This is a genomic window from Pseudomonas abieticivorans, assembly GCF_023509015.1.
GTDB lineage: Bacteria > Pseudomonadota > Gammaproteobacteria > Pseudomonadales > Pseudomonadaceae > Aquipseudomonas > Aquipseudomonas abieticivorans.
The window spans coordinates 3,000,850-3,057,441 of the sequence record NZ_CP094975.1 but is presented as its reverse complement, the minus strand read 5'-3'; the positions used below and the strand labels follow the sequence as shown (position 1 = coordinate 3,057,441).

Sequence of the window (56,592 nt, the reverse complement as noted above, 5' to 3'; positions counted from 1 at the left end):
ACCTTGCCGTACACATACACGAAGCAGGAGTGCTCGAGCTTGACGCTGGCGGTGCCTTTTTCAAGGTCGATGTCCTGGATCTTGAACAGGCCCCAGCCGCGCTGTGACAAGCGCTTCATGTAGTGTTCGAACACCGCGACGCCTTCCAGGCCGTGGCACTCGGCTTCTTTCTCGCACCAGTGCCAGGCCGACTTGTAGCCCGCCTTGTAGAGGATCTCGGCGTAGGCGTCGGCACCCAGCACTTCCTCGATACCCATGTGGTTGTTGACGAAGAAATGCCGCGGCACGTACAGCATCGGCAAAGCGTCGGAGGTCCAGACACCGGTCTCGCTGTCGACTTCGATAGGTAATTGCGGGGCGATCTTGGCCATGGAAAGTTAACTCCAGAAAGTTTGAAATAAGAGGTGGGGCGGGTTAAGGCGTTACTCGCCCCAAACATCCTTCAAGACGTTGACCCAGTTTTCGCCCATGATCTTGCGCACCACGCGCTCGCTGTGGCCGCGCTTGAGCAGCGTTTCGGTCAGGTTCGGGAACTCACCCACGGTGCGAATGCCCAGCGGGTTGATGATCTTGCCGAAGCTGGTCAGGCGCCGGGCGTAGCCCTTGTCGTGGGTCAGGTATTCGAAAAAGTCCTGGCCATGGCCTTGGGTGAAGTCGGTGCCGATGCCGATGGCGTCTTCGCCGACGAGGTTCATGGTGTATTCGATGGCTTCGGCGTAATCGTCGATGGTCGAATCGATGCCCTTGGCCAAAAACGGCGCGAACATGGTCACGCCGACGAAACCGCCGTGGTCGGCAATAAATTTAAGTTCGGCATCGGACTTGTTGCGCGGGTGCTCTTTGAGGCCCGAGGGCAGGCAGTGCGAGTAGCACACCGGCTTCTTGGATTCGAGGATGACTTCTTCGGAAGTCTTGGAGCCGACGTGGGACAGGTCGCACATCACCCCTACGCGGTTCATCTCGCCGACGATTTCACGGCCAAACCCCGACAACCCGCCGTCGCGTTCGTAGCAACCGGTGCCCACCAGGTTCTGGGTGTTGTAGCACATCTGCACGATGCCCACGCCCAGCTGCTTGAACACTTCCACGTAACCAATCTGGTCTTCGTAAGCGTGAGCGTTCTGGAAGCCAAAGAGGATGCCGGTCTTGCCCAGCTCCTTGGCTTTACGGATGTCGGCCGTGGTACGCACCGGCATCACCAAGTCGCTGTTTTCGCGCATCAGCTTCTGGCTGCTGCAGATGCTGTTGATGGTGGCCTGGAAGCCTTCCCATACCGACACGGTGCAATTGGCCGCGGTCAGGCCGCCTTTGCGCATGTCTTCAAACAGTTCACGGTTCCACTTGGCAATGATCAGCCCGTCGATAACGATGCTGTCGGCGTGCAATTCGGCTGGGCTCATCAGGCTGTCCCCTTTGGCAATACAGGCGCCGAATCGTCTGCCGGCGCTTTGGGGCCAGCATATGCCTGCGCGCCAGAGGAGCCGGACGCAAAAACGACAGGGGAATCACTGAAAGCGTCAACAGGTACAATCGCGTCGCAGCCGACGGCAGCGATTCGCGCAACGTTCACTGTTCTTTAGCCGTTTCCTGAGCCAAAATCCCTTTTATTGTTCTGTTCACCTGGCGGGGATGTCGCAAAATGAAATCATGGTTACTGTTATTGGCCTTGGCCGCCACGGGTGCGCACGCCGCCGGCGACGGCCCGACGCCCTGCGACAACGTAGACGACAGCAAAGCCAGCCTGGCCTGCTCGGACTACAACAAGAAAACCGCCGAAAGCGAACTGGCTGATTCCTACAAGGACCTGCTGGACCGCGCCAAGACCGGATTGAATGGCGAACCGGCCAAGCAAGCCAAAATAGTCGACCTGATCAAGACGGCTCAGGCGCAATGGGTAAAAACCCGCGATGCCGATTGCGCGGTGGAAACCTTCGAAGCCAAGCCGGGCACACCCGAGTTCACCACCGCCCAGGACGACTGCCTGGCGCAGAAGAGCGACGAGCGCTCGGAGTATTTGCAAACCCTGGCGAGCCCAGGTGATGAGGGCGATTCCCCCGAGCAGTAATTGCCCGAGGAAAAGCCTTCGTCTACCCTCGGCTGTGGCGATCTGCCTACGATGGGGCCCTTGAACAGGCATCTCTGTTCAAGGCTCACATCAAGGAAGATCAGATGAGTAATATAAAGATTGAAATAAATGTCGGCCCCGACGAGAGCAGTTGCTCGGTAAAGGGCTCTGGCAGCGGCATATCAACCGTTAGCTCCGGCGAAGCCATGGGTTTATCAAACGACCTGTTTGTCGGCGCCATTGGTGGCCAGAATGTCGACCAAGGGCCGAACATTATTCATTGGAACCACCCGCTGCATAAAGAAAAGAACTATCAGTTACCTTGCAAGCACATCAAGGTAATTGATTGCGCCATTGACTCTATTCGATACAGACCCACCATACTGAAGACCGCCACCTTCGATAACGTTGCAAGCAACACGGCGGCCACCTACGACACACGCTTAAAACAGGAAGTCACGCAAACCGTCGAGTCCAGCTGGAGCAGCAGCAGGACTCTGGAGCAGTCGCTTTCGGTTTCGTATGAGATTGGCTTTGGGTTATCAGCAGAGGCCAGCCTTTCATATAGCAAGTCCTGGGAAGAGAGCCATACTAAATCAAGAGCCATCGCACTGGCCTCGGAAGCCGGCGTATCGGTAACGATTAACCCGGGCGACAAGAAAGTTGCATCACTCAGCGCCTATCAAGGAACACTAATTCTCAAGGTCAGGTACCTCACCACCTACATGGGGACGGTGATCGGTGAATATAATCGGCCTAATCAGTTTCTCAAGTTCAGCCCCTTCGACATCAGTTGGTTATATATGTTCGATGACGAAGACGATGCAATCATCACTACCGAAACCATCGAAGTCGGCTTTTACTCCAGAGTCCACGTGACCCTCAGCGACGCCTGAGGCCTTGAACTGGAACACGGTCTATGGCCTGATTCAGGCATAGACCGGCCGTTCCGGCCGGTACGTCTTTCAAGGCCTACCATGCATATCTGCGGTATCGAAATCAAAGCCAGCGAAGCCATCTTCGCCCTCGCCAGCCGTAATGGCAGCGACCTGGCGCACCAGCCCATTACCTTGAAAAAGCTAGCCTTGGAAGATGATGACGAAGCCTCCAACGTCAAGGCATTCGCCGCGCAGTTGGCGGCCTTCGTCAAGGCGCACGCCGTCACCCACATCGCCATCAAAAAGCGCAGCAAAAAAGGCGAGTTTGCCGGTGGCCCCACCACCTTCAAGATCGAAGGCATTTTCCAGCTCCTGGAAGGCTGCGAGGTAACGTTGCTGTCACCACAAACCATCAACGCACAAAACAAAAAGCACGACTTCGCGCTGCACGCCACGCTGAACAAATATCAGCATGAAGCCTACAAGACAGCATGCGCGGCGTTGATGAAAACTTAACTGAGCAGCCGGTCTTCTCGCGGGCACCGGGTAAACCGTGCTCTGTAGCTGCGGGTGAAATACGACGCGGACTCAAACCCGCAGGCAATACTGACCTCCAACACGCTCAGGTCAGTCTGGCGCAGTAATTGCCGGCCCTTTTCCAGGCGCAAACGCAAGTAAAAGGCACTGGGCGTGTCATTCAGGTAAAGCTTGAATAACCGCTCCAATTGCCGCCGGGTAACGCTGATCGACTCGGCCAGCGCCAGCGTGCTCAGCGGCGGCTCGGTGTGTTGCTCCATCTCGCCGATCACCTGCACCAACTTCTTGTTGCTGATGCCATAGCGCGACGCGATCTGCATGCGCTGGTGGTCTTTGCGCGGGCGGATGCGCCCCACCACGAACTGCTCCGATATCTGGATTGCCAGCTCACTGCCATGGGCCTGGGCGATCAGGTCAAGCATCAGGTCGATGGACGCGGTGCCGCCAGCCGAGGTGATGCGCCGCCGGTCGATTTCGAACAGCTCCTGCGTGGCGTCCAACTGTGGGTAACGCTCCTTGAACGCCCCCAATGCTTCCCAGTGCAACGTCAGCCTATGCCCTTCGAGCAGGCCCGCCTGGGCAAGAATGAAGCTGCCGGTGTCGATGGCGCCCAGGGTCACGCCCTCGCTATCCAGCCGGCGCAACCAGTGCTGCAATGCGGGTGTAAATGCACCCAACGGCTCGAAGCCGGCAACGATCAACAAGGTGGCGCCCTGCTTGAGCGGCGCCAACGCGGTGTCGGCGTTCACCGACATGCCATTGCTGGCCAGTACCGGCCCACCATCGGTGCTCACCACGTGCCAGCGGTACAGCTCGCCACGAAAGCGGTTGGCGACCCGTAACGGTTCCACGGCCGAAATAAAGCCGATCGCGGAAAAGCCGGGCAGCAATAGAAAGTGGAAGTCCTGGGGCATGTGCCGCGCTCGCCAAATACACACACGTTAATAACGCGCAGGTCGCCGCTGTGCAAGTGCTGGTCGCCGCTGTGCGATTTTCTGGCGCGAATGCTCCGTAATCTGTGCCCACGGTGCGAAGACACCGGTCATCACAACAACCAGATCTGCCGCGAGAGGAGCCATCATGAAACGACTGATCAGCTGCTGTTTGCTGATGCTCACCACCAGCGCCCTGGTTCAGCCAGCCAGCGCCGCAGACCCAGCCAGTTGCAAGAGCGTACGCCTGGGCGTGGTCAACTGGACCGACGTGATCGCCACCAGCGCCATGACCCAAGTGTTGCTGGACGGCCTGGGCTACGAGACCAAGCAAACCAGCGCCTCGCAACAAATCATCTTCGCCGGCATCCGCGACCAGCGCCTGGATCTGTTCCTAGGCTACTGGAACCCCTTGATGACCCAGACCATTACCCCCTTCGTCGAGCAGAAACAGGTCAAGGTGCTCGCCGAACCCAGCCTCAAGGATGCCCGCGCCACCTTGGCCGTGCCCACCTACCTGGCCGACAAGGGCCTGAAAACCTTTGCCGACATCGCCAAATTCAAGAAGGAGCTGGGCGGCAAGATCTATGGCATCGAGCCAGGCTCGGGCGCCAATACCCAAATCAAGGAGATGATCGCCAAGAACCAGTTCGGCTTGGGCGACTTCCAGTTGGTGGAGTCCAGCGAAGCCGGCATGCTCTCGGCGGTCAGCCGCGCGGTTAAACGCAACGAGGCCATCGTGTTCTTTGGCTGGGCACCGCACCCGATGAACGTCAACCAAAAAATGACCTACCTCAGTGGCAGTGAAGACGCCCTGGGGCCGAACGAGGGCATGGCCACCGTATGGACGGTGACCGCACCGGACTACGCCAGCCGCTGCCCCAACGTGGACAAGCTGTTGACCAACCTCACGTTCAGCGCGGCCGACGAGAGCCGGATGATGCAACCGCTGCTGGACCACAAGGATGCCCTGGAATCGGCCAAGGCCTGGCTCAAGACCCACCCCGAAGACCAGAAGCGCTGGCTGAGCGGCGTGACGACCTTTGACGGCAAGCCGGCCGAGCAGAACCTGCAATTGACGGGTAATCCGTAGTCCCCTCACCCCAACCCTCTCCCCAAGGGAGAGGGAGCTGATTGCGGGTGTACTTACATTTTCGCCACTACATAAATCTGCCCCCCTCTCCCCCAGGGAGAGGGCTGGGGTGAGGGCAAAGCCTCGCCCACATTTCAAGGAGCCGCCATGAACCACGACGTCATTATCACCTGCGCCCTGACCGGCGCCGGCGACACCACCGGCAAAAGCCACCGGGTGCCAATCACGCCCAAGCAAATCGCCGAGGCTGCCGTCGAGGCCGCCAAGGCGGGTGCCACCGTGGTGCACTGCCATGTGCGCGACCCGCAAACCGGCAAATTCAGCCGCGACGTGGCGCTGTACCGCGAAGTGATGGAGCGCATTCGCGAAGCCGACATCGACATCATCGTCAACCTGACCGCCGGCATGGGCGGTGACCTGGAAATCGGTCCGGGAGAAACCCCCATGGCCTTCGGCCCCGGCACCGACCTGATCGGCCCGCTGGCACGCTTGGCGCACGTCGAGGCGCTGTTGCCAGAGATCTGCACCCTGGACTGCGGCACGCTGAATTTCGGTGACGGCGACAGCATTTACGTCTCCACCCCCGCCCAACTGCGTGCCGGTGCCAAGCGCATCAGCGAATTGGGCGTGAAAGCCGAGCTGGAGATCTTCGACACCGGCCACCTGTGGTTCGCCAAGCAAATGATCAAGGAAGGATTGCTGCATGACCCACTGTTTCAGCTGTGCCTGGGCATCCCCTGGGGCGCTCCGGCCGATACCACCAGCATGAAAGCCATGGTCGACAACCTGCCCACCGACGCGGTATGGGCAGGCTTTGGCATCGGCCGCATGCAAATGCCGATGGCCGCGCAGGCCGTGCTACTGGGTGGCAACGTGCGGGTGGGCCTGGAAGACAACCTGTGGCTGGAAAAAGGCGTGCTCGCCAGCAATGGCCAGTTGGTGGAGCGCGCTTGCGAGATCCTCACCCGCTTGGGCTCGCGCGTGCTAACGCCCGCCGAGGGCCGCGCAAAAATGAACCTGACCCGCCGCTGAAACCAAGGACCGCACATGACCTTCATCACCGAGATCAAAACCTTCGCCGCCTTGGGCAGCGGCGTCATCGGCAGCGGCTGGGTAGCCCGCGCCCTGGCCCATGGCCTGGACGTGATTGCCTGGGACCCGGCCCCCGGCGCTGAAGCAGCCTTGCGCAAGCGCGTTGCCAACGCTTGGCCAGCATTGCAACAACAAGGCCTGGCCCAGGGTGCTTCACCAGACCGCTTGCGGTTCGTCGACACCATCGAGGCCTGCGTGCGCGACGCCGACTTTATCCAGGAAAGCGCCCCGGAACGCCTGGACCTGAAGCTGGAACTGCACGGCAAGATCAGCGCCGCGGCCAAACCCAACGCGTTGATTGGCTCGAGTACCTCGGGGCTGTTGCCCAGCCAATTCTACGAAAATGCCACGCACCCGGAACGCTGCGTGGTCGGTCACCCGTTCAACCCGGTCTACCTGTTGCCCCTGGTGGAAGTGGTGGGCGGCAAACGCACCGCACCGCAAGCCATACAGGCAGCCATTAAGGTTTATGAATCCTTGGGCATGCGCCCCCTGCACGTGCGCAAGGAAGTGCCGGGGTTCATCGCCGACCGCCTGCTCGAAGCGCTCTGGCGCGAAGCCCTGCACCTGGTCAACGACGGTGTCGCCACCACAGGCGAAATCGACGATGCCATCCGCTTTGGCGCAGGCTTGCGCTGGTCGTTCATGGGAACCTTCCTGACCTATACCCTGGCCGGGGGCGATGCCGGCATGCGGCATTTCATGAACCAGTTCGGCCCGGCGTTGCAGTTACCGTGGACCTACCTGCCTGCGCCGGCGTTGACGGAGAAACTGATCGACGATGTGGTCGACGGCACCTCGGCGCAACTGGGCGAACGCAGCATCGGTGCCCTGGAGCGCTACCGCGACGATTGCTTGCTGGCGGTACTGGACGCGGTACGGGTGACCAAGGCCAAGCACGGCATGAGTTTCGACGAATGATCAGCTACCAGACCACCATCATCGAGGAGTGGGTCGACTACAACGGGCATTTGCGCGATGCGTTTTATCTGCTGATTTTCAGCTACGCCACGGACGCGTTCATGGAGCGTATAGGCGTAGACCCGGCGCGTGACAATCACTCGCTGTTCACCTTGGAGTGTCACCTTAACTTTCTGCATGAGGTCAAACGCGGCGAAGCCGTGCAGGTGCACACTCAAGTGATCGGCCATGACAGCAAGCGTGTGCATCTGTATCACAGCCTGCACGTGAACGACGCTCAAGAGCCGGTGGCAGCCAGCGAGCAGATGTTGCTGCATGTGAGCCTGGAAGGCCCCAAGTCAACGCACTTGCGCGAGCAGAACCTGGAGCACCTGAAAGCCATCGTGATGTCCCAGGCCGGCATGCCCGCCCCCTGCCATGTCGGACGGGTCATCGCACTTCCTGCCTGATGGGCTCGGGCAGATAGGAAGCGCTACCCGTTTCCTTTCGGCCCTTGCCCCAGCCTAACGTGGGCTTCGGGCGCCCATCATTGGCCGCCCCTCACTCAGGCAGGAGGCCTACCCCATGACCCCAGACGATCATCTTACACCGAGCCTGTCCACCGACACGCAGCCCCCCGTGCCAAGCTGGGTGCAGTACGTGCCCAGCGCGATTCACGACGCCGCCGGATTCATGCTGGACAACCACGTCATCGGCCTAGGCGAAGGTCTGTCGGACGAACTGCGCAACGACATGATGTACAGCTGCATGTATGCCGAAACCATTGCCAGCAACGCTACCGATATGCGCACCGACCCACAGTTCTGGCATGAATTTTATGTAGATGTGCTGCATCACGTGGGTTGGGAGGCAAAAGCGCCAGTGCTCGAAGAGTGGACACGGCACCTTCACTTCACGCCAGAACAAACCTTGTTGCAAGTCATTCAGGAAGCGGGTGGCCAGCGTATGGGCGTGGTGGCAATGCGAACGCTAGGCGCGTTGCAGAAAAATCATCCCGCCAGGCAATTGCTTAAACAAACCGGCATGGGCGAGCAAGGCGTCGCCTTCAAGTTGCTGCCCTGCATTCAAAGTACGGAAGGTAATGCCATCATGGTTTTGAGCTGCGTGAACGCAAGCAGTTGGCCCGCGCTGGTTTCATGGCTGGAGGATGATGAACCGGTGATTCAGATACAGGCTCAGCGCATGGAGCTGAACCCCAGGCACCATGATCACTACCGTGAAAAAGTCCAAAATGCTGTCCATCGCCGCTCGGACCAGTTTTTTGCCAACCTCACCCTCTGAGCCTTGGTTTCCCTGATCCCAAAAAAAGCCCCGATCATGCCGTAATCATGATCGGGGCTAATAACTGTGTATGTCATACATCCAGGGTGACCAAACCCTCGACGCTCAAAGACAACGCCAGTGTGCCCCGTCATCCTGTGGCGCAATTAGCCGAAAACGACACGCCCATAGCTAATGCTGCCATCGGCGCATTCAGCCCTTGCTCCCCGGATTGAGCACGGACAAAATCGACTCACGATCACGCCTCTGGAAGGATACGCGTCATGATGCATGCGGATTTGATTGATCAAGAAGACCTGCTCGGCCAACTGCGCGCGCTAGGCTTCGAAATGCCTGCTGGCGCCACCGCCGACCAGGCATGCGAGTGCGCAGTGAGGGGGCTGAGCGATGCCCGTGCCAAGGCGTTGCGTGGCCTGGTAGAGCAGATGCTGACCAGTAGCGCGACGATCCTGCCCGCAGTGCGCCAAGCCATCGACAAACAATTGTTGCCGGCTTTGGCCGTGTATCAACAGCAATCACGCGCTTGAAACCAACGCTGGCTTGACGCCAGTGGCTGGAAGCCATTCCGGTTTCTCGCCGCCAGTGCGCCTGTCTAGGATGGCCAAGGGCAAACCCTTAGCGTTTGCCCCAGCCAAGACAGGAGTCTCATATGTTTATCTACGACCCCAAGGATCTGGAGCGTCGGCTTCGAATCATCGACGACATAACGATCCCACCCCCAGTTGCAGCCTCCCGCGCAGCCGCCAGCACCCAGTCTTTCCCCAGCGCAACCCGGAATGACACCGCTCTGGTGCTCAACGCCAGCATTCTCGCGTTCAAACAAGGCATCAGTGACGAAAGTAATCTGGACGTTATCCAGGCCACCTACTTTGCCGAGCAGTCGGCCAGCCTGAAATACGACAGCCGCCGGGAGGCCAAGGCCTGGAACGCCGTGTTCGCCAACACCTTGGCAACCGTCGGCTGGCGATATGCAAAGGCTGCCAGCTACTTTTCTTCCCCCGCCTACCCCTACCAGAAACAACGCTTGTTGAACGTCATTTATGCCATCGGCGGAAAAACCTGTGCGCAACTGACCGAGCAAAGCATGGCGGCGTTACCCGCCAACCTCAGGGCCAAACAGCTATTCGAGCGCAATACCTATAACCCTGAGAGCACCCGCTTCAACCTGTTGGCGTGCCTTGGCAACGACCGCGGTGATTTGCAACAGGCATTCACTAGCGCCTCCACGCACGGCCCTACGCCCACGTCGCTGGACATGATCCAGTCGATCCGCTGCGAAGTCACCGCCATGACACTCCCAGCGGGGGCCTACGCCGAGTTTCGGGAGGTGGTGCGCAAGAAAATACAGGCCATCCGGGAGGATATGTTCGAGGCCATCAAACTGTAGTGGTGAATGAACCATGAAGCAGGGGGGCCCTTTCCGTCTCGCCGGCATGGCACTGACTTGCGACACTTCGTTGGCAATACCACAACACTCATTAAAAGGATTTTTATAATGTCAGACATCGATTATTCGACCTTGACCCTTTCCCAGCGCGATAACTTGTTCAGCGCCCTCGCACTGCCGGATGTCCCCTTCAGCGCTCCCGTGCTGTCGTCACGTAAACTTCCAGATGATGATTTCACGCCGGGCCCTGGCCAGGAGCATGGGTTCGTCGCCGGCAACACACTGGGCACCATCGAAGGCGAAATGTCTTTGGAAAACGAAAAGGACGTGAAGAACTTCTGTTGCTACGCGGAGAACGTTGCCAACCGCACCCACGACCCGGATACCGAGATCGAGGCTTGGTACAAAAAGTATTACCAAACCCTTTCCGCCTTTGGTTTCACCATGCAAAGCTTTGGTTTCGACCGCCTTGGCACCAGCGACACCCAGGTGAGCGTGGACGCCATAGCCCTGAAACTGCTGGGGGACGCAGCATTGGGCGCAGGCTCTGCTGGCAAGGTATTGCTTGAAGCCATCCGCAATGGCTTGAACGGCATTGGCGATAACCAGAAAGCCCTGAGCCTGTTCGAAAAGCGCAGCAGCAACCGGGAAAGCGCCAACTTCCAGTTCCTGCCCAGCGGCGAAAAAGCCAATGGCACGGTGGTTGCCCTGTTGGCTTGCTCACACTTCAAGTCCAAGGAAAACCAAGGCCGGGTGCTGTTTGTGTCTTGGAACAAATCCAAGATTGATATTTTCGGCGCGGCACGTCGGGTCATCTACATCGCCAGCGAAACCAGCCCGGAGGTGCGGACCGAAGTCCGACGCTGGATCGCCAAGAATGCGATGAACCAGTTCGATGATTTCAAGCTGCCCGACGATTGATTAAACCTTTACCGTACCAGGCACTATCGGTGCCTGGTGCTTTGCCAGGAGGCACACGATGAACGTTAATCACTTTCAAAAAATACTGTGCTCGCGCAGCGCACTGCTGACCCAAGACTTAGCCACCAAACAGGTCACTACACTGTTGCAGGCCTGTGTGTTCGGCCAGATTCAAGCCGACCGGCTTTATCGGCAAGCACCGGCAAGCAACTGGCTGTCCCACCGGTTCAGCGCATTGGAAAAGCTCGGCTTTCGCACGGTGCGCAGGCGTCAGGATATCCTGGAGCTGGAATTGGACACTGCGCCGAGCCTGACCACGCTCATTCAAGACATGGCCCAGCGCTATCTACCGGACGAGGTGGTCGACGCACTCCAATGGCTGCTGGCCGCGGCGGCCACTACTGACAACGTTCCGCCGGCCATCGCCTGGCCCGCTGGCCTTGAGGATAATACGTTAATTGATCTACCTCATACCGACCCGGTGCTCCTGACGTTCTCCCTGACCGTGGCGACCAATGCAAACACCGCAACGGTGATTGCCCTCACCGTCCTGCCCGCCGCTTCGTCCCGGCAGACGCCACCGCCCCTGGTACTGAAGATCGCTCTGCGCGACTACAGCCTGGGCGATGAATTCTGGTCTCAGGCCAAACGGCTGAAAGCTACCGTGGGCGATTATGTCGCTCGGCACTCAGTCAGTTTGGGTACAGTCCAAGATGCCCCTATAGCCTGACGCTGGCAAAGGTGGACTCGTTGCGCGCCTGGCTCAGCGCCGACATCGGCCCGGACAACGGTGCCAGTACCAAAGCCTGCGGTATCGGCATCATCGCCACCTGCTGCGCGGTATTGGAACCGACGCGCTCGTCACGCGGCGGAATGCCGAAATATTCGCGGTAGCACTTGGAGAAGTGCGGCGTTGACACAAAGCCGCACACCGACGCCACTTCGATGATCGACATCGGCGTTTGCTTGAGCAACTGGCGGGCCCGGATCAGGCGCAACTTGAGGTAATAGCGCGACGGCGAACAGTGCAGGTATTTCTGGAACAGCCGCTCCAACTGCCGACGCGATACCGCCACGTAAACGGCAAGCTCATCCAGGTCGATCGGCTCTTCCAGATTGGCCTCCATCAACGCGACGATTTCCTGCAGCTTGGGCTGGTTAGTGCCCAGCATGTGCTTGAGCGGCACGCGTTGGTGGTCCTGCTCGTTGCGGATGCGCTCGTACACGAACATTTCCGAGATGGCCGCCGACAGTTCACGGCCGTGGTCGCGGCTGATCAGGTGCAGCATCATGTCCAGCGGCGCGGTGCCACCGGAACTGGTAAAACGGTTGCGGTCCAGGGTGAACAGGCGGGTACTCATGGCAACCCGCGGGAAGGCTTCCTGCATGGAGGCCAGGCACTCCCAGTGCACGCTGCAATCAAAGCCGTCGAGCAGGCCGGCACAGGCCAGCGCCCAACTGCCGGTGCACACCGCGCCCAGGCGTTTGCTCTGGCGCGCCTGGCTTTGCAGCCAGGTCACGTGTTCGCGGGTGACCGTGCGCTGAATGCCAATACCGCCGCACACGATGATGGTGTCCAAGGAAGGCGCCTTGTGCATCGCCGCGTCCGGGGTGATCTGCAGGCCATCGCTGGCCCAGACTTGCCCGCCATCCACGCTTAGGGTGGTCCAGCGATACAGTTCGCGGCCAGACAACTGGTTGGCCATGCGCAGTGGTTCGACCGCCGAGGCCAGGGAGATCAGCGTGAAGTTGTCCAGCAGCAAAAAGCCGATGGATTGAGGCGTGCGGGTCTGGGGTTGGGCCCCGGAGTTGAACGAAGTCATCGCGGTATCTCCTCACACAAAGCGGTTGATGGCCCCAGGCACGGGCTCTTGTTATTCCCCTAGTAAAGGGGTGGTGATTAAACACAACGCAAATGCCATGCCTAAAGTTGAATGGCCATTCAATAAAACCTGAAAACGACGTCGCTCTGCGGCCAATGGGTGGGCGCGCCAACGGTCATTGCGCGGGTGTAGGCGTTGGGGGGCGGGGGCTGTGAGCAGATCGGTAGCACTTGTGTGAAGCGCGCCGATAGACGGCTGAAAAGACTGTCACTCTAAGCACGGGTGACCGACGGTCAAACGCACTGCTGGCGTAAGACCGTCCTACAGGGCAATGGCGCCTGCAAACGCGCCAAAAGATCGCGTGGGTTCAGGCCTGTGTGCAAAAAGTGCGCAAGGTCAGCATTCCACCGCGCTGACCGCCAGGCCGCCGCGCGACGTCTCTTTGTATTTATCGTGCATGTCGGCACCGGTGTCGCGCATGGTGCGGATCACTCGGTCCAGAGAGATGAAGTGCTGGCCGTCGCCCCGCAAGGCCATTTGCGCGGCATTGATGGCCTTGACCGCCGCGATCGCATTGCGCTCGATGCACGGCACCTGCACCAGCCCGCCCACCGGATCGCAGGTCAGGCCCAGGTTATGCTCCAGGCCGATCTCCGCGGCATTGGCCATCTGCTCGGGGCTGGCCCCCAGGATTTCGGCCAGACCCGCCGCCGCCATGGCGCAGGCCGAACCCACCTCACCCTGGCAACCGACCTCAGCCCCGGAGATCGAAGCATTCTTCTTGCACAGGATGCCCACCGCCGCCGCTGCCAGCAGGTAGTCGACCACGTTGGCTTCGCTGACCTCGTCGCTGAATTTCATGTAGTAGTGCAGCACTGCCGGGATGATCCCGGCTGCGCCGTTGGTGGGCGCAGTGACCATGCGCCCGCCAGCGGCGTTCTCTTCGTTGACCGCCAGGGCGAACAGGTTCACCCACTCCATGGCGCTCAGGGTCGAGCCGATCACGTTGGGTTTGCCCAGCTCCTGCAAGCTGCGGTGCAGCTTGGCCGCGCGGCGCCGTACGTTCAGCCCACCAGGCAATATGCCTTCGTGCTTGAGGCCCTGCTCCACGCAGTCCTGCATGGCCCGCCACAGTTTCATCAGCCCGGCGCGGATCTCTTCTTCGCTGCGCCAGACCTTCTCGTTGGCCATCATTAACTCGGCCACGCGCAACTGGTGCCGCTCGCACAGCGCCAACAACTCTACGGCACTGTCGAAATCATAAGGCAGCACCGTGCGATCCATGTCCAGCACGCCACTGGCGGCCTGGGCCTCGTCCACCACGAAGCCGCCGCCCACCGAGTAGTAGGTGTCGCGATGCAGTTCGCCTGCCTCACCGAACGCGATCAGCGTCATGGCGTTGGGGTGGAACGGCAAGTTTTCGTCCAGCAGCACCATGTCGCGCTGCCAAATAAACGGGATGGGCAGGTGCCCAGCTAGCTGCAGGGTGTCGGTTTCACGCAAGGTGGCGATGTGCAGGCCGATGGTGGACGGGTCGATCGCGTCGGGCCATTCGCCCATCAAGCCCATGATCACTGCGTTGTCGCTGCCGTGGCCGATGCCGGTGGCCGATAACGAGCCGTACAGGCGCACTTCAACCCGTTGCACCTTGGCAAGCTCGTCGCGCCCACGCAGGCCCTGGACGAACAGCGCCGCGGCGCGCATGGGGCCCACGGTGTGGGAGCTGGAGGGCCCAATGCCGATCTTGAACAGGTCAAACACACTGATTGCCATTGCCGCAAACCTCCTGATTAAGCATGCCCCGGACGCCCGCAGCGCCCGTTGACGGAGCTGCTACGCTGAAGCTGCAATCCGCCGGGATGCCCGCATCATCAGGCTTTTGGCGCAGCGCCTGACGTCTGCAACCGACTTACCCATGCCCACTAACGTCGCCCATGACGCCCGGCCGTTTTCAGCGTGGCAAACGGCCAAAAGTGCGGTTCACAGGGGTGGGGAAATCTGTAAACGACGTCACCGGCACTGGATACGACTCCCTGTGTACTGGTTACGACGCCCCCTGTAGGCGTCTGATTTTCACTGGTCCATGATCAGTCTCGACTCGATTGCACGGCACCCGGTCTGCACTGTCGTTTGCGCAGCACCGTCCGCCACCCAACGCGACCAGAAAGCGGGGCGATCCGCATGGATTGTCCACGAGAATTAACCCAGGAGCCCACCCATGAAAGGTTCACCATCGTTGTTGCTGGCCGCCGTCCTGAGTCTGCCAATGCTGGCTCAGGCTGCCGAGCCCGCCCAATGCAGCACCGTCAACTTCTCTGACGTCGGCTGGACGGACATCACCGTTACCACCGCCGTCACCAGCGCCGTGTTGCAGTCGCTCGGCTACAAGACCAACACCACCATGATCTCCGTGCCCGTGACCTACAAGTCGCTGGCCGACGGCAAGAACATGGACGTGTTCCTCGGCAACTGGATGCCAACCATGGAAAACGACATCAAGGCCTACCGGGATGCCGGCACCGTGGAAACCGTGCGTGCCAACCTGGAAAACGCCAAATACACCCTGGCCGTGCCCCAGGCGCTTTACGACAAGGGCCTGCATGACTTCGGGGACATCGTCAAATTCAAGAAGGAGCTGGACGGCAAGATCTACGGCATCGAGCCTGGCAACGACGGCAACCGCCTGATCCAGAGCATGATCGACAAGAACGCCTTCGGCCTCAAAGACGCAGGCTTCAAGGTGGTGGAGTCCAGCGAAGCCGGCATGCTCAGCCAAGTGGACCGCGCCAACCGCCGCGGCACCGACGTGGTGTTCCTGGGCTGGGAACCGCACCCGATGAACACCCGCTTCAAAATCAAATACCTCACCGGTGGCGATGATTACTTCGGCCCCAACTTCGGCCAAGCCACCATCTACACCAACACCCGCAAGGGCTACACCCAGGAATGCAGCAACGTTGGCCAACTGCTGAAAAACCTGTCGTTCACCTTGCCGATGGAAAGCTCGCTGATGGGCAACGTGCTCGACGACAAGATGAAGCCTGACGTGGCCGCCAAGGCCTGGCTCAAGAAAAACCCGCAGGTGCTCGACACCTGGTTGGCCGGTGTGACCACCGTCGACGGTAAACCAGGCCTGGAGGCCGCCAAAGCCAAGCTCGCGCAATAACCGCAGTATCCCGGCGGGCACACCCTGCCGGGATCCGTCCTTTTACCTTGCATGTGGACGTTCAATACCATGCTGACTGATCATAAAATCCCCCTGGGGCAGTACATCGCCGGTTTCGTCGAATGGCTGACGCAACACGGCGCCAATTACTTCGACGCCATCGCCTCCACGCTCGAGACCATGATCCATGGGCTGACCTTCGCCCTGACCTGGTTCAACCCTTTCGTACTCATCGCCCTGATCGCCGCCCTGGCCCATTTCATTCAGCGCAAATGGGGCCTCACCGCGTTCGTGGTGCTGTCCTTTCTGCTGATCCTGAACCTTGGGTATTGGCAAGAAACCATGGAAACCCTCGCGCAGGTGCTGTTCGCCACCCTGGTGTGCGTGGCCATCGGCGTGCCGCTGGGCATCATCGCCGCGCACAAGCCGATGTTCTACACCGTGATGCGGCCGGTGCTCGACCTGATGCAGACCGTACCGACCTTCGTCTACCTGATTCCTACCCTGACTCTGTTTGGCCTGGGCGTGGTCCCGGGGCTGATCTCCACGGTGGTGTTCGCCATTGCCGCGCCCATCCGCCTGACCTACCTGGGCATCCGCGATGTGCCCCACGAACTGCTCGACGCCGGCAAGGCCTTCGGTTGCTCGCGCCGCCAATTGCTGTCGCGCATTGAACTGCCCCATGCCATGCCGAGCATCGCCGCCGGCATCACCCAGTGCATCATGCTGTCGCTGTCGATGGTGGTGATCGCCGCCCTGGTAGGCGCCGACGGGCTGGGCAAACCCGTGGTCAACGCATTGAACACCGCTGACATCGCCTTGGGCTTCGAAGCGGGCCTGGCAATCGTATTGCTGGCTATCATGCTCGACCGTATCTGCAAACAACCCGACGCCAAGGTAGGGGGTGACGCATGAGCATAATCCGATTCGAAAAAGTCGACGTGGTGTTCACCAAGTCCCCGCGCGAGGCCTTGAGCCTGCTTGACCAAGGCATGACCCGCGACCAGATCCTGAAAAAAACCGGCCAGGTGGTGGGCGTTGAGAAAGCCAGCCTGGATATCAACAAAGGCGAGATTTGCGTGCTGATGGGCCTGTCGGGCTCGGGCAAATCAAGCCTGCTGCGCTGCATCAACGGCCTGAACACGGTGAGCCGCGGCCAGCTGTTCGTGGAGCACGAAGGCTCGCAGATCGACATCGCCTCGTGCACCCCGGCCGAACTCAAGATGATGCGCACCAAACGCATCGCCATGGTGTTCCAGAAGTTCGCCCTGATGCCCTGGCTCACCGTGCGCGAGAACATCAGCTTTGGCTTGGAGATGCAGGGCCGGCCAGAGAAAGAACGCAAGAAGCTGGTAGACGAGAAGCTCGAGCTGGTGGGCCTTACCCAATGGCGCAACAAAAAGCCCGATGAACTGTCCGGCGGCATGCAGCAGCGCGTGGGCTTGGCCCGCGCCCTGGCGATGGACGCCGACATCCTGCTGATGGACGAACCCTTCTCGGCCCTCGACCCCTTGATCCGCCAGGGCTTGCAGGACGAACTGCTGGAACTGCAACGCAAGCTGCAAAAGACCATCGTGTTCGTCAGCCATGACCTGGACGAGGCACTCAAGCTGGGCAGCCGCATCGCAATCATGAAAGATGGCCGGATCATCCAGTACAGCAAGCCCGAAGAAATTGTGCTGAACCCGGCCGACGACTACGTTCGCACCTTCGTCGCCCATACCAACCCGCTTAACGTGTTGTGCGGGCGTAGCCTGATGCGCACGCTGGACAACTGCAAGCGCGTGAACGGCTCGGTGTGCCTGGACCCGGGTGGCGATTCGTGGGTGGACCTGGCAGAAGGCAACACCATCAAGGGTGTGCGCCAGGGCGCCGGAGGCGTGAGCCTGCAGAATTGGGCACCAGGGCAATCGGTAGAAGCACTGGGCCGTGGGCCAACACTGGTGAACGCCGACATCGGCATGCGCGATGCGCTGCAGATCCGCTATCACACGGGGAACAAGTTGGTGCTGCAGGACAACGATCGCATGGTCGGGATACTCGGCGATACCGAGTTGTACCATGCGTTGCTGGGCAAGAATCTGGGGTGATGAGGGAAAATCGGTCGTGGATAAACCCGCTCTGTAGGAGCGGATTTATCCGCGAACCTGGATCAACGCCGGGCGTACGCCTCTGCCCCCAACGCCTTCAACTCCGCCTGCAGTTGCTCGACAGTGTCCTGCTCGGCCTTGGCGTCTTGCTTCATCGCCTTGACAAGCCCCCACATGAACAACAACAGCACCACCGAGAACGGCAGCCCTGCCAGCACCACCATGGTTTGCATGGCTTCGAAGTTACCGGCAAACAACAAGCCGATGGTCACCAGGGTGATGATCGCCGACCACAGGATGCGCAACCAGTTGGGCGCATCTTCATCCACGTCGCCGCCCTTGCAGGAAAGGTTGGCCATCATCACCGCGCCCGAATCGGCCGGGGTCAGGAACAACACGAAGCCCACGAAAATCGCCACGCCGATGACGATCTTCGACGCCGGGTAATGGTCCAGCAGCTGGTACATGGCCATGGACGGTTGCGTCAGGGCCGTATGCCCAAGTTCCGCCACCCCCTGGTTGATCACCAGGTCCAACGCGGTATTACCGAAGATCGACAGCCAGGCCAGGGTAAAGCCCAAGGGAATCAGCAGCACGCCGGCCACCAGCTCGCGTACGGTGCGGCCACGGGAAATACGCGCGATGAACATACCCACGAATGGCGCCCAGGAAATCCACCACGCCCAGTAGAACAAGGTCCACAGGCCCAGCCAGCGCTCGGACTTGGCGTTGTCGCCTTCATACACGTACAGGTCGAAGGTTTTCAGCACCACGCCGTTGAGGTAGTCGCCGATGTTCTGGATAAAACCGTTGAGCAGGTGCAGCGTAGGCCCGGCGAACAGCACGAACAGCAGCAGGCCGCTGAACAGGATGATGTTCAGGTTGGACAGTCGGCGGATGCCGTTTTCCACGCCCGATACCGCGGCGATGGTGGCCACGGTGCTCATCACCAGGATCACGATCAACAGGTTGGTGTTGTTGTGCTCCATGCCGAACAAATGCTCAAGCCCAGACGACACCTGCATCGCGCCGATACCCAGGTTGGTCACCAGGCCCAGCAGGGTCACGAACATGCCGAAACCGTCCACCGCGTCGCCCGCCAGGCCCTTGACCCAACGCTCGCCCACCAACGGATACAGCGCCGAACGCAGCGCCAGCGGCTGGTTGTGGCGGTACGCAAAATACGCCACTGCCAAGCCCACCAGCGCATAAATCGCCCAGCCGTGCAGGCCCCAATGCAGGAACGTCAGCTGCAAGGCTTCCCGCGCCGCCTGATGGGTGGCGCCCACGCCGTCGGGCGGGTTGAAGTAGTGGTCCAGTGGCTCGGAGGCGCCGAAGTACAACAGCGAAATGCCGATGCCGGAAGAGAACAGCATCCCCGCCCAAGCGCCGTAGCTGAAGTCCGGTTTGTCGTCGGCGGTGCCGAGCTTGATCTTGCCGAACGAGGTGAAGGCCAGGCCCACCACGAAAATCAGATAAGCGGCGATCACCAGCATGTAATACCAACCGAAGCTGCGCGACAGCCACTCCTGGGCCTGGCCCAGCAAGCGCCCTGCGGTTTCCGGTGCGGCGATCAATACGCCAGTCAGCAACAGGATCAACGCCGTGGAGGCGTAGAACACCACGCCATTGAGGCGAACCCTTTCCCTAGGGGTTTTTATAAGCGAGGCAGAACTCATGGCACAGAAGCTCCAGGCAGTGCGAGAGAAAGACACACAAGAAAGCGCTACCCCTACGATTGGATGAATAACCCCACGCGCAGGAGTGATATAAAGCACCTCGATTTTTTGGGGTGCCATCTGTGCCAAAAAGACGCCCACAAAGCATGTCAATGGCACATATTGTCGCAGAGCTTATTCGTTGTTGATTGATCGTTCAATCAAAATAAAATAGACTGGTCTTCGCCGAGTCGGTCGCTTGTCGACCCAACGAAGGCCCAAGGAGATTTGCCAGATGCCTAAGGTCGGGATGCAACCCATCCGCCGTCAGCAGTTGATCGAAGCCACGTTACTGGCCGTTGATCAGGTCGGCATGGCAGACGCCAGCATTGCTTTGATCGCTCGGCTTGCCGGGGTGTCCAACGGAATCATCAGCCACTACTTTCAGGACAAGAACGGCCTGATCGCAGCGACGATGCGTTACTTGATGAATGCCTTGATCGATAACGTCGCCGCCCGCCGCCAGGCGTTGAACGACGACAGCCCCAGGGCGCACCTGCAGGTGATCGTCGAGGGCAACTTCGACGCAAGCCAAGTCAACGGCCCGGCGATGAAAACCTGGCTGGCCTTTTGGGCCGCCAGCATGCACCAGCCGTCATTGCACAGGTTGCAGCGGATCAACGATCACCGCCTGTATTCCAACCTGTGCTGCCAGTTCCGCCGAGTGCTGCCGCTTTGCCAGGCACGCAGCGCGGCACGCGGGTTGGCCGCCCTGATCGACGGCCTGTGGTTGCGCGGCGCCCTCTCGGGCGATGCCTTCGACACTGACCAGGCGCAGCAAATCGCCTACGAATACATGGATATGCAATTGGCAAAAAAGGTGAGCTAGAGCACAGCAATCGCATCTGCCACCGCCCCACTAAAAGCACTTGCGAGGACACTATGGCCCGTTTCGAACTGCAAAAACTCTACATCGACGGTGGTTACGTGGACGCTTCCAGCGACGCCACCTTCGACGCCATCAACCCGGCCAACGGCGAAGTACTGGCACAGGTCCAGCGCGCCACCCAGGCTGACGTCGAGCGTGCGGTAGTGAGCGCCGAAAAGGGCCAGAAAATCTGGGCCGCCATGACCGCCATGGAGCGTTCGCGCATCCTGCGCCGCGCCGTCGACATCCTGCGCGAGCGTAATGACGAGCTGGCTGCCCTGGAAACCCTGGACACCGGCAAGGCTTATTCCGAAACCCGCTACGTCGACATCGTCACCGGCGCCGACGTGCTGGAATACTACGCAGGCCTGGTGCCGGCCATCGAAGGCGAACAGATCCCACTGCGCGACACCTCGTTCGTCTACACCCGCCGCGAGCCGCTGGGCGTGACCGTGGGCATCGGCGCCTGGAACTACCCGATCCAGATCGCCCTGTGGAAATCCGCCCCGGCCCTGGCCGCCGGCAACGCGATGATCTTCAAGCCAAGCGAAGTGACTTCGCTGACCACCCTGAAACTGGCCGAGATCTACACCCAGGCCGGCTTGCCAGACGGTGTGTTCAACGTATTGACCGGCAGCGGCCGTGAAGTCGGCGGCTGGTTGACCGAGCACCCGCGCATCGAGAAAATCTCCTTCACCGGCGGCACCGATACCGGCAAGAAGGTCATGGCCAGCGCCTCGAGCAGCTCGCTCAAGGAAGTGACCATGGAACTGGGCGGCAAGTCGCCGCTGATTATTTTCGACGACGCAGACCTGGACCGCGCGGCCGACATCGCCATGATGGCCAACTTCTATAGCTCGGGCCAGGTGTGCACCAACGGCACCCGCGTGTTCGTGCCGACCGCACTCAAGGCCGCCTTCGAGGCCAAGATCCTGGAACGCGTACAGCGCATCCGCATCGGCAACCCGGAAGACGAGAACACCAACTTCGGCCCACTGGTCAGCTTCGCCCACATGGAAAGCGTGCTGGGCTACATCGCCAAGGGCAAGCAAGAAGGTGCCCGCCTGCTGGTGGGCGGTGAGCGCCTGACCGAGGGTGCATTCGCCCAGGGCGCCTTTGTGGCCCCGACCGTGTTCAGCGATTGCACCGACGAGATGACCATCGTGCGCGAAGAAATCTTCGGCCCGGTGATGAGCATCCTGACCTACGACAGCGAAGAAGAAGTGATCCGCCGCGCCAACGACACCGACTTCGGCCTGGCCGCAGGCCTGGTGACCAAGGACCTGACCCGCGCCCACCGGGTTATCCACCAACTGGAAGCCGGTATCTGCTGGATCAACGCCTGGGGCGAGTCCGACGCAAAAATGCCGGTCGGCGGCTACAAGCAGTCGGGCGTTGGCCGCGAGAACGGCATCAGCTCGCTGGCCCAGTACACCCGGATCAAGTCGATCCAGGTCGAGTTGGGCGATTACGGTTCGGTGTTTTAACACCCCCCTGGCTGAATCCGCGCCCCTGTAGGAGCGGATTCATCCGCGAACCGTCCCGCACGACCTCCCCGACCTGAACCCACTCAACGAGGGTGCATTCCATGTCCCAAGAATTCGACTACATCATCATCGGTGCCGGCTCTGCCGGTAACACCCTGGCCACCCGCCTGACCGAAGACCAGGGCGTGACCGTCCTGCTGCTGGAAGCCGGCGGCCCGGACTATCGCTTCGATTTCCGTACCCAGATGCCGGCTGCACTGGCCTTCCCACTGCAAGGCCGCCGCTACAACTGGGCCTACGAGACCGATCCAGAACCACACATGGACGGCCGCCGGATGGAATGCGGCCGCGGCAAGGGCCTGGGCGGCTCGTCGCTGATCAACGGCATGTGCTACATCCGCGGCAATGCCATGGACTACGACGGCTGGGCGAAACTGCCAGGCCTGGAAGACTGGACCTACCTGGACTGCCTGCCGTATTTCCGCAAGGCGGAAACCCGCGACATCGGCCCTAACGATTACCACGGTGGCGAAGGCCCGGTCAGCGTGACCACGCCCAAGGCCGGCAACAACCCGCTGTTCCACGCCATGGTCGAGGCCGGCGTGCAGGCCGGCTACCCGCGCACCGACGACTTGAACGGTTACCAGCAAGAAGGCTTCGGCCCGATGGACCGCACCGTCACGCCTAAAGGCCGCCGCGCCAGCACGGCACGCGGTTACCTGGACGTGGCCAAGCAGCGCTCCACGCTGACCATCGTCACCCATGCCCTGACCGACAAAATCGTATTCCAAGGCAAGCGTGCCGTGGGCGTCGAGTACCTGGTGGGCGACAGCACCACCGTCACCAAGGCCACCGCGCGCAAGGAAGTGCTGTTGTGCAGCGGCGCCATCGCCTCGCCGCAAGTGCTCCAGCGTTCCGGCGTGGGCCCCGCCGCCCTGCTCGAAAGCCTGGGCATCGCGCTGGTGCACGACCTGCCGGGTGTTGGCCAGAACCTGCAGGACCACTTGGAAATGTACCTGCAATACGCCTGCACCCAGCCGGTGTCGCTGTACCCTTCGCTGCTGTGGTGGAACCAGCCGGCCATCGGTGCCGAGTGGATGTTCAACGGCACTGGCATTGGTGCCAGCAACCAGTTCGAGGCCGGCGGCTTTATCCGTTCGCGCCCAGAGTTCGACTGGCCGAACATCCAGTACCACTTCCTGCCGGTGGCCATCAATTACAACGGCAGCAACGGCGTCAAGGAGCACGGCTTCCAGGCCCACGTGGGCTCCATGCGTTCGCCTAGCCGTGGCCGCGTGCACGTCAAGTCCAAGAACCCGCGCGAGTACCCAAGCATCCTGTTCAATTACATGTCCACCGAACAGGACTGGCAAGAATTCCGTGACGGCATCCGCCTGACCCGCGAGATCATGCAGCAGCCGGCACTGGACGCTTACCGTGGCCGCGAGATCAGCCCGGGCATCGACGTGCAAACCGACGAGCAATTGGACAAGTTCGTGCGTGAACACGCCGAAACTGCGTTCCACCCGTCCTGTTCGTGCAAGATGGGCACCGATGAGATGGCCGTGGTCGACAACCAGGGCCGCGTGCACGGCTTGCAGGCCCTGCGCGTGGTCGATGCGTCGATCATGCCGATCATCACCACCGGCAACCTGAACGCGCCAACGATCATGATCGCCGAGAAAATCGCCGACAAGATCCGTGGCCGCCAGCCATTGCCACGCAGCACGGCCGATTACTATGTGGCAGGTGATGCACCGGTGCGTAAAACACCGCTGCGCGAAGTGAGCCGTACGGCGCAGTAATTGCGTCGTTTGTTTCGTAGATGAATCCGCTCCTGCAGAAGGGGCGGATTCATGAGCGGCCAAATGTAAATTCCAGCCCCGTCAGCCGTACAAATCCTCCCCCACTCTTGCGACAAATCATCGCAGAGGCCTAAGCTAAACACCCCGCCCCACCCCACACGCTGGCGCTTGCCGGCTTTGAGGCTTTCTCATGTTTGATGTCGTTTCCTCGAGCAAATGGCCCACGGGCTACCTGATCAATCCAAATGTCGAGCCACTCGATCCGAAATGGCTGAAAGAATTCAGCAAAATCCCGGCCGCGGCCGTCAGTGACTGCCTGGGCCGCAACGTCGGCGGGCTGGGCCTCAAGCCGTTTCACGGCAACCAGCCGATGCTCGGCAGCGCCCTGACCGTGCGCGTTCGCCCTGGCGACAACCTGATGATCCTCAAGGCCATGCAGATGGCCCGCCCCGGTGACGTGCTGGTGATCGACGGCAGCGCCGACCTGACCCGCGCAGTGTTCGGCGGCATCATGCGCGCCATGGCCCTGAAGGCCGGCATCGTCGGCGTGGTGATCAACGGCGCCCTGCGCGACCTCGACGAGTGGCAGACCGGCGAACTGCCGGCCTATGCGATCGGCGGCGTGCACCGCGGCCCGAGCACCGACGGTGGCGGCGAAATCAACGTGCCGATCTCCTGTGCCGGCATGCTGGTAATGCCCGGCGACCTGATGATCGGCGATGGCGATGGCGTAGTGGCTGCTGCCCGCTCGGAGCTGCCGGAACTGCTGATCCGCTGCCACGACCTGCTGGCCCGTGAACAGGCCACCCTGGCGGCCATCGAAGCCGGCACCCTGGACCCGGATCGTTTCGACGCCATCCTGCGCAGCAAGGGTTGCCCGATCTAAGATGTGCGCTGAACCCTTCGCGGATAAAGCCGCTCCCGTAGGAGCGGATTGATCCGCGAAGAGGCCCTAAAGAAAACAAGAAAGGGACTTCATGCCCAACCGCCCGCTCCTCGACGCCCGTACCGCCCGCTGGCTGCCCTGGGTGGTGGCCATCGCCTTCTTCATGCAGTCCCTCGACGGGACCATCCTCAACACTGCCCTGCCCTCCATGGCCCGCGACCTGGCCGAAAACCCCCTGCGCATGCAGTCGGTGGTCATCGCCTACATGCTCACCGTCGCACTGCTGATCCCGGCCTCCGGCTGGATCTCCGATCGGTTCGGCACCAAGCGGGTATTTTTCAGCGCGATCATGCTGTTCACCTTGGGTTCACTGGCTTGCGCATTGTCCACCAGCCTCACAGCACTGGTGTGCGCGCGCATCCTGCAAGGCCTGGGCGGTTCGCTGATGCTACCGGTCGGCAGGCTGGTGATCTTGCGCGCCTACCCGCGCTCGGAACTGGTGCGCATCTTGAGTTTCGTTACCGTGCCGGGCCTATTGGGGCCACTGATCGGCCCGACGCTGGGCGGCTGGATGGTGGAATACCTGAGCTGGCACTGGATCTTTTTGATCAACCTGCCGGTGGGGCTGCTTGGTTGCTGGGCGATCTGGCAATTGATCCCGGATTTGCGCGGCGCTACCCGTACCCGTTTCGACAGCATGGGCTTTTTGCTGTTTGGCGCGGCGATGGTGCTCATCACCATCGCCATGGAAGGCCTGGGGGAGTTGCAACTGCCGCATTTGCGGGTGATGTTGCTGTTGTTCGCCGGCATGGCGTGCCTGGCCGCGTACTGGTTGCGCGCCGGCCATACCGAGAACGCGCTGTTTTCGCCCACGCTGTTTCGCACCCGCAGCTTCGCCGTCGGCATTCTGGGCAACCTGTTCGCCCGCCTGGGCGGCGGCGCGCTGCCGTTCCTGGTGCCGCTGCTGCTGCAAGTGGCCATGGGTTATTCACCTTCCCAGGCAGGCATGAGCATGATCCCGCTCGCAGCCTCGGCAATGCTGGCCAAATCCCTGGCCCGGCCGTTGATCGAACGCTTTGGTTACCGCGTGATTCTCACCGGCAATACGTTGCTACTGGGTGCGCTGCTGGCAAGCCTGGGCCTGATCTCGCCCGAAACGCCGTACTGGGTGCTGTTGATCCAACTGGGGTTGCTGGGCGCCGTGAACTCGATGCAGTTCACCGCCATGAACACCGTGACCCTGATCGACCTGGACGATGCCAGCGCCAGCAGCGGCAACAGCCTGTTATCGGTGGTGGCGCAGTTGGCCATGAGCCTGGGCGTGGCCTGCGCCGGCGCACTGCTGGGCGGCTTTACCGCAGCCGGTACCGGCGAAGGCGTGAGCACCACCCTGGGCGCCTTCCAGTTGACCTTCCTGACCATCGGGGTCATGACCATGCTGGCTGCGGCCATCTTCGCGCAACTGTCGAACAAGCCCTCGCAAAACGCTGTTCGTCCGGAACCTGAGATAGAGCCTTAGGGCCAAAGGCCACGAGACTGGTACACTGCGCGACATTTTGTTTTGCAGGCCAGTCCCGTGACCACCATCGCCACCGCTTTTAACACTCTGCCTTTGTCCGCCGCCATGCTGGCCAACCTGGAATCCCTCGGGTATGCCCAAATGACGCCGATCCAGGCGCAGAGCTTGCCGGTGATCCTCAAGGGGATGGACCTGATCGCCCAGGCCAAGACCGGCAGCGGCAAGACGGCCGCGTTCGGCATCGGCCTCCTGAACCCGATCAACCCGCGATTCTTTGGTTGCCAGGCGCTGGTCCTGTGCCCGACCCGCGAGCTGGCCGACCAGGTCGCCAAGGAAATCCGCCGCCTGGCCCGCGCCGAAGACAACATCAAAGTGCTGACCCTGTGCGGCGGCGTGTCCTTTGGCCCGCAGATCGCTTCGCTGGAACACGGCGCGCACATCATCGTCGGCACCCCGGGGCGCATCCAGCAGCACCTGCGCAAAGGCTCGCTGCTGCTCGACGGCTTGAACACCCTGGTCCTCGATGAGGCCGACCGCATGTTGGACATGGGCTTCTACGACTCCATCGAAAACATCATCGAGCAGACCCCGGAGCGCCGCCAGACCCTGCTGTTCTCGGCCACCTACCCGGTGGGCATCAAGCAACTGGCCTCCAAGTTCATGCGCACCCCGCAAACCGTGAAGGCCGAAGCCCTGCACACCGACAGCCAGATCGAACAGCGCTTCTACGAGATCTCCCCGGACGAGCGCATGGACGCCGTGGTCAAGGCCCTGGCGCACTTCCGTCCGCAGTCGTGCGTGGCGTTCTGCTTCACCAAGCAGCAAGTGCAGGAAACCGTCGACCACCTGGTGGCCAAAGGCATCAGCGCCGTGGCCCTGCACGGCGACCTGGAGCAGCGTGACCGCGACCAGGTGCTGGCCATGTTCGCCAACCGCAGCACCTCGGTACTGGTGGCCACCGACGTAGCTGCCCGCGGCCTGGACATCGATGCGCTGGACATGGTGATCAACGTGGAGCTGGCCCGTGATTCGGAAATCCACATCCACCGCGTGGGCCGTACCGGCCGTGCTGGTGAGTCGGGCCTGGCGATCAGCTTCGTCGCCCCCGCCGAAGCGCACCGCGCCCAGGCCGTGGAGCAATTGCAGAAAGCCCCGCTGACCTGGGACGACCTCAGCAACCTGACCTCCAAGGGCGGCGCGCCGCTGCTGCCGGTCATGTCCACCCTGTGCATTGCCGCGGGCCGCAAGGACAAGGTGCGCCCCGGCGACATCCTCGGCGCCCTTACCGGCGACGCCGGCATCCCCGGCGCCCAGGTTGGCAAGATCGCGATCTTCGACTTCCAGGCCTACGTGGCCGTGGAACGCAGCATCGCCAACCAGGCGTTGCAGCGCTTGAACAACGGCAAGATCAAAGGCCGCTCGCTGCGCGTGCGCATCCTGTAACTGGGGTGGCCTGTTCGCGAATAAACCCGCCCCTACAACGATCGCCGTAGGAGCGGATTTATCCGCGAACCAAACACCGCGAACATAACGATCAGCAGAGGAACAAGCAGTGCGCACCACCGAAGTCGTCATCATCGGCGCCGGCGCCGCAGGCCTGATGTGCGCATTGACCGCCGCGGCTCGCGGGCGCTCGGTCCTGCTCATCGACCACGCCAACAAAGCCGGCAAAAAAATCCTCATGTCCGGTGGTGGCCGTTGCAACTTCACCAACCTGTACACCGAGCCTGCGAACTTCCTCTCGCACAACCCGCACTTCTGCAAGTCGGCCCTGGCCCGCTACACCCAATGGGATTTCATCGCCCTGGTGGCCAAGCACGGCGTGCCGTACCACGAGAAAAAGCTCGGCCAGTTGTTCTGCGACAACAAGTCCAGTGACATCCTCGGCCTGCTGCTCGACGAGTGCGCGCAGGCCAAGGTCGACCTGCGCCTGGACACCTCGGTGCAGCAGATCGAAAAGCTGGAAAACGGGTACTTGCTGAGCACCAGCATGGGCGACATCAACTGCCAGTCGCTGGTGGTGGCCACCGGCGGCCTGTCGATCCCGACCTTGGGCGCCACCGGCTTCGGCTACCAGATCGCCCGCCAGTTCGGTCACACCGTGCTGGCCACCCGCGCAGGCCTGGTGCCGTTTACCATCACCGACCAGCTCAAGGACTTGTGCACCGAGCTGTCCGGCACCTCGGTGGACTGCCTGGTGAGCTGCAACGACCAGAGCTTTCGCGAGAACATCCTGTTCACCCACCGCGGCCTCAGCGGCCCGGCAATCTTGCAGATCTCCTCGTTCTGGCACCCTGGCGATGCGGTGGAGATCAACCTGCTGCCCGATCACGACGCCTTGCAGTGGATGCAACAGCAGCAGGCCGAACGGCCGAACTCCGAGCTCAAGACCCTTTTGGGCGAGATTTTCACCAAGAAGATGGCCAACCTGCTGGCCGATCACTGGTTCACCTCCAAGCCGATGAAGCAGTACACCCCGGCCGAGCTGAACGAGATCGCCAGCAAAATCGGTAGCTGGCAGGTCGTACCCGCGGGTACCGAAGGTTATCGCACCGCTGAAGTGACCCTGGGCGGCGTCGACACCAAAGAGGTGTCGTCCAAGACCATGGAGTCGCTGAAAAGCCCTGGCCTGTATTTCGTTGGCGAAGTGCTGGACGTGAGCGGCCACTTGGGCGGCTTCAACTTCCAGTGGGCCTGGGCCTCGGCCTATGCCGCGGCGCAATACGTATAATCTGGACGATGGCTGTATCACGGAACAAATTTTGCTGGTAATAAGTGAACGGCGACAACGAATCGCCGCCACACACCGGCTCTATTTAGATCAACTGCCCAGGTTCGCCCCCCTACATGGCATCGACCTCGTTTCGCCAATCCATGCGCCGCTTGTGGGCGCTAGACAAGTTCAGTTACAGCGTAAGGGTGTTCATCGCCCTGACCGGCAGCATGGCGCTGTGCTGGTATCAGAACGAAATGCGCCTGCTGATCCCGATCTTCCTCGGGATCATCGCCTCGGCCCTGGCCGAGACCGACGACAATTGGCAAGGCCGTACCAAGGCCCTGGCAGTAACCCTGGTGTGCTTCAGTTGTTCGGCGCTGTCGGTGGAGTTGCTGTTCCCCTACCCCATCCTGTTCATCTGCGCACTTTCGCTCGCCGCTTTTGGCCTGACCATGCTGGGTGCATTGGGCGAGCGCTACAACGCCATTGCCTACGCGACGCTGATCGTCGCGGTGTACACCATGATCGGGGTGGACCAGCGCGGCGGCGAGGTGACGGACTTCTGGCACGAACCGATGCTGCTGGTGGCCGGGGCGGGCTGGTACGGCATCCTTTCGGTGCTGTGGCAGGCACTGTTTTCCAACCAGCCGGTGCAGCAGGCCCTGGCCCGGCTGTTTCGCGAGCTGGGCTACTACCTCAAGCTCAAGTCCAGCCTGTTCGAGCCCATTCGCGGCCTGGACGTGGAAGGCCGGCGCCTGGAGCTGGCCAAGCAGAACGGCCGCGTGGTGGCAGCGCTCAACTCCACCAAGGAAATCATCCTGCACCGGGTAGGCAGCACCCGCCCAGGCTCCAAGGTCAGCCGCTACCTGAAGCTGTATTTCCTCGCCCAAGACGTGCACGAGCGCGCCAGCTCTTCGCATTACCCCTACAACGCCCTGGCCGAAGCGTTCTTCCACAGCGACGTGCTGTTCCGCTGCCAGCGCCTGCTGCGCCAACAGGGCAAGGCCTGCCAGCGGCTGTCCGAATCGATCCAGTTGCGCCAGCCGTTTGTCTTCGACGTCAATTTCGCCGAAGCCCTGAATGACCTGCATGCCTCCCTTGAGCACCTGCGCATCCAGAGCAACCCGGCCTGGCGCGGCCTGCTGCGCTCGCTGCGGGCGCTGGCGGCCAACCTGGGCACCCTGGACCGCCTGCTGAGCGATGCAAGCAACCCGGACAAACTTGCCGACGCCAGCGACAGCAGCCTGCTGGACCGCTCGCCCCAGAGCCTGAAAGACATCTGGGGGCGCATCCGCCAGAACCTCACGCCCACTTCGCTGCTGTTCCGCCATGCCCTGCGCCTGCCCCTGGCACTGGCGGTGTGCTTTGGCCTGGTGCACTTGATCCACCCCACCCAGGGCTATTGGATCATGCTGACCACGGTGTTCGTCTGCCAGCCGAGCTACGGCGCCACGCGGCGCAAGCTGGGGCAGCGGATCATCGGCACGGCCATCGGCCTGACCGTGGGCTGGGTGCTGTTCGACCTGTTCCCCAATTCGATCATCCAGTCGATGTTCGCAGTGATCGCCGGCATGGTCTTCTTCACCAACCGTACCAGCCGCTACACGGTGTCCACGGCCGGTATCACCCTGATGATCCTGTTTTGCTTCAACCAGGTCGGCAACGGCTACGGGCTGTTTTTGCCACGGCTGATGGACACGCTGATCGGCAGCCTGGTGGCAATCATGGCGGTGTTCCTGTTTCTGCCAGACTGGCAGGGCCGCAAGCTGAACAAGGTGCTGAGCAACACCCTGACGTGCAACAGCGTCTATCTGCGCCAGATATTGCAGCAGTACGCCAATGGCAAGAAAGATGACCTGGCCTACCGCCTGGCACGGCGCAACGCCCACAACGCCGATGCAGCGCTGTCGACCACGCTGGCAAACATGCTGATGGAGCCTGGGCACTTCCGTAAGGAAGCCGACGTGGGCTTTCGCTTCCTGGTGCTGTCGCACACCCTGCTCAGCTACCTGTCAGGCCTGGGCGCGCACCGCGAGACAGCCTTGCCCGACGAGGTGCGCCACGGCCTGATCGAGGGTGCGGGCGAGCAACTGGTCAAGAGCATCGAAGGCATTGCCACCAGCCTTGCCAGCAAGTTACCGGTGGACATCCACAGCGACGCCGAGGAAGCCCTGGCCAACGAGCTTGAGCAGATGCCCGACGAGATCGACGAAGGCCAGCGGCTGGTGCAAACCCAACTAGCCTTGATCTGCCGCCAACTGGGCCCGCTACGAACGCTGGCGGCGCACTTGATCAAGGGCAAGGCCGAGTAATTACATGCCGTACCGCTTCATCAGGCGATCGTAGCTGCCATCGGCTTTCATGGCATCGATCGCCTTGTTGAAGCCGGCCACGATCTTCTCGTGGCCAGGGGTTTTAAGGCTCACCAGGATATGCAGGTTGTTCACGCTGAGCGCCTGCGGCAGGAACTCCACCGCGTTGCGCACCCGGGGCGTTTCCCGGCTCAGGTAATAGCGGGCCACGTATTCGTCTTCAAGCGTCAGCTTGACCCGGTCGGCCGCGAGCATGCGCACGGCCATGGAGAAGTTATGCACCGGCACTTTTTGCAACTGGTTGTCGTTGTCGAACTCGCCGGAATAGGCGTAGCCGCGCACGATCGAGATCGGATAGGGGTATAACACCGACAGGTCGCCATTGAAGGTGATCGGTGATTCCTTGCGCTTGATGAAGCGGATTTTGTTTTGCAGGTAGCTGCCGGAAAACTGCCCGATGCGCGTGCGCTCGTCGTTGTACCAGGCATTGACCAGCACGTCGTAACGGCCCTCGTCGATCCCCAACAAGGCGCGCGCCCAGGGCACCTGTTCAAAGTCACTGGCGTAGCCGGCCCTGGCCAGCGCCGTGGTCACCAGTTCCGTGGCCAGGCCACCATTGACCATGGTCGCATCGGTAAATGGCGGCCACGCGTCAGCCACCAAGCGTAATTTTTCTGCGGCTGCCGGTTGGGCCAGCATCAGCAATCCAAGCAAATACGAGGCTCGAAGCAATTGCAGCATGCTCAAGATCCTGTAGCGGGCTCCTGGCCCGACGTATGACCAAACGCTTGCGTTCCCCTATGATGGGGGGGCTTTTTATATTATCGGCCGCATCTGCCGTTTCAGGAGTAGACATGAGTATCGACTGGGTCTGCAAGCACCACACCGATCTGGGCAAGGAACAGCTTTACCAAGTACTGCGATTACGCAGCGAAGTGTTCGTGGTAGAGCAGAAATGCGCCTATCAGGAACTCGATGGCCAGGACCTGGATGGTGATACCTGCCACCTGATGGCGTGGGAAGACGACAGCCTGGTCGCTTACCTGCGCTTGCTGGACCCGGTGTCTCAGGGCGGCGACGTGGTGATTGGCCGCGTGGTCATCGCCATCGAAGGCCGAGGCCGCGGCCTGGGGCATGAGCTGCTGGTAGAGGGCCTCAAGCACGCCGAGAGTCAATGGCCAGGGGTGCCGATCTACCTGTCGGCCCAGGCGCATTTGCAGGGCTACTACGCCAAGCACGGGTTCTTGGTGGTGGGCGAGGCGTATCTGGAAGATGGAATTCCGCATATCGGGATGCGTAAGGCTTGAGGGCCTCTTCGCGGATAAATCCGCTCCTACACCGACGCCCCCTGTAGGAGCGGATTCATCCGCGAAAAGCCCACCGCAAAATCTCAGGGGTAACCCAGCACACGCTTGATGCCCCCCAAGTGCCGCCCCACCCACTCCTTGTCCACCGGCCCCCAATCGCGCACCACGTAGCGGCCGATATGGTTGCGTTCGCCATCCTGCTGCTCGAATTCGCAGACGATGTCCAGGTCGGCCAACGCCGCCAGGGTGTCCTGCGCGGTGCGCCGGGGCATGCCGGTAGCCTCGGTCAAGGCGGGCACGCTGGTGGCCAGCCCGCTGTCGATCAGCCAGGCCACGTACAGGCGCCGGTAGAAACTGCTCTTGGTCTTGCTGACGTCCATAACGCTTTCCTTGTCGCTCATTGCGGCAGCTCGCGGTAGGTGAGGTAAATACGCAGGTCGAACTCCAGCTGGTGGTAACCGGGCTGCATGTGCTCGCACAGCTGGTAGAACGCCTTGTTGTGGTCCGACTCCTTGAAGTGGGCCAGCTCGTGCACCACGATCATTTTCAGGAACTCAGGCGCCGCCTCCTTGAACAGCGAGGCAATGCGGATCTCTTTCTTGGCCTTGAGCTTGCCCCCCTGCACCCGCGACACATTGGTGTGCAGGCCCAGGGCGCGATGGGTCAGGTCCAGGCGGTTGTCGAACAGCACCTTGTCCAACCCAGCGGCGTTGCGCAGGTGCTCCTGCTTGATGGCCGAGGCATACGCGTACAACGCCTTGTCGCTTTGCACCGCATGGCGATCGGGGTAGCGCTTGTGCAGGTACTCGCCCAGGCGGCCTTGGGCGATCAACTGGCGCACCTGATCTTGCAGGTTCGGCGGGTAGGCTTGCAGGTACTTGAGCGGTTGCATGGCGGCGACAGGTCCAATGGTCAGCCGCCAGTGTACCGAAATAGCACGGTGGCTAAACCGACTTCCAATCAAAAAACGCCGGGAACTGGCTCGCATCAGCGGCCGGCAGCGGTTGCGCGACGATGAACCCCTGCACCAGTTCACAGCCGTTTTCCTTGAGCCACAGATACTGCTCACGGGTTTCCACGCCTTCGGCAATGACCGTGATCTCCAGCTCGCGACACAGGGCCAGCACGCAGCGCACCAGCGTCGCGTCGGCCACCGAGCCAGGCAGCTTGGCCACCAGGTGCCGGTCCAACTTGAGGGTGTCGATGGGCACGTCGCGCAACAGCTTGAGCGAGCAAGGGCCGCTGCCAAAGTCGTCCAAGGCGATGCGCACGCCCAGATTATGCAACTCGTGCAACTGTGCACAGGCCTCTTCGGGGTTGTACAGCAAGGAGGCCTCGACCACTTCCACCTCCAGTTGCCGGGCCTGCAAACCGTACATCACGATGGCCCGCTGCAGCTCCGACACCAGGTTGGGGATGGCGAACTGGGCATTGCTCAGGCTGATGCTCAGGATCAGGTCACTGGGAAACGCCTCGCTCCAGGCATGGCGCTGCGCCGCGCCCTGCTGGTAGATCCAACTGGTAAGCCGGCTGATAAGCCGTGCCTCTTCCAGCAGCGGGATGAACAACCCCGGCGGAACATCGCCGACACTGGGGTGACGCCAGCGCAGCAGCGCCTCGAAACCACGCAATCGGCCGTCGGCAATCGCCACCTGGGGCTGATACACCAGGGTAAAGTCCTGGTGCTCGATGGCGGTGCTGACGCTGTCTTCCAGCATCAGCCGTGAGCGGGCGCGGCCATTGAGGTCCTGGTCGTAGTAACGGTATTGCTGGCGGCCGGCTTGTTTGGCGGCGTACATGGCGATGTCGGCGGCCCGCAGCAGGCCGTCCAAAGTAGACCCGCACTCAGGGTAGGTGGCAATGCCGATGCTGACCCCCAGGGTCACCTCCAGGCCATCGATCTTCTGGCACATGGATACCCGCTCGATCAGCTTCTCGGCCACCTTGGCTGCCTGCTCGGGGTATTCCAGGGTATCGAGCAAGGCGGTGAACTCATCGCCGCCCATGCGCGCGACGATGTCGTAGGAGCGCAGGCAATCCTTGAGCTGCTCAGCCACCCAGCGCAGCACCCGGTCGCCGGCATCGTGGCCGTGCTGGTCATTGATGCGCTTGAACCCGTCCAAGTCCAGGTAAAGCAGTGCCTGGGACTTGTCCGAGCGCTCGTTGCGCACCAGCGCGCTTTCAACGGTCTGGTAGAAACCACGGCGGTTGAGCAACCCGGTCAGCGGATCGGTGACAGCCTGGTACTCCAGTTGCTGATGCAGGTTGCGCACTACCGACATATCTTGAACCGTGACCACCATGGCCCGCTGCTCGCCCGACAGCGGCGCGCAGGAAAGTGCCACCGGCAGCTGTTGGCCCGATGCGGTGCGCATCAAGGCGTCGTGCACCCGATAGGTGTCGCGAGTGGCATACGCGCGGTAGAAGTCCGAATCCCGCCACTGGCTGAGCGCCGGCTTGTGGATGAAACTGAGCAACTCGGCGCCTTGCAACTCGCTTATCGGCGTGTTCAATAGGCGCGAAATGGCCGGGTTGGCGAAATTGATGTTGCCCATCTCATCCACCACCAGGATGCCCTCGGCGGCATTTTCCAGCACCGAGGCATTGAAAGCCCGGGCAGACTCCAGGTCACGGCTCAGGCGCTGCAAGTCCCGGCGGTTACGCTGTTGCTCAAGCAACGCCTGCACCTTGGGCCGCAGGATTTGCGGGTCGAACGGCTTGAACAGGTAATCGACCGCGCCATTGGCGTAGCCCTTGAGCACCGAGGCTTGGGATTGTTCATTGGCGGTCAGGAAAATAATCGGGGTTAGCCGTGTTCGCTGGCTGCCACGCATCAGCCGGGCCACCTCGAAACCATCCATGCCGGGCATTTGCACATCCAGAAGCACGAGATCGACCTCATGTTCCAGCAACATGCCCAAAGCCTCGACACCCGAGGCAGCCGTCACCACCCGCCAATCCTGACGCTCCAGCAGGGCCCGCATGCTGATCAGGTTTTCCGGGTAGTCATCTACGACCAGTAATACAGAACCGCCATCGCCTGGCAGGGGTTGCACGCATTCCATGCTGCTTCTCATCGTTACAGTTGCCATGGCTTTCGGTTGAAAGCCGGATACAGCTTGCCCTTACTCTAGACGGGGATCCAAAAAACCTGAAGCCGACCGCGTAGTATCAATGAGCCAATATGGAGCAAAACCGACTAACGGTACACCTGGCCAGCCCCACGGCACCCGCGGGCTGCAGCGCATCGGACGGAAGGTTGGCGCCAAGTTGTCGACGTGCCAGCATTAACAACCTATTTTCATAAATGTATAAGAAGCGCCGTCTCAATCCTGTTACACCGCGAAAGGGTTGGTTTTCTCGGCAGTTACCCGCCGCGATCAAATGGAAGGCTTCATCATGATAGATCTCTCAACCTGGAATCTGAGCATTCCCGTCGGTACACCGGCCAAGACTGTCGACACCCCCACCTTGGTCAGTGGTTTCAAGGACCAGTATTTTCATTCTGACACAGGTACGCTGTTTTTCTGGGCGCCAGTCACCGGCACCGTGACCGAAAGCGCCAAGTACCCACGTACCGAATTGCGGGAGACCAACGCTGATGGCTCGGAACACAACTGGACCTACCCCGGCTACCAGCACTTTCTAAGGGCCACCCTGGAAGTGAATCAGGTGCCGTCTTCGGGCAAGATCGTGATTGGCCAGATCCACGTCAACGACAGCAACAAGCCGTTGCTGAAGGTGGAGTATCAATACAAGGAAAGCAAAGGCAGTGGCAACATCGTCGCCAAGGTGCGCTACCACCCGGATGACGAGAACCCCACGGTGATCATCGTGGCCGAGGACGTGCCGCTGGATAAGCAGTTTTCCTATTCCATTCACTTGAGCAGCATGGGCGAGCTCAGCGTGAGCGCCGCCGACTACCACTGGCAAACCAAGATCAGCGCCACTTGGCGGGTAGCCGAGTTGTACTTCAAGGCGGGGGTGTATACCCAGGACAATACCGGGTACACCAGCGAGGGCGGGAAGGTGACGTTTTACAAGCTGAAGATTAATCACGATAAAAGCTGAGTGGCAGGAATGCCTGCGCACAAAAAAGCCCGCGGCAAGCGCGGGCTTTCCAACGCAACCAGGACTTAGTTGACGCGCGCGTCCAACTCACCCTTGGCGTAACGCTGGAACATCGCTTCCAGGGAGATCGGCTTGATCTTGGAACCCTGGCCAGCGGTGCCGAAGGCTTCGTAACGGGCGATGCACACGTCGCGCATGGCCTTGACGGTTTCGCCGAAGAACTTGCGTGGGTCGAACTCGCTCGGGTTGGTCGCCATCAGGCGGCGCATGGCGCCGGTGGAGGCCAGGCGCAGGTCGGTATCGATGTTGACCTTGCGCACGCCGTGCTTGATGCCCTCGACGATTTCTTCAACCGGCACGCCGTAGGTTTCCTTGATGTCGCCGCCGTACTGGTTGATGATCGCCAGCCACTCTTGCGGTACCGAGGAAGAACCGTGCATCACCAGGTGGGTGTTGGGGATGCGCTTGTGGATTTCCTTGATGCGGTCGATGGCCAGCACGTCGCCGGTAGGTGGCTTGGTGAACTTGTAGGCGCCGTGGCTAGTGCCGATCGCGATGGCCAGAGCATCCACCTGGGTTTTCTTGACGAAGTCGGCGGCTTCTTCAGGGTCCGTCAGCATCTGGCTGTGATCCAGGGTGCCTTCGGCGCCGATACCGTCTTCTTCACCGGCCATGCCGGTTTCCAGGGAACCCAGGCAGCCCAGCTCGCCTTCTACCGAAACGCCGCAAGCGTGAGCCATGGCCACGGTTTGCTGGGTTACGCGTACGTTGTACTCGTAGTCGGTAGGGGTCTTGCCGTCGGCACCCAGGGAGCCGTCCATCATCACCGAGCTGAAGCCCAGTTGAATGGAGCGCTGGCACACGTCCGGGCTGGTGCCGTGATCCTGGTGCATACACACCGGGATGTGCGGGAATTCTTCGATCGCGGCCAGGATCAGATGGCGCAGGAACGGGGCACCGGCGTATTTGCGGGCGCCGGCCGAAGCCTGGACGATCACCGGGGAGTCAGTCTTGTCAGCGGCTTCCATGATGGCGCGCATCTGCTCAAGGTTGTTGACGTTGAAAGCTGGGACGCCGTAGCCAAATTCAGCCGCGTGGTCCAGCATCTGGCGCATGCTAATAAGTGCCATTGTTTTTCTCTCTCCCGGTAGAGGGTCGTTAATCGTGCAAGCCTGCCGTAGCGGCGGCTGCTATTCAAGTGGTTCAGGGCCCAGCCCGCAGGCTTTGCCCTTTCCGTCACGGCGCCTTGCAGCCCCGGCCGATCAAATCGTTGGTGGCTACCCAGTACACCAGGCCACCGTTGCCCATTACGTGAAATGCCAATACACCGTCACTATAGAGTTCGCCAGCGGCGCCCGGTTCAGCTTTCAGGTGATAGACCTGCTCGCTGCCCTTGAGTCGCACATCGACGTGCTCTTTGGCCGTATCGGTGTAATGCCAGTACAGCTCGGCATCAGTGTCACACAACCAGGTCGTCCAGCTATCGGATGAGGGCGCCGAAACGCTCGCACATCCACCAAGCACTGCACATGCCAACAGCGCGGCAAAGCCTCTCATTCCTGCTCCTCGTTGCAAGCACGGGGCCCTACGGGCAACCCTGACCCTTGGCCTGATGCTCTTCGTCATACTTTTCCAGGCCATCGGGGCCCAGGCGTTTGTTGATCACCGGCACTGTTTCAGCTTGCCAGCCAGACTGGTAACAACCGCCCTGCCCCGGGGCTTGCCCATCCTTTGCAGGTTCAGACGCAGGCTTGCTGGAGCAACCGGCGATCAAGCCGGCCGCCAACAGCAACATAAATGCCTTGCTCATCCGGACTCTCCCTTTGCACAGCATGTGCGCGTATCAGGCCTTGGCCCGTTGTTCCAGCACTTCGACCGCCGGCAGAACCTTGCCCTCGACGAATTCCAGAAAGGCGCCGCCACCGGTGGAGATATAGGAAATATCCTTGCCCACGCCATACTTGTCGATGGCCGCCAGGGTGTCGCCACCGCCGGCAATGGAGAACGCCGAGCTTTCAGCGATGGCCTTGGCCAACACCTTGGTACCGTTGCCGAACTGGTCGAATTCGAACACGCCCACCGGGCCGTTCCACAGGATAGTCTTGGAGGTCTTCAGCAGTTGGGCAAACTGCTCGGCGGTCTGCGGGCCGATGTCCAGGATCATGTCGTCGGCAGCCACGTCGGCAATCAGCTTGACGGTGGCGGTAGCGCTTTCGGCGAACTCCTTGGCCACTACCACGTCTACCGGCAGCGGCACGCTGACCTTGGCGGCGATGGCACGGGCGGTGTCCAGCAGGTCCGGCTCATACAGCGACTTGCCCACCGGGTGGCCGGCGGCAGCCAGGAAGGTGTTGGCGATGCCGCCACCGACGATCAACTGGTCGCAAATAGTGCTCAGGCTGTTCAGCACGTCCAGCTTGGTCGACACCTTGGAGCCGGCGACAATCGCGGCCATTGGCGTGGCTGGAGCGCCCAGGGCCTTGCCCAGCGCGTCCAGTTCGGCCGCCAGCAACGGACCGGCCGCTGCCACTTTGGCGAACTTGGCCACGCCGTGGGTCGAGCCCTCGGCACGGTGGGCAGTACCGAAGGCGTCCATCACGAACACATCGCACAGGGCGGCGTATTGCTTGGCCAACTCGTCGGCGTTCTTTTTTTCGCCTGTGTTGAAGCGCACGTTCTCGAACAGCACCACGTCGCCCGCTTTCACCTCGACGCCGTCCAGGTAGTCGGCGACCAGCGGCACTTCACGACCCAAGGCCTTGCTCAGGTAGTCGGCAACCGGCTTGAGGCTGTTTTCGGCAGAGAATTCACCCTCGGTCGGCCGGCCCAGGTGCGAGCAGACCATCACGGCCGCGCCCTTTTCCAGGGCCAGCTTGATGGTCGGCAGCGAAGCGAGGATACGCGCATCGCTGGTTACCACGCCGTCCTTCACGGGGACGTTGAGGTCTTCGCGGATCAGTACGCGCTTACCTTGCAGATCGAGGTCGGTCATCTTCAGCACGGTCATGTGTTCAGTCCTTCAAGCCTGTTCATTTTGTTGGTTTACAACGTGCAGAAAGTGCTCTGCAACGTCGAGCATGCGATTGGCGAAGCCCCATTCGTTGTCGAACCAGGCCAGCAGGTTCACCAGCCTAGGCCCGGAAACCCGGGTCTGGCTGGCATCGACGATGGCCGAATGCGGGTCATGATTGAAATCACAACTGGCATGGGGCAGTTCGGTATAGGCCAGCAGGCCCTTGAGCGGGCCGCTGGTGGCGGCCTCGCGCAGGATCCGGTTGACTTCGGCCGTGTCGGTGGCCTTGCTGACCTGCAGGGTGATGTCCAGGCACGACACGTTCACCGTCGGCACACGCACCGCTTTGGCCTGAATTCTCCCGGCAAGTTCCGGAAGCAGGCGTTCAATGCCGCGTGCAAGCCCGGTATTGACCGGGATGATCGACTGGAACGCCGAGCGCGTGCGGCGCAGGTCTTCGGCGTGGTAGGCATCGATCACCGGCTGGTCATTCATCGCCGAGTGGATCGTGGTGATGGACACGTACTCAAGGCCCAAAGCCTGGTCCAGCAGGCGCAACAGCGGCACGCTGCAATTGGTGGTGCACGAGGCGTTGGACAGCAGCCTTTCGTTACCGGTCAGGCGGTCCTGGTTGATGCCGAACACCACGGTGGCGTCGACATCGGCCTCGCTGGCCATCGGCTGGGAAAACAGCACGCGGGGCGCGCCGGCGTCGAGGAAGCGCTGGCCGTCGGCGCGGGTGTGCCAGGCGCCGGAGCATTCCAGCACCAGGTCGACATCCAGGGCTGCCCAGTCGATGTGTTCGGGGGTGGCACTGCGCAAGACTTTCACGCAATGACCATTGATCAGCAGACAATCGCCGTCGATCGCCACTTCCCCGGGGAAACGCCCGTGGGTGGAATCGAAGCGTGTCAGGTATTCGATGCTGGCCATGTCGGCCAGATCATTGATGGCAACCACCTCGAACCCGGCCTTGGCGCCTCGCTCGACAAGCGCTCGCAGAACACAACGACCGATACGGCCGTAACCGTTGAGTGCAACTTTGTAAGGGCGCGGCTGGGGCATGAGGTACTCACTGGAAACCATCATCAACGCAAGGTTCGCCCCCTACCGCTGTAGAAGCGGATTCATCCGCGAAAGCCGCGCCACGGTGTATCAGGCAAGCCGTGGCGTGGCTTTCGCGGATGAATCCGCTCCTACACAAACGGTAGGAGCGGTACAGCCAGGGATCAGTCTTCCAGCAGCTCTTCAGCAGTGCCGACGACGTTTTCCACGGTAAAACCGAACTCTTCGAACAAGGCGGCCGCAGGGGCCGATTCGCCGAAGGTGGTCATGCCGATCACGCGGCCTTCCAGGCCCACGTACTTGTACCAGTAGTCGGCATGGGCCGCTTCGATGGCAATACGGGCACTGACCTGCAGCGGCAGCACGGCCTGCTTGTAGCCGGCGTCCTGGGCATCGAACACGCTGGTGCACGGCATCGAGACGACGCGTACCTTGCGGCCTTGGGCAGCCAGTTGGGCCTGGGCCTTCACGGCCAGGTCAACTTCGGAACCGGTGGCGATCAGGATCAGCTCCGGCTCGCCTTCGCAGTCTTTGAGCACGTAGGCGCCACGCTCTACATCAGCCAGCTGGGCCGCGTCGCGCGGTTGGTTCTGCAGGTTCTGACGGGAGAAGATCAGCGCCGAAGGGCCATCCTTGCGCTGGATGGCGTGTTTCCAGGCCACTGCCGACTCCACGGCGTCAGCCGGGCGCCAGGTGTCCAGGTTCGGCGTGCAACGCAGGCTGGCCAGTTGCTCGATCGGCTGGTGAGTCGGACCGTCTTCGCCCAGGCCGATGGAGTCGTGGGTGAACACGTAGATGATGCGCTTCTTCATCAGCGCCGACATGCGCACGGCATTGCGCGCGTATTCCATGAAGATCAGGAAGGTTGCGCCGTACGGCACGAAGCCGCCGTGCAGGGCGATACCGTTCATGATCGCGCTCATGCCGAACTCACGCACACCGTAGTGCAGGTAGTTGCCGCCTGGTGCTTCGGCGCTGATGCTCTGGCTGCCTTTCCAGAAAGTCAGGTTGGAGCTGGCCAGGTCAGCCGAGCCGCCCAGCAGTTCCGGCAGCAGCGGGCCAAAGGCATTCAGGGCGTTCTGGCTGGCTTTGCGGCTGGCGATGGTTTCGCCCTTGGCTACCACTTCGGCGATCCAGGCATCGGCCTTTTGCGCGAAGTCGGCTGGCATTTCACCGGCCATGCGGCGGATGAATTCATTGGCCAGCTCAGGGTGCGCGGCGGCGTAGGCAGCAAAGCGCTGGTCCCACTCGGCTTCCAGGGCGCGACCGGCTTCCTTGGCGTCCCACTCGGCATAGATATCAGCCGGGATTTCGAACGGGCCGTAGTTCCACTTCAGCGCGGCGCGGGTCAGGGCGATTTCTTCAGCACCCAGGGCAGCACCGTGGGACTCTTCCTTGCCCTGCTTGTTAGGCGAGCCAAAACCGATGATGGTCTTGCAGCAGATCAGGGTCGGGCGGTCGCTTTTGCGCGCCGTCTCGATGGCCATCTTGATCTCGTCGGCGTCATGGCCGTCGACATTGCGGATGACCTGCCAGTTGTAGGCTTCGAAACGCTTTGGCGTGTCGTCGGTGAACCAGCCTTCGACTTCGCCGTCGATGGAAATGCCGTTGTCGTCGTAGAAGGCGATCAGCTTGTTCAGGCCCAAGGTACCGGCCAGGGAGCTGACTTCGTGGGAAATGCCTTCCATCATGCAGCCATCACCCAGGAATACGTAGGTGTGGTGATCAACGACGTTATGGCCCGGACGGTTGAACTGTGCCGCCAGGGTTTTCTCGGCAATGGCAAAGCCCACCGCATTGGCCAGGCCTTGGCCCAGCGGGCCGGTGGTGGTTTCAACGCCTGGGGTGTAACCGTACTCCGGGTGGCCCGGGGTGCGGCTGTGCAACTGGCGGAAGTTCTTCAGGTCGTCGATGGACAGGTCGTAACCGGTCAGGTGCAGCAACGAATAGACCAGCATCGAACCATGGCCGTTGGACATGATGAAGCGGTCACGGTTGGCGAACGACGGATTGGTCGGGTTGTGCTTCAAGAAATCCCGCCAAAGTACTTCGGCGATATCCGCCATGCCCATCGGGGCACCGGGATGGCCGCTGTTGGCTTTTTGCACGGCATCCATGCTGAGGGCACGAATGGCGTTGGCACGCTCACGACGGCTGGGCATCGCTTATCTCCTGGGGCTTGAATGATACGGAATTGGAAAAGACCGGCATTTTCCCCTAGGCACGTGCCTCTGGGCAATGACAGATGGTCACTGTGCAGCGTTTTTCCTGCGTTCATTGGGCTAAATGTCGGCCGGCTTCCAACGTTTGTCTGCAATGGACTCCCGATCGGGCCATTCGGCTCCGCTGATCAGGCAATATCAAAACTTTTTGATATTGCTCTTGCAGCGATTGTTCACCGTGTCTAGACTGCCGGCCCTATGAACCTACGCGTGCCCACGATCCGTCATGAACAAAGCGATGAGCTGGCTGCCCTGTGCAAGGCCGGCGGCGACCCGCTGCGGCTGAACGTATTGCGCGCCCTGGCCAACGATTCGTTCGGCGTACTGGAGCTGGCGCAGATCTTTGGTATCGGCCAGTCCGGCATGAGCCACCACCTCAAGGTGCTGGCCCAGGCAGAACTGGTGGCCACCCGTCGCGAAGGCAATGCCATTTTCTACCGTCGTGCCCTGCCCGACGCCGGGCTGCTGGGCGGGCGCCTGCACGCCGCCCTGCTCGACGAGGTGGACTGCCTGCAATTGCCGGTCGAGGCGCAGGCGCGCATGGCCACCGTGCAACGTCAGCGAGCGGCGGCCAGCAAAGACTTTTTCTCGCGCATGGAAGAGAAGTTTCGTGCGCAGCAAGACCTGATCGCAGGCCTGGCGCAATATCGCGAGAGCCTGCTGTCGCTGCTCGATAGCCTCAGCTTCGGCGAACAGGCCACGGCACTGGAAATTGGCCCGGGTGACGGCGAGTTCCTCCCTGAGCTGGCCCGCCGTTTCAGCCAGGTCAGCGCACTGGATAACAGCGCCGACATGCTCGACCTGGCGCGCCAGGTGTGCCAACGCCTGGCCCTGGGCAATGTGCAACTGCATCTGGCCGATGCCCTGGGCGACTGCGCCATCGCTGCCGATTGCGTGGTGCTGAACATGGTGCTGCACCACTTCAGCGACCCCGCCCAAGCCTTCAAGCAGTTGGCCGCCCGCATCACCCCAGGTGGCAGCTTGCTGGTCACCGAGTTGTGCAGCCATGACCAGAGCTGGGCCAGAGAGGCCTGCGGTGATCTCTGGCTAGGTTTTGAACAGGAAGATCTGGCCCGTTGGGCCACCGCTGCGGGACTCGTTCCCGGGGAAGGCCTCTATGTAGGCTTACGTAATGGTTTCCAGATCCAGGTCCGCCATTTTCAACGGCCGGCTGGCAACCCCCTCCATCGGTAAACTCAGGAAAACTATCGAAATGAGCGAACACTCCCTTTTCACTTCCGAGTCCGTGTCCGAAGGGCATCCGGATAAAATCGCCGACCAGATTTCCGACGCGGTGCTGGACGCCATCATTGCTCAAGACAAGTTCGCCCGCGTGGCGTGCGAGACCCTGGTGAAAACCGGCGTTGCCATCATCGCCGGCGAAGTGACCACTTCAGCCTGGGTAGACCTGGAAGACATCGTTCGTAAAGTGATCGTCGACATCGGCTACAACAGCTCCGACGTCGGTTTTGACGGTGCCACGTGCGCTGTCATGAACATCATCGGCAAACAGTCGGTGGACATCGCCCAAGGCGTTGACCGCAGCAAGCCTGAAGACCAGGGTGCCGGCGACCAGGGCCTGATGTTCGGTTACGCCAGCAACGAAACCGACGTGCTGATGCCCGCGCCGATCTGCTTCTCGCACCGCCTGGTAGAACGCCAGGCCGAAGCGCGCAAGGCCGGCGAACTGCCATGGCTGCGCCCGGATGCCAAGTCCCAGGTCACCTGCCGTTACGAAGGCGGCAAGGTCGTGGGTATCGACGCTGTCGTACTGTCGACCCAGCACAACCCGGAAGTGTCCTACGCCGACCTGCGTGAAGGCGTGATGGAACTGATCGTCAAGCAAGTGCTGCCAGCCGAGTTGCTGCACAAGGACACCCAGTTCCACATCAACCCGACTGGCAACTTCATTATCGGTGGCCCAGTGGGCGACTGCGGCCTGACCGGCCGCAAGATCATCGTCGACACCTACGGCGGCATGGCCCGCCACGGTGGCGGTGCATTCTCCGGCAAGGACCCATCCAAGGTTGACCGTTCGGCTGCCTACGTGGGCCGTTACGTTGCCAAGAACATCGTCGCCGCCGGCCTGGCCGATCGTTGCGAGATCCAGGTTTCCTACGCCATCGGCGTGGCCCAGCCTACCTCGATCTCGATCAACACCTTCGGTACCGGCAAGCTGTCGGACAGCAAGATCGTCCAACTGGTCCGCGAGCACTTCGACCTGCGTCCGTACGCGATCACCAAAATGCTCGACCTGCTGCACCCGATGTACCAGGCCACCGCGGCCTACGGCCACTTCGGCCGTACCCCGTACGAAATGACCGTGGGTGATGACACCTTCACCGCGTTCACCTGGGAGCGCACCGACCGCGCCGAAGGCCTGCGCGCCGCAGCCGGCCTGTAATACGGCTGCCTGGTAGGAGCGGATTCATCCGCGAAAAAAACGCCGCGATACGCCTGACGTATCGCGGCGTTTTTTTTCGCGGATACCTCCATCCAATTTCACCCTTAAACATGAAACCGGTGGCAACAGGTTATTCCGACCTGTGCACGTCATAGCTTCTAGGCTTGAATTTCCCAAGCCGAGCACGGAAGCTCCCCATGCCCACCCGCCTGCTGTTTACCCTGGCCCTTTGCACAGGCCTGGCCCACGCTTGCCCCGACTGGAACCCCGACCAGGCCCGCAGTGAAATCATCACCCTTGAGCAGCGCCTGGCCGAGTGGGACGACCAATATCATCGTTTGGGCGTCTCGCCGATTGCCGATGAGCTCTATGACCAGTCACGCCGTTGGCTGGCCGATTGGCAACAGTGCTTCCCAGCCATCGTGCGACCGGAGCCTTCGCCGCTGAAAACCGCGGCCGGCCCGGTGCCTCACCCCATACCCCATACCGGCGTGAGCAAACACGCTGAACAGGCCTCCGTGGAACAATGGCTCAAGGGCCGCGAGGATGTCTGGGTACAACCCAAAATCGATGGAGTGGCGGTGACCGTGGTCTATCGCAAAGGCTTGCTGCATCAGGTCATCAGCCGTGGCGATGGTGTGCTTGGCCAGGACTGGACTCGCCCAGCGCACTCGATCGCCGCCATACCCGCCAGGCTTCCCAGGCCTGTAGACCTGTTGATTCAGGGCGAGCTTTACTGGCGCCTGGACGGCCACATACAAAGCCAGCACGGCAGCGCCAATGCCCGGAGCAAGGTCGCCGGGCTGATGGCAAGGCAATCTTTACTGAAAACAGAAGGCGATCAGATTGGCCTGTTCGCCTGGGACTGGCCCGAAGGCCCGGCCACGTTGCCCGAGCGCTTGGCGGCCTTGGCACAACTGGGTTTTACCGAGCCTGCCGCTTACAGCCAGCCGATCCAGGACGCGCACCAGGCCCGATACTGGCGCGAGCACTGGTACCAAAGCCCGCTGCCTTTTGCCAGCGACGGCCTGATACTGCGCCAAAGCCAGCGCCCGCCCGCAGCACGCTGGCAAGCCAAAGTGCCTTACTGGATCGCGGCCTGGAAATACCCCTATGCCCAAGTACTGGCAGAGGTTCGAGACGTAACCTTCACCATCGGACGCACGGGTCGGGTGACACCTGTGCTGGAACTCAAACCGGTACAGCTCGACGACCGCAAGGTCAAACGGGTGAGCGCCGGCTCGCTGGAGCGCTGGCGGCAATGGGATATCCGCACTGGCGACCGAGTGGCCGTGGATCTGGCGGGCCTGACCATCCCGCGTCTGGCCGGGGTGGTGTGGCATAACCCACAGCGCCTGCCCCTTTCTGTACCGACGCCAGAGGACTATCACCTGTTCAGTTGCTGGCGCCCTGTTACAGGATGCGAAAGCCAGTTTCGCGCACGCCTGGCCTGGCTTGGCGGCAAACAAGGGCTAGCCATGCCACACGTAGGGCCGGGCACCTGGGACCGGCTAATAGCCAACGCCAAGATCAATGGCTTGCTCGATTGGCTCACGCTGGATGCTGCCAGCCTTGCCGAAGTCCCAGGGCTAGGCGAACGCTCCAGCCAACGATTGCTCGCAAGCTTTGCTCAAGGCCGTGACCGCAACTTTGCTGCATGGCTCAAGGCACTGGGTATGCCACCTGCGGGCGACACGCCACTTGGCGAGCACTGGCAAACGCTTGCCCAGTACGGGGTGGAGCAGTGGCAGGCGCGAGCCGGAATAGGCGCGAAACGCGCCAACCAACTGCATGAATTTTTTCGACACCCGGAAGTGCTCACACTGGTGGGCCAATTGAAAGAAGCAGGCGTCGATGGTTTCACCGATTCGTAGTACCTTGAACCGGAATCAGAAACTTCCTACAGACAAACGCCTCAATTAGTTCTCCAATGGAGCGGTATTTTTACGGAGTCACCATGAAAACCTTACCTCTGCTGGCCATAACGGCCCTGTTCAGCTTCTCATCCACTGCATTGCTGGCAGCCGAAGACACTCCGGAGCTCACCGGCTGCGCGGCCAAGCAACAGGCCGTGCAAACCCAGATCGACCAAGCCAAGGCCGCTGGCAACGGCAACCAGCAAGCCGGGCTGGAAAAAGCCCTGAGTGAAATCAAGGCCAACTGCACCGACGCCGGCCTGCAGAAAGAGCGCGAAAACAAAGTGCTGGATGCCAAGCGTGAGGTCAACAAGCGCCAGAGCGACCTCGACAAGGCCATGAAAAAAGGCGATTCGGACAAGATCAACTCACGCAAAGACAAGCTCGCCGAATCGCGCAAGGAATTGCAGGAAGCGGTGGACGAGCTCGACAAGTAACCCCCACTCAGTGGTCGCGAAACTCCTTGTGACATGCCTTGCAGGTGTCTTCGACCTTCTGCATGGGCAGGGCCAGGTCCGGCGCATTCAGCGGCTGGGCCTGGCTGGCGATCACCAACTCGCCGGTCGCTGACTCCAGCGAGCGAGCCAACTGCTGGAAATGCGCCTGCTTCTCCCACACATCAGCCTTGGCACTGGTGTGGTCCTCTTCCCTGACCTGCGGAAAATGCGCCCAAGGCTGATGGGACAAGCTGTCCAGTTTAAGGGCGTTCTGGGCAAATGTCGGCCCATCGAACGGCAACCGTCCGCGCAACATCCCGCCCATGTCTTCACTGGTCTTGAGCATCTGCTTGAAGATGGCCTTGCGCTGGCCCAACGGCGAGTTGGGGTCCACACCCCCGCAAGCGCTCAAGGCAAGGCAGGCCAGCAGAGCAATGGCGAATGCTTTATTGGTCATTTGCTCAGCTCACCGAGACAAAGAAGAAACTTACGATCAACCCAACGCCAACGAACCAGACCAGCGAGCGCAACATCGCCCAATCCGCCAGGTAGCAGATGATGTACAGCAGCCGGCTGGTGATGAACATTACCGACATAACGTCCATGGTTACTTGCTGGGCGTTACCCACGATGTCGGAAATGATCACGGCGGCAATGAATGCCGGGTTGATCTCGAAGCTATTCAATTGCGCGGCATGAGCCCGCTTGGCAAAGCCTTCCAGGTTGTCGAGGAAAGTGCGCGGGTCATGGTTTTGCCGTGGCCCGAACTTGCCACCGCTGAACTTGGCAACCCCGGTACAGATATAGGGAAGAAACAGGGCGATCAGGACACACCAGAATGCAACGGTCATAAGCAGCTCTCTTATTAAAATTTCATGATCAACATGCCAATCAGCACCAATGCGCAGGCGATGAGCCTGGGCCGGCCGAACGGTTCTTTCAGGTAACGCATGCCAAACAGCACCACCAGGATGACGCTGATCTCGCGCAGCGCCGCGGCCTCTGCCACCGAGCCCAACTGCATGGCCCAGAGCACCAGAGCGTAACTGAACAGCACGAAAAAGCCGACCGTCACCCCCAACTTCCACTGGGTTTTCCAGAAATACCTGAAGCTTTCGCGCTTGCTCACAAGCGCCACCAATGGGAATGGCCAGGCACTGATCAAGGTCAACCACACCAGGTAATCCAAGGGGTGCGACCAGCGCCGCAATGCTTGGCCGTCCAGCCACGTATAACTGCCAATGCACAAGCCGATCAACGCCACCACCGGCAGCATCGTCCATGGCAAGCGATCACCACCCCCGCCCTGCCACAGCAAGCAGGCCATGCCACACGGTATCAGCAAAATCCCGAGGATCTGTTGCGTGGTCAGCACCTCGCCGGCAAAGGTCAGGGTCAACGCCAACACCACCAAGGGCGACAAGCCACGCATCAGCGGGTAGACCAACCCCAGGTCCCCCACCCGATAGGCTTGAATCAACAGATAGCGATACAGCAGCTCAAACCCGGCCGACGCCAGCATCCAGGGCCACACCTCGGCCGGCGGAATATCGACAAACCCCACCAGTGCCACGACAAACAACAGCGCCACGGTGTCCATGCTGGCAATCACCAGCAGGCGCTCGGCGCTGAACTTGATCAGGGTGTTCCAGGCGGCGTGCAGGACGGCGGCGAGCAGTACCAGGGTTGTTGCTAACACGTGGCGGTCCTTGCTGTTTCTTTTGGAGCGCAATCTGTAGCAGTTGGCGGGGGTAGCGTCTAGACCGTAGTGAGGGCCGAACCCACCCACAATCCCAAGGTCCAACCCGCTGTGCCCCCAGCCACCCCCAGGGCATCCAACCTCTATACCTTCGCTAAAAACCACCATGGGAGCCCGGATGCTCGAGCTAGTCGCCGCGTTTATTTGCCTCACCACCCTCCTCACCTACGTCAATTTCCGCTTTATCGGCCTGCCACCTACCATCGGCGTGATGGTCACGGCATTGATGTTTTCCTTGCTTTTGCAGGGCCTGAGCTTTCTCGGCTACCCCGGCCTTGAAGACCGCGTGCAAGGCCTGATCGGCCAGATCGACTTTGGCGACCTGTTGATGAACTGGATGCTGTCGTTCCTGCTGTTCGCCGGCGCCCTGCACGTGAACCTGAGTGACCTGCGCAGTTACCGCTGGCCCATCGGCCTGCTGGCGACGTTCGGCGTATTGATCGCCACCTTCGTGATCGGCACGCTGGCTTACTGGATTTTCGCCATGTTCGGCTGGCACGTGAGCTTCCTGTACTGCCTGCTGTTTGGTGCACTGATCTCGCCCACCGACCCCATCGCGGTACTCGGCGTGCTGCGTACGGCCAATGCTTCCAAGCCACTGAAAACCACGATCGTCGGCGAATCGTTGTTCAACGATGGTACCGCGGTGGTGGTGTTTACCGTGTTGCTGGGCATCGTCGCCCAGGGCGAGCAGCCCACGGTCAGCGAAACGGCCCTGCTGTTTGCCCACGAGGCCATCGGTGGCGTGCTGTTCGGCGCGCTAATCGGCTACGTGGTGTACCGCATGATCAAGAGCATCGAGCAATACCAGGTGGAGGTCATGCTGACCCTGGCGCTGGTGATCGGCGGTTCGGCGATGGCCACCGAACTGCATGTGTCGGCACCGATCGCGATGGTGGTGGCCGGGCTGATCATCGGCAACCTGGGCCGCAAGCTGGCGATGAACGACATGACCCGGCGCTACATGGACGGTTTCTGGGAATTGCTGGATGACATGCTCAACGCCCTGCTGTTCGCGCTGATCGGCATGGAACTGTTGCTGCTGCCGTTCTCCTGGCTGCACATGCTGGCCGCCAGCCTGCTGGCGGTGGCAATCCTGCTGTCACGCTTGCTCACCGTGGCGCCGGCCATCCTGTTGCTGCGCCGCTGGCGCAGCGTTCCCAAGGGCACCATTCGCATCCTGACCTGGGGCGGCTTGCGCGGTGGCGTCTCGGTGGCACTGGCGCTGGCCCTGCCGTTGGGCCCCGAGCGCGACCTGCTGCTGAGTATCACCTACATCGTGGTGCTGTCCTCGATCCTGCTGCAGGGCCTGAGCATCGGCAAGCTGGTCAAGTCAGTGACCCGCGAGCCTGCCGAAAGCTAAAGCGAGAATGGCCTTTTCGCGGCTCGCCGGCGAAAAGGCCAACGCGCTAAGATAGGCGCTTAACGACCTCTTCAGGATTGCGCATGTCTGCCCCGATGATCCCCGACCAGCGCCGCGAGCTTATCCTTCGCCAGTTGCGCAAGCATCAGGTGCTCAGCGTTCATCAGCTGATGGAAATGTTCGACTGCTCGCACATGACCGCGCGGCGCGACATTGCCCTGCTCGAGCAGGAAGGCCGCGCCTATTCGGTGACCGGCGGGGTGCGCATTGCCAGCCAGCTGCACAGCGAGCCCAGCCATCAATCCAAGGCCGTGGTGGAATTGCCGCAGAAACAGGCCATGGCCAAACTCGCGGCCGGGCTGCTGCGCGCCGACATGACCCTCTACCTGGATGCCGGCACCAGCAACCTGGAGATCGTGCCGCATATCGCCGCGCTGACCGGCATGACCGTGGTCACCAATGACTTCGGTATCGTCCACGCCTTGGCCGACGCCAGCCACGTCGACGTCATCCATACCGGCGGGCTGCTCGACCACCCCAACCGCTCCTGCGTCGGCGGCCTGGCAGCGGCCACCTTGCGTCAGATCGCCACCGACATCGCTTTCATGTCCACCGCTTCCTGGGACTTGCAGCGCGGCATCACCACGCCTTCAGCCTTGAAGGTGGAGGTCAAGCAGGTGGCCATGCAGTCGGCTTCGCAAACCGTGCTGGTGGCCACCAGTTCCAAGTACGGCACCTTCGGCATGTACAAGATCGCCGGGCTCGAGCAGTTCGATGTGATCATCAGCGACCAGGCCCTGGCGCCTGGCGCCGCAGACAGCGTGCGCAAGCTGGGTGTTGATCTGCTGCTGGCCTGAGTTGCCGCGCCGCACCTTTCACGGATAAATCCCCCCTAACTGACCGTCGGTTCCCGAGGGCTTGCGCCTGCCCGCCGAACATGCGATGTTAATATTTGTTAATTTTAAAAAATACTTCACAAGATCCGATCACGCGCTCATGATCGGGTTTGCGGGAACAATTGCCAGGAGTACTGCCATGAATAACAAAAACGTCGGTGTCATCGGTCTGGGTGCAATGGGGCTGGGCATTGCCCGCTCGCTGCTGCGCTCAGGTTTCAATGTGCATGCCTGTGACGTACGCGCCGCAGTGACCGAACAGTTCGCCAACGAAGGCGGCGTTGCCTGCGACTCACCGGCGGCCATGGCCGCGGCCTGCGATGTGATCATCACCGTGGTGGTGAACGCCGAGCAGACCGAAACCGTACTCTTTGGCGAAAACGGCGCGATCGCCGCCCTGCGCCCTGGCAGCCTGGTGATTGGCTGCGCTACCGTTGCCCCGACCTTCGCCGTCGAGTTGGGCGAACGCCTGGCCGCGCAGAACCTGTTGTACCTGGATGCCCCCATCTCCGGCGGTGCCGCCAAGGCGGCGGCTGGCGAAATGACCATGATGACCTCAGGCCCTGCCGCCTCCTATGCCAAGGCCGAAGCGATCCTCAATGGCATGGCCGGCAAGGTCTACCGCCTGGGCGACGTGCATGGCCTGGGCTCGAAAGTAAAAATCATCAACCAGTTGCTGGCCGGCGTGCACATCGCTGCCAGCGCCGAAGCCATGGCCCTGGGCCTGCGCGAGGGCGTCGACGCCGACGCCTTGTACGAAGTGATCACCCACAGCGCCGGCAACTCGTGGATGTTCGAAAACCGCGTGCCGCACATCCTCAAGGCCGACTACACGCCGCTGTCGGCCGTGGACATCTTCGTCAAGGACCTGGGCCTGGTGCTGGATACCGCCCGCGCCAGCAAATTCCCGCTGCCGCTGTCGGCCACTGCGCACCAGATGTTCATGCAAGCCTCCAGCGCCGGGTTCGGCCGCGAAGACGACTCTGCCGTGATCAAGATTTTCCCGGGCATCGAACTGCCTGTCGCCAAGACCGAGCAGAACTGAGGCCACGCCATGAGCACTACTGCACATCGCCCATTGCTGGGCTGCATCGCCGATGACTTCACCGGCGCCACGGACCTGGCCAACATGTTGGTGCGCGGCGGCATGCGCACCGTGCAAAGCATCGGCATCCCCAGCGCCGAAATGGCTGCTGGGCTGGATGCCGATGCCATCGTCATCGCCCTCAAATCGCGTACCACGCCGGTGGCCGAAGCGGTGGAAGAGTCGCTGGCGGCATTGGCCTGGTTGAAAGACCGTGGCTGCGAACAGGTTTTCTTCAAATACTGCTCCACCTTCGACTCCACCGCCGCTGGCAACATCGGCCAGGTCAGCGAAGCATTGCTGGAAAAGCTTGGCAGCGACTTCACCCTGGCCTGCCCGGCATTCCCGGAAAATGGCCGCACGATTTTCCGTGGCCACCTGTTCGTACAAGACCAGTTGCTCAGTGAATCGGGCATGCAGCACCACCCGCTCACGCCCATGACCGATGCCAACCTGGTGCGCGTGCTGCAATCGCAAACCCAGTTGAAAGTCGGCTTGCTGCGTTATGACAGCATCGCCAAAGGCGTGGAAGCGGTGCGTGGCCGTATCGCGCAATTGCGTGCCGAGGGCGTGGGCATGGCCGTCGCCGACGCACTGTCGGATGCCGACCTCTACACCCTGGGCGCCGCGTGCGCCGACCTGCCACTGCTGACCGGCGGCTCTGGCCTGGCCTTGGGCCTGCCAGAGAACTTCCGCCGCGCCGGCAAGCTGCGTGACAGCGATGCGGCGAAGCTGCCGACCATCAACGGCGGTGAAGTGGTGTTGGCCGGCAGCGCCTCGGTGGCCACCAACGGCCAGGTCGCCACCTGGCTTGAGGCCGCTCGCCCAGCCCTGCGCATCGATCCCTTGGCCCTGGCCGCCGGCAAACCGGTGGTCGAGCAGGCCCTGGCCTTTGCCCGCGATGCCGGGCAGACCGTATTGATCTACGCCACCAGCTCGCCGGATGAAGTCAAAGCCGTGCAGCGTGAACTGGGCGTGGAGCGCGCCGGTGCCCTGGTCGAACAGGCGCTGGGCGAAATTGCCAAAGGCCTGCTTGCCGCAGGCGTGCGACGCTTCGTGGTCGCCGGTGGCGAAACCTCCGGCGCCGTGGTGCAAGCCCTGGGCGTGCAATTGTTGCAAATCGGCGCACAGATCGACCCGGGCGTGCCGGCTACCGTCAGCAACAGCGCGCAGCCGCTGGCCCTGGCGCTCAAGTCCGGCAACTTCGGTGGCCCGGACTTCTTCGCCAAGGCCCTGAAGCAACTGGCGGGAGGTGCCCAATGAGCGACGAAAAAGCCCTGCGTGAAGAAATCTGCGACGTCGGCCGCCTGCTTTACGGTCGCGGCTACACCGTCGGCAGCGCTGGCAACATCAGTGCCCGGCTCGACGACGGTTGGCTGATCACCCCCACCGACGCTTGCCTGGGCCGCCTGGTGCCGGAGCAGATCGCCAAGGTCAACCTGGCCGGCGAATGGATCTGTGGCGACAAGCCGTCCAAGACCTTGGCGCTGCACCGCCAGGTCTACGACCGCAACCCCGAGGTCGGCGGCGTGGTGCATACCCACTCCACCCATCTGGTAGCCCTGACCTTGGCCGGCGTCTGGCAACAAGACAACATTTTGCCGCCGTTGACCCCGTACCAAGTCATGAAGGTCGGGCCGATCCCGCTGATCAACTACGAACGCCCCGGCTCGCCAAAGGTCGCCGACCAAGTCGCCCTGCTGGCCAACAGCGTGCGCGGCGTGATGCTCGAGCGGCTCGGCCCGGTGATCTGGGAAAGCTCGGTGGCCAAGGCTTGCTATGCGTTGGAAGAGCTGGAAGAAACCGCGCGACTTTGGTTGATGACCGACCCCAAGCCCTCCCCTCTGGACCCAGGCGCTTTGGAAGACCTGCGCCAAGCCTTCGCGGCCAAGTGGTAGTGACCTAAAAAAAGGACGCCCGGAAAGGGCGACCGAACAACAATAACAACAGGAAAATCAGAGCATGAGTCCAATCCTATTGATGACCATCGCCGGCGCCGGTATCGCGCTGTTGCTGTTTCTGGTGCTCAAGTACAAATTCCAACCTTTCGTGGCCTTGATGCTGGTCAGCATCCTGGTCGCCCTGGTAGCCGGGGTGAAACCCGCCGACCTGGTCGCCACCATCGAAGGCGGCATGGGCAAGACTCTGGGCCACATTGCGATCATCATTGCCTTGGGCGCGATGATCGGGCGCATCATCGAGCTGTCCGGTGGCGCCGAGGCGCTGGCCAAGACGCTGATCAAGCGCTTCGGCAATAACCGAACGCCGCTGGCGCTCACCGTGGCGGGTTTCATGGTCGGCATCCCGGTGTTTTTCGAGGTCGGCGTGATCATCCTCATGCCCCTGGCCTATGGCGTGGCCCGTGCTGCACGCAAACCGCTGCTGGTGTTTGCCTTGCCGATGTGTGCGGCGCTGCTCTCGGTGCACGCGTTCCTGCCGCCGCACCCTGGCGCGGTGGCGGCCGCCGGGCAACTGGGCGCAGACCTGGGCCGAGTGCTGATGTTCGGCATCCCCATCGTCGGCGTGCTGTGCCTGATCGGCTACTTCATTGCCGGGCGCATGACCCGCAAGGTCTACCCGATGACCGATGACATCCGCTCGGAAGTCTACGGCCCGCACATCACCAACGAAGACCTGGCCGCCTGGGCCAAGGGCGACTATTCCAACACCAGCGAAGCGGCACACGCCAAGACCCTGGGCCTGGAAGAAAGCGCCAGCGGCCTGGCCGCGAAACTGCCACCGGCCCCGGCTCCGGGCGCTGGCCTGATCATCGCCTTGATCCTGCTGCCGATCATTTTGATCCTGCTGGGCACACTGGCCACCACCTTGCTGCCGCCCGAGTCCAACTTGCGCGCAGTCATGACCGTGCTCGGCGCACCGCTGGTGGCGCTGCTGCTGGACACCATGCTGTGCGCCTGGCTGTTGGGCTCACGCCGTGGCTGGAGCCGCAGCCAGGTATCGGACGTAATCGGCTCGGCCCTGCCTGGCGTGGCCATGGTGATTTTGATCGCGGGCGCCGGCGGCGTGTTTGGCAAGGTGCTGGTAGACACCGGCATCGGCGCGGTGGTCTCCGAAGCCTTGCGCAATACCGGCCTGCCGGTGCTGGCCCTGGGTTTCCTGTTGACCTTGCTGCTGCGCGCGGTTCAAGGTTCTACCACGGTAGCCCTGGTAACCACTGCCGGCATCCTCAGCCCGTTGATTGCCACGCTCAACCTCAGCGCCAACCACATGGCCCTGCTGTGCCTGGCCATGGGTGGTGGCGGGCTGGCCATGTCGCACATCAACGACGCCGGCTACTGGATGTTCACTAAACTGGCCGGGTTGAACGTGGGCGACGGCCTGCGCACCTGGACCTTGCTGGTCACGATCCTGGGCACGTTGGGCTTTATCATGACCCTGCTGCTGTGGCCTTTCGTCTGACTGTTGAAGACTGGAGTTAACATGCCTCGTTTTGCCGCCAACCTCAGCATGCTGTACCCGCAGCACGATTTTCTCGATCGTTTTGCCGCCGCCAAGGCCGATGGTTTCGATGCCGTGGAATACTTGTTCCCATACGAT

Annotated in this window: 55 protein-coding genes (2 of these 55 cut by a window edge); 36 read left to right on the top strand and 19 right to left on the bottom strand. The window is 61.4% G+C overall.

Annotation, left to right across the window (positions count from 1 at the left end; translation table 11 throughout):
• Window positions 1-371: the 5' portion of a DUF5943 domain-containing protein gene (locus L9B60_RS13890; RefSeq protein ID WP_249679377.1), read on the bottom strand. It extends 160 nt beyond the left edge of the window; only the first 371 of its 531 coding nucleotides appear in the window; the start codon lies at window positions 369-371; its stop codon lies beyond the left edge, outside the window.
• A 51-nt stretch (window positions 372-422) separates the two neighbouring features.
• Entirely contained in the window at window positions 423-1,400 is a 978-nt protein-coding gene (locus tag L9B60_RS13885) for a dipeptidase (protein WP_249679376.1), read from the bottom strand.
• A 239-nt stretch (window positions 1,401-1,639) separates the two neighbouring features.
• Here L9B60_RS13885 and L9B60_RS13880 point away from each other — a divergent pair, with 239 nt between their 5' ends.
• The 3 genes from L9B60_RS13880 (at window position 1,640) to L9B60_RS13870 (ending at window position 3,459) form a co-directional block, all read left to right on the top strand.
• Window positions 1,640-2,065 (top strand): lysozyme inhibitor LprI family protein, encoded by a 426-nt coding sequence (locus L9B60_RS13880; RefSeq protein WP_249679375.1) that lies wholly within the window; start codon window positions 1,640-1,642, stop codon window positions 2,063-2,065.
• A gap of 104 nt (window positions 2,066-2,169) precedes the next feature.
• Window positions 2,170-2,961: a hypothetical protein gene (locus L9B60_RS13875; protein ID WP_249679374.1), complete on the top strand. Its 792-nt coding sequence runs from the start codon at window positions 2,170-2,172 to the stop codon at window positions 2,959-2,961.
• Window positions 2,962-3,042: 81 nt separating this feature from the next.
• Window positions 3,043-3,459: a DUF3010 family protein gene (locus L9B60_RS13870; protein ID WP_249679373.1), complete on the top strand. Its 417-nt coding sequence runs from the start codon at window positions 3,043-3,045 to the stop codon at window positions 3,457-3,459.
• On the opposite strand, the gene L9B60_RS13865 is transcribed toward L9B60_RS13870, so the two are convergent.
• Entirely contained in the window at window positions 3,456-4,394 is a 939-nt protein-coding gene (locus L9B60_RS13865) for a GlxA family transcriptional regulator (protein ID WP_249679372.1), read from the bottom strand. The two genes, L9B60_RS13870 and L9B60_RS13865, sit on opposite strands and share 4 nt — an antisense overlap.
• A 166-nt stretch (window positions 4,395-4,560) precedes the next feature.
• On the opposite strand from L9B60_RS13865, the gene L9B60_RS13860 reads away from it, so the two are divergent.
• The 9 genes from L9B60_RS13860 to L9B60_RS13820 all read left to right on the top strand — a co-directional run bounded on the left by L9B60_RS13860 (window position 4,561) and on the right by L9B60_RS13820 (window position 11,837).
• Window positions 4,561-5,505, top strand: a complete 945-nt coding sequence (locus tag L9B60_RS13860; protein ID WP_249679371.1) for a choline ABC transporter substrate-binding protein — start codon at window positions 4,561-4,563, stop codon at window positions 5,503-5,505.
• A 147-nt stretch (window positions 5,506-5,652) separates the two neighbouring features.
• A complete protein-coding gene (cdhC, locus tag L9B60_RS13855; RefSeq protein WP_249679370.1) occupies window positions 5,653-6,537 on the top strand; it encodes a 3-dehydrocarnitine:acetyl-CoA trimethylamine transferase CdhC in 885 nt (294 codons plus the stop codon).
• A 15-nt stretch (window positions 6,538-6,552) separates the two neighbouring features.
• Window positions 6,553-7,518, top strand: coding sequence for an L-carnitine dehydrogenase (locus tag L9B60_RS13850; RefSeq protein WP_249679369.1), 966 nt, complete (start codon window positions 6,553-6,555; stop codon window positions 7,516-7,518).
• Complete coding sequence (locus L9B60_RS13845) at window positions 7,515-7,967, top strand: thioesterase family protein (protein ID WP_249679368.1); 453 nt, start codon at window positions 7,515-7,517, stop codon at window positions 7,965-7,967. The genes L9B60_RS13850 and L9B60_RS13845 overlap by 4 nt, the downstream gene beginning before the upstream one ends.
• A 115-nt stretch (window positions 7,968-8,082) precedes the next feature.
• A complete protein-coding gene (locus L9B60_RS13840) occupies window positions 8,083-8,799 on the top strand; it encodes a hypothetical protein (RefSeq protein ID WP_249679367.1) in 717 nt (238 codons plus the stop codon).
• 263 nt (window positions 8,800-9,062) lie between these two features.
• Window positions 9,063-9,326 (top strand): hypothetical protein, encoded by a 264-nt coding sequence (locus L9B60_RS13835; protein WP_249679366.1) that lies wholly within the window; start codon window positions 9,063-9,065, stop codon window positions 9,324-9,326.
• A gap of 122 nt (window positions 9,327-9,448) precedes the next feature.
• Entirely contained in the window at window positions 9,449-10,186 is a 738-nt protein-coding gene (locus tag L9B60_RS13830; protein ID WP_249679365.1) for a hypothetical protein, read from the top strand.
• A gap of 6 nt (window positions 10,187-10,192) precedes the next feature.
• Window positions 10,193-11,107 carry a hypothetical protein gene (locus L9B60_RS13825; RefSeq protein WP_249679364.1) on the top strand — a complete coding sequence of 305 codons (915 nt, stop codon included), beginning with the start codon at window positions 10,193-10,195 and terminating at the stop codon, window positions 11,105-11,107.
• A 58-nt stretch (window positions 11,108-11,165) separates the two neighbouring features.
• Window positions 11,166-11,837 carry a hypothetical protein gene (locus L9B60_RS13820; RefSeq protein ID WP_249679363.1) on the top strand — a complete coding sequence of 224 codons (672 nt, stop codon included), beginning with the start codon at window positions 11,166-11,168 and terminating at the stop codon, window positions 11,835-11,837.
• Here L9B60_RS13820 and gbdR read toward each other — a convergent pair.
• Window positions 11,827-12,930 (bottom strand): choline metabolism transcriptional regulator GbdR, encoded by a 1,104-nt coding sequence (gene gbdR / locus L9B60_RS13815; protein WP_249679362.1) that lies wholly within the window; start codon window positions 12,928-12,930, stop codon window positions 11,827-11,829. The genes L9B60_RS13820 and gbdR overlap by 11 nt on opposite strands.
• A 396-nt stretch (window positions 12,931-13,326) precedes the next feature.
• Complete coding sequence (locus L9B60_RS13810; protein ID WP_249679361.1) at window positions 13,327-14,703, bottom strand: L-serine ammonia-lyase; 1,377 nt, start codon at window positions 14,701-14,703, stop codon at window positions 13,327-13,329.
• A gap of 445 nt (window positions 14,704-15,148) precedes the next feature.
• Between L9B60_RS13810 and L9B60_RS13805 the strand changes: the two genes are divergently transcribed.
• The 3 genes from L9B60_RS13805 to choV all read left to right on the top strand — a co-directional run bounded on the left by L9B60_RS13805 (window position 15,149) and on the right by choV (window position 18,186).
• Window positions 15,149-16,096: a choline ABC transporter substrate-binding protein gene (locus tag L9B60_RS13805; RefSeq protein ID WP_249679360.1), complete on the top strand. Its 948-nt coding sequence runs from the start codon at window positions 15,149-15,151 to the stop codon at window positions 16,094-16,096.
• A gap of 69 nt (window positions 16,097-16,165) precedes the next feature.
• Window positions 16,166-17,011, top strand: a complete 846-nt coding sequence (gene choW, locus L9B60_RS13800) for a choline ABC transporter permease subunit (protein ID WP_249679359.1) — start codon at window positions 16,166-16,168, stop codon at window positions 17,009-17,011.
• Entirely contained in the window at window positions 17,008-18,186 is a 1,179-nt protein-coding gene (gene choV / locus L9B60_RS13795) for a choline ABC transporter ATP-binding protein (protein ID WP_249679358.1), read from the top strand. Before choW ends, choV begins: the two co-directional genes overlap by 4 nt.
• A gap of 62 nt (window positions 18,187-18,248) precedes the next feature.
• Here choV and L9B60_RS13790 read toward each other — a convergent pair whose 3' ends face one another.
• Entirely contained in the window at window positions 18,249-19,808 is a 1,560-nt protein-coding gene (locus tag L9B60_RS13790) for a BCCT family transporter (RefSeq protein ID WP_249679741.1), read from the bottom strand.
• 331 nt (window positions 19,809-20,139) lie between these two features.
• On the opposite strand from L9B60_RS13790, the gene betI reads away from it, so the two are divergent.
• The 8 genes from betI (at window position 20,140) to yccS (ending at window position 31,497) form a co-directional block, all read left to right on the top strand.
• Window positions 20,140-20,733: a transcriptional regulator BetI gene (gene betI / locus L9B60_RS13785; protein WP_249679357.1), complete on the top strand. Its 594-nt coding sequence runs from the start codon at window positions 20,140-20,142 to the stop codon at window positions 20,731-20,733.
• A 53-nt stretch (window positions 20,734-20,786) separates the two neighbouring features.
• Window positions 20,787-22,259, top strand: a complete 1,473-nt coding sequence (betB, locus tag L9B60_RS13780) for a betaine-aldehyde dehydrogenase (RefSeq protein WP_249679356.1) — start codon at window positions 20,787-20,789, stop codon at window positions 22,257-22,259.
• Window positions 22,260-22,360: 101 nt separating this feature from the next.
• Entirely contained in the window at window positions 22,361-24,064 is a 1,704-nt protein-coding gene (betA, locus tag L9B60_RS13775; RefSeq protein ID WP_249679355.1) for a choline dehydrogenase, read from the top strand.
• Window positions 24,065-24,254: 190 nt separating this feature from the next.
• Entirely contained in the window at window positions 24,255-24,950 is a 696-nt protein-coding gene (locus L9B60_RS13770; RefSeq protein ID WP_249679354.1) for an RraA family protein, read from the top strand.
• A gap of 91 nt (window positions 24,951-25,041) precedes the next feature.
• Entirely contained in the window at window positions 25,042-26,469 is a 1,428-nt protein-coding gene (mdtD, locus tag L9B60_RS13765) for a multidrug transporter subunit MdtD (protein ID WP_249679353.1), read from the top strand.
• A gap of 105 nt (window positions 26,470-26,574) precedes the next feature.
• On the top strand, window positions 26,575-27,912 hold the full coding sequence (gene dbpA / locus L9B60_RS13760) for an ATP-dependent RNA helicase DbpA (protein WP_249679740.1): 1,338 nt from the start codon (window positions 26,575-26,577) through the stop codon (window positions 27,910-27,912).
• Window positions 27,913-28,021: 109 nt separating this feature from the next.
• Complete coding sequence (locus L9B60_RS13755; RefSeq protein ID WP_249679352.1) at window positions 28,022-29,200, top strand: BaiN/RdsA family NAD(P)/FAD-dependent oxidoreductase; 1,179 nt, start codon at window positions 28,022-28,024, stop codon at window positions 29,198-29,200.
• Between the two features lie 116 nt (window positions 29,201-29,316).
• Complete coding sequence (gene yccS, locus L9B60_RS13750; protein ID WP_249679351.1) at window positions 29,317-31,497, top strand: YccS family putative transporter; 2,181 nt, start codon at window positions 29,317-29,319, stop codon at window positions 31,495-31,497.
• Here yccS and L9B60_RS13745 read toward each other — a convergent pair whose 3' ends face one another.
• Entirely contained in the window at window positions 31,498-32,238 is a 741-nt protein-coding gene (locus tag L9B60_RS13745) for a substrate-binding periplasmic protein (RefSeq protein ID WP_249679350.1), read from the bottom strand. It abuts the gene before it with no gap.
• A gap of 113 nt (window positions 32,239-32,351) precedes the next feature.
• On the opposite strand from L9B60_RS13745, the gene L9B60_RS13740 reads away from it, so the two are divergent.
• Entirely contained in the window at window positions 32,352-32,804 is a 453-nt protein-coding gene (locus tag L9B60_RS13740; RefSeq protein WP_249679349.1) for a GNAT family N-acetyltransferase, read from the top strand.
• Between the two features lie 83 nt (window positions 32,805-32,887).
• Here the strand turns inward: L9B60_RS13740 and L9B60_RS13735 are convergent, their stop codons facing one another.
• The 3 genes from L9B60_RS13735 to L9B60_RS13725 are packed head-to-tail and all read right to left on the bottom strand — an operon-like array spanning window position 32,888 to window position 35,869.
• Window positions 32,888-33,184 carry a winged helix-turn-helix domain-containing protein gene (locus L9B60_RS13735; RefSeq protein ID WP_249679739.1) on the bottom strand — a complete coding sequence of 99 codons (297 nt, stop codon included), beginning with the start codon at window positions 33,182-33,184 and terminating at the stop codon, window positions 32,888-32,890.
• A 17-nt stretch (window positions 33,185-33,201) separates the two neighbouring features.
• On the bottom strand, window positions 33,202-33,696 hold the full coding sequence (locus L9B60_RS13730) for a M48 metallopeptidase family protein (RefSeq protein ID WP_249679348.1): 495 nt from the start codon (window positions 33,694-33,696) through the stop codon (window positions 33,202-33,204).
• A gap of 52 nt (window positions 33,697-33,748) precedes the next feature.
• Complete coding sequence (locus L9B60_RS13725; protein WP_249679347.1) at window positions 33,749-35,869, bottom strand: putative bifunctional diguanylate cyclase/phosphodiesterase; 2,121 nt, start codon at window positions 35,867-35,869, stop codon at window positions 33,749-33,751.
• A 334-nt stretch (window positions 35,870-36,203) separates the two neighbouring features.
• On the opposite strand from L9B60_RS13725, the gene L9B60_RS13720 reads away from it, so the two are divergent.
• Complete coding sequence (locus L9B60_RS13720) at window positions 36,204-36,875, top strand: polysaccharide lyase family 7 protein (RefSeq protein ID WP_249679346.1); 672 nt, start codon at window positions 36,204-36,206, stop codon at window positions 36,873-36,875.
• Between the two features lie 65 nt (window positions 36,876-36,940).
• Here the strand turns inward: L9B60_RS13720 and fba are convergent, their stop codons facing one another.
• The 6 genes from fba to tkt form a co-directional block, all read right to left on the bottom strand.
• Complete coding sequence (gene fba / locus L9B60_RS13715) at window positions 36,941-38,005, bottom strand: class II fructose-bisphosphate aldolase (RefSeq protein WP_249679345.1); 1,065 nt, start codon at window positions 38,003-38,005, stop codon at window positions 36,941-36,943.
• 106 nt (window positions 38,006-38,111) lie between these two features.
• On the bottom strand, window positions 38,112-38,432 hold the full coding sequence (locus tag L9B60_RS13710; protein ID WP_249679344.1) for an MliC family protein: 321 nt from the start codon (window positions 38,430-38,432) through the stop codon (window positions 38,112-38,114).
• Window positions 38,433-38,460: 28 nt separating this feature from the next.
• Entirely contained in the window at window positions 38,461-38,685 is a 225-nt protein-coding gene (locus L9B60_RS13705; RefSeq protein ID WP_249679343.1) for a hypothetical protein, read from the bottom strand.
• A 33-nt stretch (window positions 38,686-38,718) separates the two neighbouring features.
• The gene (locus L9B60_RS13700) at window positions 38,719-39,882 is read right to left on the bottom strand and encodes a phosphoglycerate kinase (protein ID WP_249679342.1); all 1,164 of its coding nucleotides are present in this window, start codon (window positions 39,880-39,882) and stop codon (window positions 38,719-38,721) included.
• 12 nt (window positions 39,883-39,894) lie between these two features.
• Complete coding sequence (gene epd / locus L9B60_RS13695; RefSeq protein ID WP_249679341.1) at window positions 39,895-40,953, bottom strand: erythrose-4-phosphate dehydrogenase; 1,059 nt, start codon at window positions 40,951-40,953, stop codon at window positions 39,895-39,897.
• A 164-nt stretch (window positions 40,954-41,117) separates the two neighbouring features.
• Window positions 41,118-43,115 carry a transketolase gene (gene tkt / locus L9B60_RS13690; RefSeq protein ID WP_249679340.1) on the bottom strand — a complete coding sequence of 666 codons (1,998 nt, stop codon included), beginning with the start codon at window positions 43,113-43,115 and terminating at the stop codon, window positions 41,118-41,120.
• A 258-nt stretch (window positions 43,116-43,373) separates the two neighbouring features.
• On the opposite strand from tkt, the gene L9B60_RS13685 reads away from it, so the two are divergent.
• The 4 genes from L9B60_RS13685 (at window position 43,374) to L9B60_RS13670 (ending at window position 47,932) form a co-directional block, all read left to right on the top strand.
• Window positions 43,374-44,369, top strand: coding sequence for an ArsR/SmtB family transcription factor (locus L9B60_RS13685; protein ID WP_249679339.1), 996 nt, complete (start codon window positions 43,374-43,376; stop codon window positions 44,367-44,369).
• Window positions 44,370-44,388: 19 nt separating this feature from the next.
• Window positions 44,389-45,579: a methionine adenosyltransferase gene (gene metK / locus L9B60_RS13680; RefSeq protein WP_249679338.1), complete on the top strand. Its 1,191-nt coding sequence runs from the start codon at window positions 44,389-44,391 to the stop codon at window positions 45,577-45,579.
• Window positions 45,580-45,776: 197 nt separating this feature from the next.
• Window positions 45,777-47,453 (top strand): NAD-dependent DNA ligase LigB, encoded by a 1,677-nt coding sequence (ligB, locus tag L9B60_RS13675; RefSeq protein WP_249679337.1) that lies wholly within the window; start codon window positions 45,777-45,779, stop codon window positions 47,451-47,453.
• Between the two features lie 83 nt (window positions 47,454-47,536).
• Complete coding sequence (locus L9B60_RS13670) at window positions 47,537-47,932, top strand: DUF1090 domain-containing protein (RefSeq protein ID WP_249679336.1); 396 nt, start codon at window positions 47,537-47,539, stop codon at window positions 47,930-47,932.
• A 7-nt stretch (window positions 47,933-47,939) separates the two neighbouring features.
• Here L9B60_RS13670 and L9B60_RS13665 read toward each other — a convergent pair whose 3' ends face one another.
• From L9B60_RS13665 to L9B60_RS13655, 3 genes are read right to left on the bottom strand one after another with little or no spacing between them, the layout of a single operon-like run.
• The gene (locus L9B60_RS13665) at window positions 47,940-48,389 is read right to left on the bottom strand and encodes a c-type cytochrome (RefSeq protein ID WP_249679335.1); all 450 of its coding nucleotides are present in this window, start codon (window positions 48,387-48,389) and stop codon (window positions 47,940-47,942) included.
• A 4-nt stretch (window positions 48,390-48,393) separates the two neighbouring features.
• Complete coding sequence (locus L9B60_RS13660; RefSeq protein WP_249679334.1) at window positions 48,394-48,783, bottom strand: MAPEG family protein; 390 nt, start codon at window positions 48,781-48,783, stop codon at window positions 48,394-48,396.
• A 14-nt stretch (window positions 48,784-48,797) separates the two neighbouring features.
• Window positions 48,798-49,631 (bottom strand): EamA family transporter, encoded by an 834-nt coding sequence (locus tag L9B60_RS13655; protein ID WP_249679333.1) that lies wholly within the window; start codon window positions 49,629-49,631, stop codon window positions 48,798-48,800.
• Between the two features lie 178 nt (window positions 49,632-49,809).
• On the opposite strand from L9B60_RS13655, the gene L9B60_RS13650 reads away from it, so the two are divergent.
• The 7 genes from L9B60_RS13650 to otnI form a co-directional block, all read left to right on the top strand.
• Window positions 49,810-51,054: a cation:proton antiporter gene (locus L9B60_RS13650; protein ID WP_249679332.1), complete on the top strand. Its 1,245-nt coding sequence runs from the start codon at window positions 49,810-49,812 to the stop codon at window positions 51,052-51,054.
• An 83-nt stretch (window positions 51,055-51,137) separates the two neighbouring features.
• Window positions 51,138-51,911, top strand: coding sequence for a DeoR/GlpR family DNA-binding transcription regulator (locus L9B60_RS13645; protein ID WP_249679331.1), 774 nt, complete (start codon window positions 51,138-51,140; stop codon window positions 51,909-51,911).
• 178 nt (window positions 51,912-52,089) lie between these two features.
• Window positions 52,090-52,995 carry an L-threonate dehydrogenase gene (gene ltnD / locus L9B60_RS13640; protein ID WP_249679330.1) on the top strand — a complete coding sequence of 302 codons (906 nt, stop codon included), beginning with the start codon at window positions 52,090-52,092 and terminating at the stop codon, window positions 52,993-52,995.
• Between the two features lie 9 nt (window positions 52,996-53,004).
• Window positions 53,005-54,297 carry a 3-oxo-tetronate kinase gene (otnK, locus tag L9B60_RS13635; protein WP_249679329.1) on the top strand — a complete coding sequence of 431 codons (1,293 nt, stop codon included), beginning with the start codon at window positions 53,005-53,007 and terminating at the stop codon, window positions 54,295-54,297.
• Complete coding sequence (gene otnC / locus L9B60_RS13630) at window positions 54,294-54,932, top strand: 3-oxo-tetronate 4-phosphate decarboxylase (protein WP_249679328.1); 639 nt, start codon at window positions 54,294-54,296, stop codon at window positions 54,930-54,932. Before otnK ends, otnC begins: the two co-directional genes overlap by 4 nt.
• Before the next feature lie 64 nt (window positions 54,933-54,996).
• Window positions 54,997-56,454 carry a GntT/GntP/DsdX family permease gene (locus L9B60_RS13625; RefSeq protein ID WP_249679327.1) on the top strand — a complete coding sequence of 486 codons (1,458 nt, stop codon included), beginning with the start codon at window positions 54,997-54,999 and terminating at the stop codon, window positions 56,452-56,454.
• Window positions 56,455-56,475: 21 nt separating this feature from the next.
• Window positions 56,476-56,592, top strand: partial view of a 2-oxo-tetronate isomerase gene (gene otnI / locus L9B60_RS13620; protein ID WP_249679326.1) — the 5' portion only. Its footprint extends 669 nt past the window's final position; the window shows 117 of its 786 coding nt (coding positions 1-117); the start codon lies at window positions 56,476-56,478; its stop codon lies off the right edge, out of view.

Excerpts from the sequence above, each read along its gene's own strand:
- L9B60_RS13885 (WP_249679376.1), bottom strand. The coding sequence starts at position 1,400 with ATGAGCCCAGCCGAATTGCACGCCGACAGCATCGTTATCGACGGGCTG.
- L9B60_RS13880 (WP_249679375.1), top strand. The coding sequence starts at position 1,640 with ATGAAATCATGGTTACTGTTATTGGCCTTGGCCGCCACGGGTGCGCAC.
- L9B60_RS13875 (WP_249679374.1), top strand. The coding sequence starts at position 2,170 with ATGAGTAATATAAAGATTGAAATAAATGTCGGCCCCGACGAGAGCAGT.
- L9B60_RS13870 (WP_249679373.1), top strand. The coding sequence starts at position 3,043 with ATGCATATCTGCGGTATCGAAATCAAAGCCAGCGAAGCCATCTTCGCC.
- L9B60_RS13865 (WP_249679372.1), bottom strand. The coding sequence starts at position 4,394 with ATGCCCCAGGACTTCCACTTTCTATTGCTGCCCGGCTTTTCCGCGATC.
- L9B60_RS13860 (WP_249679371.1), top strand. The coding sequence starts at position 4,561 with ATGAAACGACTGATCAGCTGCTGTTTGCTGATGCTCACCACCAGCGCC.
- cdhC (WP_249679370.1), top strand. The coding sequence starts at position 5,653 with ATGAACCACGACGTCATTATCACCTGCGCCCTGACCGGCGCCGGCGAC.
- L9B60_RS13850 (WP_249679369.1), top strand. The coding sequence starts at position 6,553 with ATGACCTTCATCACCGAGATCAAAACCTTCGCCGCCTTGGGCAGCGGC.
- L9B60_RS13845 (WP_249679368.1), top strand. The coding sequence starts at position 7,515 with ATGATCAGCTACCAGACCACCATCATCGAGGAGTGGGTCGACTACAAC.
- L9B60_RS13840 (WP_249679367.1), top strand. The coding sequence starts at position 8,083 with ATGACCCCAGACGATCATCTTACACCGAGCCTGTCCACCGACACGCAG.
- L9B60_RS13835 (WP_249679366.1), top strand. The coding sequence starts at position 9,063 with ATGATGCATGCGGATTTGATTGATCAAGAAGACCTGCTCGGCCAACTG.
- L9B60_RS13830 (WP_249679365.1), top strand. The coding sequence starts at position 9,449 with ATGTTTATCTACGACCCCAAGGATCTGGAGCGTCGGCTTCGAATCATC.
- L9B60_RS13825 (WP_249679364.1), top strand. The coding sequence starts at position 10,193 with ATGAACCATGAAGCAGGGGGGCCCTTTCCGTCTCGCCGGCATGGCACT.
- L9B60_RS13820 (WP_249679363.1), top strand. The coding sequence starts at position 11,166 with ATGAACGTTAATCACTTTCAAAAAATACTGTGCTCGCGCAGCGCACTG.
- gbdR (WP_249679362.1), bottom strand. The coding sequence starts at position 12,930 with ATGACTTCGTTCAACTCCGGGGCCCAACCCCAGACCCGCACGCCTCAA.
- L9B60_RS13810 (WP_249679361.1), bottom strand. The coding sequence starts at position 14,703 with ATGGCAATCAGTGTGTTTGACCTGTTCAAGATCGGCATTGGGCCCTCC.
- L9B60_RS13805 (WP_249679360.1), top strand. The coding sequence starts at position 15,149 with ATGAAAGGTTCACCATCGTTGTTGCTGGCCGCCGTCCTGAGTCTGCCA.
- choW (WP_249679359.1), top strand. The coding sequence starts at position 16,166 with ATGCTGACTGATCATAAAATCCCCCTGGGGCAGTACATCGCCGGTTTC.
- choV (WP_249679358.1), top strand. The coding sequence starts at position 17,008 with ATGAGCATAATCCGATTCGAAAAAGTCGACGTGGTGTTCACCAAGTCC.
- betI (WP_249679357.1), top strand. The coding sequence starts at position 20,140 with ATGCCTAAGGTCGGGATGCAACCCATCCGCCGTCAGCAGTTGATCGAA.
- betB (WP_249679356.1), top strand. The coding sequence starts at position 20,787 with ATGGCCCGTTTCGAACTGCAAAAACTCTACATCGACGGTGGTTACGTG.
- betA (WP_249679355.1), top strand. The coding sequence starts at position 22,361 with ATGTCCCAAGAATTCGACTACATCATCATCGGTGCCGGCTCTGCCGGT.
- L9B60_RS13770 (WP_249679354.1), top strand. The coding sequence starts at position 24,255 with ATGTTTGATGTCGTTTCCTCGAGCAAATGGCCCACGGGCTACCTGATC.
- mdtD (WP_249679353.1), top strand. The coding sequence starts at position 25,042 with ATGCCCAACCGCCCGCTCCTCGACGCCCGTACCGCCCGCTGGCTGCCC.
- dbpA (WP_249679740.1), top strand. The coding sequence starts at position 26,575 with ATGCTGGCCAACCTGGAATCCCTCGGGTATGCCCAAATGACGCCGATC.
- yccS (WP_249679351.1), top strand. The coding sequence starts at position 29,317 with ATGGCATCGACCTCGTTTCGCCAATCCATGCGCCGCTTGTGGGCGCTA.
- L9B60_RS13745 (WP_249679350.1), bottom strand. The coding sequence starts at position 32,238 with ATGCTGCAATTGCTTCGAGCCTCGTATTTGCTTGGATTGCTGATGCTG.
- L9B60_RS13740 (WP_249679349.1), top strand. The coding sequence starts at position 32,352 with ATGAGTATCGACTGGGTCTGCAAGCACCACACCGATCTGGGCAAGGAA.
- L9B60_RS13735 (WP_249679739.1), bottom strand. The coding sequence starts at position 33,184 with ATGGACGTCAGCAAGACCAAGAGCAGTTTCTACCGGCGCCTGTACGTG.
- L9B60_RS13730 (WP_249679348.1), bottom strand. The coding sequence starts at position 33,696 with ATGCAACCGCTCAAGTACCTGCAAGCCTACCCGCCGAACCTGCAAGAT.
- L9B60_RS13725 (WP_249679347.1), bottom strand. The coding sequence starts at position 35,869 with ATGGAATGCGTGCAACCCCTGCCAGGCGATGGCGGTTCTGTATTACTG.
- L9B60_RS13720 (WP_249679346.1), top strand. The coding sequence starts at position 36,204 with ATGATAGATCTCTCAACCTGGAATCTGAGCATTCCCGTCGGTACACCG.
- fba (WP_249679345.1), bottom strand. The coding sequence starts at position 38,005 with ATGGCACTTATTAGCATGCGCCAGATGCTGGACCACGCGGCTGAATTT.
- L9B60_RS13710 (WP_249679344.1), bottom strand. The coding sequence starts at position 38,432 with ATGAGAGGCTTTGCCGCGCTGTTGGCATGTGCAGTGCTTGGTGGATGT.
- L9B60_RS13705 (WP_249679343.1), bottom strand. The coding sequence starts at position 38,685 with ATGAGCAAGGCATTTATGTTGCTGTTGGCGGCCGGCTTGATCGCCGGT.
- L9B60_RS13700 (WP_249679342.1), bottom strand. The coding sequence starts at position 39,882 with ATGACCGTGCTGAAGATGACCGACCTCGATCTGCAAGGTAAGCGCGTA.
- epd (WP_249679341.1), bottom strand. The coding sequence starts at position 40,953 with ATGCCCCAGCCGCGCCCTTACAAAGTTGCACTCAACGGTTACGGCCGT.
- tkt (WP_249679340.1), bottom strand. The coding sequence starts at position 43,115 with ATGCCCAGCCGTCGTGAGCGTGCCAACGCCATTCGTGCCCTCAGCATG.
- L9B60_RS13685 (WP_249679339.1), top strand. The coding sequence starts at position 43,374 with ATGAACCTACGCGTGCCCACGATCCGTCATGAACAAAGCGATGAGCTG.
- metK (WP_249679338.1), top strand. The coding sequence starts at position 44,389 with ATGAGCGAACACTCCCTTTTCACTTCCGAGTCCGTGTCCGAAGGGCAT.
- ligB (WP_249679337.1), top strand. The coding sequence starts at position 45,777 with ATGCCCACCCGCCTGCTGTTTACCCTGGCCCTTTGCACAGGCCTGGCC.
- L9B60_RS13670 (WP_249679336.1), top strand. The coding sequence starts at position 47,537 with ATGAAAACCTTACCTCTGCTGGCCATAACGGCCCTGTTCAGCTTCTCA.
- L9B60_RS13665 (WP_249679335.1), bottom strand. The coding sequence starts at position 48,389 with ATGACCAATAAAGCATTCGCCATTGCTCTGCTGGCCTGCCTTGCCTTG.
- L9B60_RS13660 (WP_249679334.1), bottom strand. The coding sequence starts at position 48,783 with ATGACCGTTGCATTCTGGTGTGTCCTGATCGCCCTGTTTCTTCCCTAT.
- L9B60_RS13650 (WP_249679332.1), top strand. The coding sequence starts at position 49,810 with ATGCTCGAGCTAGTCGCCGCGTTTATTTGCCTCACCACCCTCCTCACC.
- L9B60_RS13645 (WP_249679331.1), top strand. The coding sequence starts at position 51,138 with ATGTCTGCCCCGATGATCCCCGACCAGCGCCGCGAGCTTATCCTTCGC.
- ltnD (WP_249679330.1), top strand. The coding sequence starts at position 52,090 with ATGAATAACAAAAACGTCGGTGTCATCGGTCTGGGTGCAATGGGGCTG.
- otnK (WP_249679329.1), top strand. The coding sequence starts at position 53,005 with ATGAGCACTACTGCACATCGCCCATTGCTGGGCTGCATCGCCGATGAC.
- otnC (WP_249679328.1), top strand. The coding sequence starts at position 54,294 with ATGAGCGACGAAAAAGCCCTGCGTGAAGAAATCTGCGACGTCGGCCGC.
- L9B60_RS13625 (WP_249679327.1), top strand. The coding sequence starts at position 54,997 with ATGAGTCCAATCCTATTGATGACCATCGCCGGCGCCGGTATCGCGCTG.